The sequence below is a fragment of the Desulfofundulus australicus DSM 11792 genome (assembly GCF_900129285.1).
GTDB lineage: Bacteria > Bacillota > Desulfotomaculia > Desulfotomaculales > Desulfovirgulaceae > Desulfofundulus > Desulfofundulus australicus.
In genome coordinates this window covers 1-56,849 of sequence record NZ_FQUW01000018.1, presented here as the reverse complement: position 1 = coordinate 56,849, position 56,849 = coordinate 1, and the positions used below count along the sequence as shown (strand labels likewise).

At 56.7% G+C, this 56,849-nt stretch carries 59 protein-coding genes, 1 tRNA gene and 1 pseudogene (1 of these 61 running past the window's edge); 48 read left to right on the top strand and 13 right to left on the bottom strand.

The features are described from left to right. From dusB to BUB44_RS08520, 6 genes are all read left to right on the top strand, one after another. Positions 1-843, top strand: the 3' portion of a protein-coding gene (gene dusB / locus BUB44_RS08550) for a tRNA dihydrouridine synthase DusB (protein ID WP_027357530.1). It extends 126 nt beyond the left edge of the window; 843 of the gene's 969 nt are visible here — the last part of the coding sequence; its start codon lies off the left edge, out of view; it ends in the stop codon at positions 841-843. A gap of 145 nt (positions 844-988) precedes the next feature. After that, the gene (locus BUB44_RS08545) at positions 989-1,513 is read left to right on the top strand and encodes a hypothetical protein (RefSeq protein ID WP_027357531.1); all 525 of its coding nucleotides are present in this window, start codon (positions 989-991) and stop codon (positions 1,511-1,513) included. A gap of 32 nt (positions 1,514-1,545) precedes the next feature. Further along, the gene (locus tag BUB44_RS08540) at positions 1,546-2,655 is read left to right on the top strand and encodes an SDR family NAD(P)-dependent oxidoreductase (RefSeq protein WP_027357532.1); all 1,110 of its coding nucleotides are present in this window, start codon (positions 1,546-1,548) and stop codon (positions 2,653-2,655) included. A 159-nt stretch (positions 2,656-2,814) separates the two neighbouring features. Then, positions 2,815-3,288 (top strand): transcription elongation factor GreA, encoded by a 474-nt coding sequence (gene greA, locus BUB44_RS08535; protein WP_027357533.1) that lies wholly within the window; start codon positions 2,815-2,817, stop codon positions 3,286-3,288. A 22-nt stretch (positions 3,289-3,310) separates the two neighbouring features. Beyond that, positions 3,311-4,810: a lysine--tRNA ligase gene (gene lysS, locus BUB44_RS08530; protein ID WP_027357534.1), complete on the top strand. Its 1,500-nt coding sequence runs from the start codon at positions 3,311-3,313 to the stop codon at positions 4,808-4,810. A gap of 229 nt (positions 4,811-5,039) precedes the next feature. Further along, positions 5,040-5,693 carry an MBL fold metallo-hydrolase gene (locus tag BUB44_RS08520; RefSeq protein WP_027357536.1) on the top strand — a complete coding sequence of 218 codons (654 nt, stop codon included), beginning with the start codon at positions 5,040-5,042 and terminating at the stop codon, positions 5,691-5,693. Positions 5,694-5,834: 141 nt separating this feature from the next. Here the strand turns inward: BUB44_RS08520 and BUB44_RS08515 are convergent, their stop codons facing one another. The 4 genes from BUB44_RS08515 to BUB44_RS14995 all read right to left on the bottom strand — a co-directional run bounded on the left by BUB44_RS08515 (position 5,835) and on the right by BUB44_RS14995 (position 8,811). Then, complete coding sequence (locus BUB44_RS08515; protein ID WP_027357537.1) at positions 5,835-6,137, bottom strand: transporter suffix domain-containing protein; 303 nt, start codon at positions 6,135-6,137, stop codon at positions 5,835-5,837. 162 nt (positions 6,138-6,299) lie between these two features. Next, positions 6,300-7,229, bottom strand: coding sequence for a hypothetical protein (locus BUB44_RS08510; protein ID WP_131821610.1), 930 nt, complete (start codon positions 7,227-7,229; stop codon positions 6,300-6,302). A gap of 118 nt (positions 7,230-7,347) precedes the next feature. Further along, positions 7,348-8,412 (bottom strand): copper amine oxidase N-terminal domain-containing protein, encoded by a 1,065-nt coding sequence (locus BUB44_RS08505; RefSeq protein ID WP_073165163.1) that lies wholly within the window; start codon positions 8,410-8,412, stop codon positions 7,348-7,350. Positions 8,413-8,646: 234 nt separating this feature from the next. After that, positions 8,647-8,811: a helix-turn-helix domain-containing protein gene (locus tag BUB44_RS14995; RefSeq protein ID WP_165611028.1), complete on the bottom strand. Its 165-nt coding sequence runs from the start codon at positions 8,809-8,811 to the stop codon at positions 8,647-8,649. 110 nt (positions 8,812-8,921) lie between these two features. Between BUB44_RS14995 and BUB44_RS15980 the strand changes: the two are divergent. The 15 genes and pseudogenes from BUB44_RS15980 to disA all read left to right on the top strand — a co-directional run. Beyond that, positions 8,922-9,209: pseudogene (locus BUB44_RS15980) on the top strand (Glu/Leu/Phe/Val dehydrogenase dimerization domain-containing protein); the annotation flags it as partial. Continuing rightward, the gene (locus tag BUB44_RS08495; protein ID WP_341349372.1) at positions 9,195-10,034 is read left to right on the top strand and encodes a Glu/Leu/Phe/Val family dehydrogenase; all 840 of its coding nucleotides are present in this window, start codon (positions 9,195-9,197) and stop codon (positions 10,032-10,034) included. The pseudogene BUB44_RS15980 and the gene BUB44_RS08495, both read left to right, overlap by 15 nt. Positions 10,035-10,161: 127 nt before the next feature. After that, positions 10,162-10,236: transfer RNA gene (locus BUB44_RS08490), tRNA-Asn, on the top strand. A 271-nt stretch (positions 10,237-10,507) separates the two neighbouring features. Beyond that, the gene (locus BUB44_RS08485; protein ID WP_073165157.1) at positions 10,508-10,978 is read left to right on the top strand and encodes a CtsR family transcriptional regulator; all 471 of its coding nucleotides are present in this window, start codon (positions 10,508-10,510) and stop codon (positions 10,976-10,978) included. A gap of 53 nt (positions 10,979-11,031) precedes the next feature. Beyond that, positions 11,032-11,553 (top strand): UvrB/UvrC motif-containing protein, encoded by a 522-nt coding sequence (locus tag BUB44_RS08480; protein WP_073165154.1) that lies wholly within the window; start codon positions 11,032-11,034, stop codon positions 11,551-11,553. Positions 11,554-11,557: 4 nt separating this feature from the next. Further along, the gene (locus BUB44_RS08475) at positions 11,558-12,631 is read left to right on the top strand and encodes a protein arginine kinase (RefSeq protein ID WP_073165151.1); all 1,074 of its coding nucleotides are present in this window, start codon (positions 11,558-11,560) and stop codon (positions 12,629-12,631) included. Positions 12,632-12,661: 30 nt separating this feature from the next. After that, on the top strand, positions 12,662-15,145 hold the full coding sequence (locus tag BUB44_RS08470) for an ATP-dependent Clp protease ATP-binding subunit (RefSeq protein WP_073165199.1): 2,484 nt from the start codon (positions 12,662-12,664) through the stop codon (positions 15,143-15,145). Between the two features lie 180 nt (positions 15,146-15,325). Next, entirely contained in the window at positions 15,326-16,036 is a 711-nt protein-coding gene (locus BUB44_RS08465) for a histidine kinase dimerization/phospho-acceptor domain-containing protein (protein WP_073165148.1), read from the top strand. Continuing rightward, positions 15,990-16,553 carry a sensor histidine kinase gene (locus tag BUB44_RS08460; RefSeq protein WP_073165145.1) on the top strand — a complete coding sequence of 188 codons (564 nt, stop codon included), beginning with the start codon at positions 15,990-15,992 and terminating at the stop codon, positions 16,551-16,553. Before BUB44_RS08465 ends, BUB44_RS08460 begins: the two co-directional genes overlap by 47 nt. A 33-nt stretch (positions 16,554-16,586) precedes the next feature. Continuing rightward, complete coding sequence (locus tag BUB44_RS08455; protein WP_027356993.1) at positions 16,587-17,285, top strand: response regulator transcription factor; 699 nt, start codon at positions 16,587-16,589, stop codon at positions 17,283-17,285. A gap of 173 nt (positions 17,286-17,458) precedes the next feature. Beyond that, positions 17,459-18,787, top strand: a complete 1,329-nt coding sequence (locus BUB44_RS08450) for a glutamine synthetase family protein (RefSeq protein ID WP_073165142.1) — start codon at positions 17,459-17,461, stop codon at positions 18,785-18,787. Between the two features lie 32 nt (positions 18,788-18,819). Then, the gene (gene gdhA / locus BUB44_RS08445) at positions 18,820-20,166 is read left to right on the top strand and encodes an NADP-specific glutamate dehydrogenase (RefSeq protein ID WP_073165140.1); all 1,347 of its coding nucleotides are present in this window, start codon (positions 18,820-18,822) and stop codon (positions 20,164-20,166) included. Between the two features lie 48 nt (positions 20,167-20,214). Then, positions 20,215-20,397, top strand: coding sequence for a hypothetical protein (locus BUB44_RS08440; RefSeq protein WP_073165137.1), 183 nt, complete (start codon positions 20,215-20,217; stop codon positions 20,395-20,397). Positions 20,398-20,699: 302 nt separating this feature from the next. Next, positions 20,700-22,070, top strand: coding sequence for a DNA repair protein RadA (radA, locus tag BUB44_RS08435; protein WP_073165135.1), 1,371 nt, complete (start codon positions 20,700-20,702; stop codon positions 22,068-22,070). Beyond that, positions 22,060-23,148 (top strand): DNA integrity scanning diadenylate cyclase DisA, encoded by a 1,089-nt coding sequence (gene disA / locus BUB44_RS08430; RefSeq protein WP_073165132.1) that lies wholly within the window; start codon positions 22,060-22,062, stop codon positions 23,146-23,148. The genes radA and disA overlap by 11 nt, the downstream gene beginning before the upstream one ends. A gap of 24 nt (positions 23,149-23,172) precedes the next feature. Here the strand turns inward: disA and BUB44_RS08425 are convergent, their stop codons facing one another. After that, positions 23,173-23,568, bottom strand: a complete 396-nt coding sequence (locus tag BUB44_RS08425; RefSeq protein WP_027356988.1) for a hypothetical protein — start codon at positions 23,566-23,568, stop codon at positions 23,173-23,175. A 200-nt stretch (positions 23,569-23,768) separates the two neighbouring features. Between BUB44_RS08425 and BUB44_RS08420 the strand changes: the two genes are divergently transcribed. From BUB44_RS08420 to BUB44_RS08405, 4 genes are all read left to right on the top strand, one after another. Further along, positions 23,769-24,245, top strand: coding sequence for a CarD family transcriptional regulator (locus tag BUB44_RS08420; protein ID WP_027356987.1), 477 nt, complete (start codon positions 23,769-23,771; stop codon positions 24,243-24,245). Between the two features lie 170 nt (positions 24,246-24,415). Continuing rightward, the gene (locus tag BUB44_RS08415) at positions 24,416-25,555 is read left to right on the top strand and encodes a PIN/TRAM domain-containing protein (protein ID WP_073165197.1); all 1,140 of its coding nucleotides are present in this window, start codon (positions 24,416-24,418) and stop codon (positions 25,553-25,555) included. After that, the gene (locus BUB44_RS08410; protein ID WP_073165129.1) at positions 25,548-26,777 is read left to right on the top strand and encodes a bifunctional 2-C-methyl-D-erythritol 4-phosphate cytidylyltransferase/2-C-methyl-D-erythritol 2,4-cyclodiphosphate synthase; all 1,230 of its coding nucleotides are present in this window, start codon (positions 25,548-25,550) and stop codon (positions 26,775-26,777) included. The genes BUB44_RS08415 and BUB44_RS08410 overlap by 8 nt, the downstream gene beginning before the upstream one ends. Before the next feature lie 36 nt (positions 26,778-26,813). Then, entirely contained in the window at positions 26,814-27,485 is a 672-nt protein-coding gene (locus tag BUB44_RS08405; RefSeq protein WP_051618122.1) for a DVU0298 family protein, read from the top strand. Here BUB44_RS08405 and coaE read toward each other — a convergent pair. Continuing rightward, on the bottom strand, positions 27,416-28,054 hold the full coding sequence (coaE, locus tag BUB44_RS08400; protein ID WP_073165126.1) for a dephospho-CoA kinase: 639 nt from the start codon (positions 28,052-28,054) through the stop codon (positions 27,416-27,418). The genes BUB44_RS08405 and coaE overlap by 70 nt on opposite strands. A 233-nt stretch (positions 28,055-28,287) precedes the next feature. On the opposite strand from coaE, the gene gltX reads away from it, so the two are divergent. The 16 genes from gltX to BUB44_RS08320 all read left to right on the top strand — a co-directional run bounded on the left by gltX (position 28,288) and on the right by BUB44_RS08320 (position 44,078). Then, positions 28,288-29,745, top strand: a complete 1,458-nt coding sequence (gltX, locus tag BUB44_RS08395) for a glutamate--tRNA ligase (protein WP_073165124.1) — start codon at positions 28,288-28,290, stop codon at positions 29,743-29,745. 88 nt (positions 29,746-29,833) lie between these two features. Beyond that, the gene (gene cysE / locus BUB44_RS08390; protein ID WP_073165121.1) at positions 29,834-30,571 is read left to right on the top strand and encodes a serine O-acetyltransferase; all 738 of its coding nucleotides are present in this window, start codon (positions 29,834-29,836) and stop codon (positions 30,569-30,571) included. 149 nt (positions 30,572-30,720) lie between these two features. After that, the gene (gene cysS / locus BUB44_RS08385) at positions 30,721-32,169 is read left to right on the top strand and encodes a cysteine--tRNA ligase (RefSeq protein WP_073165192.1); all 1,449 of its coding nucleotides are present in this window, start codon (positions 30,721-30,723) and stop codon (positions 32,167-32,169) included. 17 nt (positions 32,170-32,186) lie between these two features. Beyond that, positions 32,187-32,600, top strand: coding sequence for a Mini-ribonuclease 3 (locus BUB44_RS08380; protein ID WP_073165194.1), 414 nt, complete (start codon positions 32,187-32,189; stop codon positions 32,598-32,600). Next, positions 32,593-33,363, top strand: a complete 771-nt coding sequence (rlmB, locus tag BUB44_RS08375; RefSeq protein WP_073165118.1) for a 23S rRNA (guanosine(2251)-2'-O)-methyltransferase RlmB — start codon at positions 32,593-32,595, stop codon at positions 33,361-33,363. The genes BUB44_RS08380 and rlmB overlap by 8 nt, the downstream gene beginning before the upstream one ends. Next, a complete protein-coding gene (locus BUB44_RS08370; RefSeq protein ID WP_073165115.1) occupies positions 33,341-33,856 on the top strand; it encodes an NYN domain-containing protein in 516 nt (171 codons plus the stop codon). The genes rlmB and BUB44_RS08370 overlap by 23 nt, the downstream gene beginning before the upstream one ends. Before the next feature lie 259 nt (positions 33,857-34,115). After that, on the top strand, positions 34,116-34,760 hold the full coding sequence (gene sigH / locus BUB44_RS08365) for an RNA polymerase sporulation sigma factor SigH (RefSeq protein WP_027356978.1): 645 nt from the start codon (positions 34,116-34,118) through the stop codon (positions 34,758-34,760). A 223-nt stretch (positions 34,761-34,983) separates the two neighbouring features. Further along, positions 34,984-35,322, top strand: a complete 339-nt coding sequence (locus BUB44_RS08360) for a nucleotide pyrophosphohydrolase (RefSeq protein WP_207545637.1) — start codon at positions 34,984-34,986, stop codon at positions 35,320-35,322. Positions 35,323-35,467: 145 nt separating this feature from the next. After that, positions 35,468-35,998, top strand: a complete 531-nt coding sequence (nuoE, locus tag BUB44_RS08355) for an NADH-quinone oxidoreductase subunit NuoE (protein WP_083543168.1) — start codon at positions 35,468-35,470, stop codon at positions 35,996-35,998. After that, positions 35,985-37,889, top strand: a complete 1,905-nt coding sequence (locus BUB44_RS08350) for an NADH-quinone oxidoreductase subunit NuoF (RefSeq protein WP_073165113.1) — start codon at positions 35,985-35,987, stop codon at positions 37,887-37,889. The genes nuoE and BUB44_RS08350 overlap by 14 nt, the downstream gene beginning before the upstream one ends. A 120-nt stretch (positions 37,890-38,009) precedes the next feature. Further along, entirely contained in the window at positions 38,010-38,657 is a 648-nt protein-coding gene (locus BUB44_RS08345) for a 2Fe-2S iron-sulfur cluster-binding protein (RefSeq protein WP_073165110.1), read from the top strand. 279 nt (positions 38,658-38,936) lie between these two features. Further along, positions 38,937-39,155, top strand: a complete 219-nt coding sequence (locus BUB44_RS08340) for a 4Fe-4S binding protein (RefSeq protein ID WP_073165107.1) — start codon at positions 38,937-38,939, stop codon at positions 39,153-39,155. Then, positions 39,155-40,315, top strand: a complete 1,161-nt coding sequence (locus tag BUB44_RS08335; RefSeq protein ID WP_207545636.1) for a 2-oxoacid:acceptor oxidoreductase subunit alpha — start codon at positions 39,155-39,157, stop codon at positions 40,313-40,315. Before BUB44_RS08340 ends, BUB44_RS08335 begins: the two co-directional genes overlap by 1 nt. Next, positions 40,299-41,123 carry a 2-oxoacid:ferredoxin oxidoreductase subunit beta gene (locus BUB44_RS08330; RefSeq protein WP_073165103.1) on the top strand — a complete coding sequence of 275 codons (825 nt, stop codon included), beginning with the start codon at positions 40,299-40,301 and terminating at the stop codon, positions 41,121-41,123. Before BUB44_RS08335 ends, BUB44_RS08330 begins: the two co-directional genes overlap by 17 nt. A 116-nt stretch (positions 41,124-41,239) precedes the next feature. Continuing rightward, entirely contained in the window at positions 41,240-41,797 is a 558-nt protein-coding gene (locus BUB44_RS08325; protein ID WP_073165100.1) for a 2-oxoacid:acceptor oxidoreductase family protein, read from the top strand. A gap of 352 nt (positions 41,798-42,149) precedes the next feature. Then, complete coding sequence (locus BUB44_RS08320) at positions 42,150-44,078, top strand: aconitate hydratase (protein WP_073165097.1); 1,929 nt, start codon at positions 42,150-42,152, stop codon at positions 44,076-44,078. A 49-nt stretch (positions 44,079-44,127) separates the two neighbouring features. Here the strand turns inward: BUB44_RS08320 and BUB44_RS08315 are convergent, their stop codons facing one another. Both BUB44_RS08315 and BUB44_RS08310 read right to left on the bottom strand, forming a co-directional pair. Further along, entirely contained in the window at positions 44,128-44,364 is a 237-nt protein-coding gene (locus BUB44_RS08315) for a putative signal transducing protein (protein ID WP_073165094.1), read from the bottom strand. Positions 44,365-44,412: 48 nt separating this feature from the next. Further along, positions 44,413-45,147, bottom strand: a complete 735-nt coding sequence (locus tag BUB44_RS08310; protein WP_073165091.1) for a sulfite exporter TauE/SafE family protein — start codon at positions 45,145-45,147, stop codon at positions 44,413-44,415. Positions 45,148-45,429: 282 nt separating this feature from the next. Between BUB44_RS08310 and BUB44_RS08305 the strand changes: the two genes are divergently transcribed. The 5 genes from BUB44_RS08305 to BUB44_RS08285 all read left to right on the top strand — a co-directional run bounded on the left by BUB44_RS08305 (position 45,430) and on the right by BUB44_RS08285 (position 50,462). Continuing rightward, entirely contained in the window at positions 45,430-46,548 is a 1,119-nt protein-coding gene (locus BUB44_RS08305; RefSeq protein ID WP_027356965.1) for a D-alanine--D-alanine ligase, read from the top strand. 102 nt (positions 46,549-46,650) lie between these two features. After that, entirely contained in the window at positions 46,651-47,757 is a 1,107-nt protein-coding gene (locus BUB44_RS08300) for a tetraprenyl-beta-curcumene synthase family protein (RefSeq protein ID WP_242655905.1), read from the top strand. Between the two features lie 114 nt (positions 47,758-47,871). Next, positions 47,872-48,288: a nucleotidyltransferase family protein gene (locus tag BUB44_RS08295; RefSeq protein WP_165611027.1), complete on the top strand. Its 417-nt coding sequence runs from the start codon at positions 47,872-47,874 to the stop codon at positions 48,286-48,288. Positions 48,289-48,450: 162 nt separating this feature from the next. Beyond that, positions 48,451-48,960 carry a CGGC domain-containing protein gene (locus BUB44_RS08290; RefSeq protein ID WP_073165083.1) on the top strand — a complete coding sequence of 170 codons (510 nt, stop codon included), beginning with the start codon at positions 48,451-48,453 and terminating at the stop codon, positions 48,958-48,960. A gap of 128 nt (positions 48,961-49,088) precedes the next feature. After that, entirely contained in the window at positions 49,089-50,462 is a 1,374-nt protein-coding gene (locus tag BUB44_RS08285) for an MFS transporter (protein ID WP_073165080.1), read from the top strand. 29 nt (positions 50,463-50,491) lie between these two features. On the opposite strand, the gene BUB44_RS08280 is transcribed toward BUB44_RS08285, so the two are convergent. Continuing rightward, positions 50,492-50,782, bottom strand: a complete 291-nt coding sequence (locus tag BUB44_RS08280; RefSeq protein ID WP_073165078.1) for a TFIIB-type zinc ribbon-containing protein — start codon at positions 50,780-50,782, stop codon at positions 50,492-50,494. A 140-nt stretch (positions 50,783-50,922) separates the two neighbouring features. Beyond that, positions 50,923-51,666: a tRNA lysidine(34) synthetase gene (locus BUB44_RS08275; RefSeq protein ID WP_073165075.1), complete on the bottom strand. Its 744-nt coding sequence runs from the start codon at positions 51,664-51,666 to the stop codon at positions 50,923-50,925. A gap of 141 nt (positions 51,667-51,807) precedes the next feature. On the opposite strand from BUB44_RS08275, the gene BUB44_RS08270 reads away from it, so the two are divergent. Further along, positions 51,808-52,179: a hypothetical protein gene (locus tag BUB44_RS08270; RefSeq protein WP_073165072.1), complete on the top strand. Its 372-nt coding sequence runs from the start codon at positions 51,808-51,810 to the stop codon at positions 52,177-52,179. A gap of 47 nt (positions 52,180-52,226) precedes the next feature. Here BUB44_RS08270 and BUB44_RS08265 read toward each other — a convergent pair whose 3' ends face one another. Together BUB44_RS08265 and BUB44_RS08260 are read right to left on the bottom strand one after the other, a co-directional pair. Beyond that, entirely contained in the window at positions 52,227-53,306 is a 1,080-nt protein-coding gene (locus BUB44_RS08265; RefSeq protein WP_423219784.1) for a DUF763 domain-containing protein, read from the bottom strand. Positions 53,307-53,359: 53 nt separating this feature from the next. Then, positions 53,360-53,554, bottom strand: coding sequence for a ferredoxin (locus tag BUB44_RS08260; RefSeq protein ID WP_073165066.1), 195 nt, complete (start codon positions 53,552-53,554; stop codon positions 53,360-53,362). A gap of 210 nt (positions 53,555-53,764) precedes the next feature. Between BUB44_RS08260 and BUB44_RS08255 the strand changes: the two genes are divergently transcribed. Continuing rightward, positions 53,765-55,306, top strand: coding sequence for a phosphoenolpyruvate carboxykinase (ATP) (locus BUB44_RS08255; protein ID WP_073165063.1), 1,542 nt, complete (start codon positions 53,765-53,767; stop codon positions 55,304-55,306). A 2-nt stretch (positions 55,307-55,308) separates the two neighbouring features. On the opposite strand, the gene BUB44_RS08250 is transcribed toward BUB44_RS08255, so the two are convergent. Then, entirely contained in the window at positions 55,309-56,526 is a 1,218-nt protein-coding gene (locus tag BUB44_RS08250; RefSeq protein ID WP_073165181.1) for an MFS transporter, read from the bottom strand. Positions 56,527-56,849: the final 323 nt, after the last annotated feature.

Sequence of the window (56,849 nt, the reverse complement as noted above, 5' to 3'; positions counted from 1 at the left end):
AGCGACCAGGCCTTGATTTATGGCAACCCCCGCACGCTAGTCATGCTCGAGCGCGGGGGGGAAGGCGGGCCCCTGGCCGTGCAGATTTTCGGCTCCAACCCCGGGTACATGGCCCGGGCGGCGGAGATTGTGGCTGCCGCGGGTGCCGACATTATCGACATCAATATGGGCTGCCCCACGCCGAAAATCGTCAAAAACGGCGAGGGGGCGGCCCTGATGAGGAACCCGGAACTGGCCGCCGAAATTGTCTCCCGGGTGGCGGCCCGGGTGAAGGTGCCCGTAACGGTGAAAATGCGCAAGGGCTGGGATGACGAGCATGTGAACGCCGTTGAGCTGGCCCGCCTGGTGGAGGCGGCCGGAGCCGCGGCGGTGACCGTACACGGGCGCACCAGGGCCCAGTTTTACAGCGGCCGGGCCGACTGGGAGATCATCCGCCGGGTGAAGGAGGCGGTGAGCATCCCGGTGATCGGCAACGGGGATGTGCGCACGCCCCTGGACGCCAGGAGGATGCTGGAGGAGACGGGCTGCGACGGCGTAATGATCGGCCGCGCCTCCATGGGCAACCCCTGGATTTTTTCCCGCACGGTGCATTACCTGGCCACCGGCGAGCTCCTGCCCGAACCCGGCTGGGAGGAAAAGGTCCGCACCGCCCTGCGGCACCTCGACCTCCTGGTTGCCTTCAAGGGGGAGCACATCGGGGTGCTGGAGATGCGCAAGCATGCTGCCTGGTACCTGAAGGGCCTGCGGGGGGCCGCCCGGCTGCGGGAGAAAATAAACCGGGCCGCCACGGTGGAGGAAATGAGGCATATATTAACGGGGATCCTGGCAGGGGATGGCCCGTAAAACAGCCGGTGCTGCTGCCGGCTTTTTTTTGTTTGTGGGATTTTCTGCCTTGCCCTGGAGGAAAAGCGCTGATAAAATAAATTGTACACAAAAATGTGCACATATTTAATTCCCTGCCGGTATATAATGGGTGGTGTGGTTTTCCGTGGACCTTATCCGCATTGGCGACAAGATCATCAGCCGCCGGCGCATTGACCGCTGCATCTCCAGAATGCTGGAGCTGCGGGCCATGGGCCTTTCCCAGGCGGATGTGGCCGGGCGCCTGGGTGTGGACCGGACGCTGGTGAGCCGGCTGGAGGGGCTGGGGGAAGTGCGCAAGGGCCGGCGGATTGCTGTTATTGGTTTTCCCATCAAGAACAAGGAGGAGCTCCGTTCCGCCCTGGAAAAGGAAGGGGTGGATTTCGTGCTCCTGATGACCGATGCCGAACGCTGGGATTTTTTGCGCCGCAGGAGCGGCCTGGAGCTGTTCAACACCCTCATGGAAATGATAGCCACCGCCCACGGCTACGACCAGGTGGTGGTTATCGGGTCCAGCAGGAGAATAAAAATATTTGAGGCGGTGCTGGATAAGCCCGTCATCGGCTACGAAATCGGCGAGTCGCCCATCCAGGAAGACAGGTACGTCAACCCGGATGAGATTGTCGAACTGGTCCGGGCGGTCAGGCATTGAAACCACCATAGAGTGAATTCGAGGTGAGCCCTGTGGAAAAATTCGCGTTCATCATTCACCCTCTGGACGTCCGGGATGTGGCCAGGAAATTCCCCTTTACCCGTTACCTTCCCGGGCGCTGGGTGGAAAAGGCCTTTCAGATGATACCTCCCATGAAGGTGTCCCATATTACCGGGGTGAAGACACCCTGCGGGGAAGCGGAAGGCTGGTTCGTGGCCTGCCCCCTGACCGCCAGGCAGATGCTGGAGCTTCCGGAGGATTTTGTGCTGGAGCGGATAATACAGGCGGGGCGCGTGGCCGAAAAGCTGGGGGCCGGCATTGTCGGCCTGGGAGCCTTTACTTCCGTGGTGGGAGATGCGGGCATAACCGTGGCCAGAAACCTGAATATAGCCGTGACCACGGGTAATAGCTATACTGTGGCCACGGCCATCGAAGGGACGAAGGAAGCGGCCCGCCTGATGGGGCACGACCTGCGCCGGGCGCATATTGTGGTGCTGGGCGCCACCGGTTCCATCGGCAGTGTTTGCGCCCGCATGCTGGCCCGGGAGGCCACCAGGATGACCCTGGTGGCCCGGGAAAAGTCCAGGCTGGAACAGCTGGCGGCAAAAATTCTTTATGAAACCGGCCTGGCGGTATCCATTACCTCCGACGTGAAGAAGGCCCTGCGGACGGCCCAGGTGGTGATAGCCGTTACCAGCGCGGTGGACACCCTCATCGGGCCGGAGGACCTCCTGCCGGGGGCTGTGGTGTGTGACGTTTCCCGCCCCCGCAATGTGAGCCGCCAGGTGGCCGAGCAGAGGGACGATGTGCTGGTCATTGAGGGGGGCGTGGTGGAGGTGCCCGGGGAGGTCAATTTTAACTTCAATTTCGGCTTTCCGCCCGGCACGGCCTACGCCTGTATGTCCGAGACCATGATCCTGGCCCTGGAGAAGAGGTATGAGAATTTTTCCCTGGGGCGTGACATAACCATTGAACAGGTGGAGGAAATCAGGGCCCTGGCCCAAAAACACGGCTTCAAGCTGGCCGGTTTGCGCAGCTTTGAGCGGGCCATTGATCCCCGGGAAATCGAGCGCATCCGGGCCCGGGCCGAAAGCCGCCTTAACGCGCTGGGGGAGCAGCAACTTGTGGGGGTAGCCCCTTGACAAAGGGAAAAACCCTACTTATAATTGGGGGAAAGGTTGCTGGTAACCATGGGCACTGCAATGAGTCCGTTCATTGCAGTGCTTTCAGTGTCGTTGGGGGAGTGGGCTTTTGCCCCGGGTGCAGGCCCGGGCAGAGAAGTGCAAAGGAGTCGATAAAAAGTGAAGGAAAAAGAAGTAATTCTAACCCGCGAAGGCCTGGAGAAGCTGGAAAAAGAGCTGGAAGAGCTTAAAACCACCCGCCGCCGCGAGGTAGCCGCCCGTATCAAGCAGGCCATTGAGTTTGGAGATATCAGTGAAAACTCGGAATACGAGGACGCCAAAAATGAACAGGCCTTTATAGAAGGCCGCATTTTAACCCTTGAGCAGATGCTGCGCAACGCCAGGGTTATCGACGATGAGCGGGCGGGAACCGATGAGGTGACCCTCGGTTCCACTGTCCTCCTCAAGGACCTGGAATACGGCGATGAGGTGGAATACACCATTGTTGGCTCCGTGGAGGCCGATCCCGGAGCTCATAAAATTTCTAACGAGTCTCCCGTGGGCAAGGCCATCCTGGGCCAGCGCAAGGGGAGCATCGTGGAGGTTTCCGTGCCTGCGGGCCTGTTGAAATACCAGATACTGGACATACGCTAAAGGGAAGAGCCGGAGGAATGATATGTCGGATAAGGAAAGCACAGAACTCAGAACGGACGATTTAAACGAATTGATGCGCGTGCGCCTGGAAAAGATGGAGGAATTAAAGGCCCGGGGGATTGAGCCCTACGGTGGTCGCTACCCCCGCACCCACCTTGCTGCCTGGATTGTCGAGCACTATGACGAGTGCGAGGGGCAGGAGGTGAGGATTGCCGGACGCCTGATGGCCCGGCGCGGTCACGGCAAGGCCAGTTTCGGCAACCTCCGGGACGTTTCGGGTCAAATCCAGATCTACCTGCGCCAGGATGACGTGGGTGCCGAAACCTATAACCTTTTTCAGCGGCTGGATATAGGGGATATCATCGGTGTGCGGGGCCGGGTTTTTAAAACCCGGACCGGTGAAGTTACCGTAGCCGTGGGGGAGCTGACCCTGCTGGCCAAGTCCCTGCGCCCCCTGCCGGAAAAGTGGCACGGTTTAAAGGACGTGGACCTGCGCTACCGCCAGCGCTACCTGGACCTGATCGTCAATCCCGGGGTAAAGGAAACTTTTGTCATCCGCAGCCGGGTGATCCATGCAATACGCAATTTCCTGGAAAGGCGCGGATTCCTGGAAGTGGAGACGCCCATGATGCACCCCATCGCCGGCGGGGCGGCAGCCAGGCCCTTTATCACCCACCACAACGCCCTGGATATGGATCTGTACCTGCGCATTGCCCCCGAACTTTACCTCAAGCGCCTGCTGGTGGGGGGGTTTGAAAAGGTTTACGAAATAAACCGGAACTTCCGCAACGAGGGCATATCCACCAAGCACAACCCGGAATTCACCATGCTGGAGCTTTACCAGGCCTATGCCGACTATCACGATATGATGGACCTGACGGAAGAAATGATCTCCACCGTGGCCTCCGAGGTGCTGGGCACCACCACCATTACCTACCAGGGGGTGGAGATCAACCTGGCGCCGCCCTGGAAGAGGCAGACCATGCTGGAGGCGGTGGAGGAGCATACCGGTCTTGATTTCAACCGGTACCGGGAAGACGGGGAACAGGCCCGCCGGGCAGCCCGGGAACTGGGGGTGGAGGTGGAGGAAACGGACGGCTGGGGCACCGTCTTAAACAAGGTGTTCGAGGAGAAGGTGGAGCCGCAGCTGATCCAGCCCGTTTTTATCCTGGACTACCCCATTGAAATTTCACCCCTGGCCAAGCGCAAAGAGGATGACCCCGCCCTGACGTACCGGTTCGAGCTGTTTATTTACGCCCGGGAGATGGCCAATGCCTTCTCCGAGCTCAACGATCCCCTCGATCAGAGGGCCCGCTTCCTCAAACAGCTGGAGAAGCGCCGGGCGGGGGACGAGGAGGCTCACATGATGGACGAGGATTACCTTACCGCCCTGGAGTACGGCATGCCCCCGGCGGGCGGCCTGGGCATCGGCATCGACCGGCTGGTCATGCTGCTGACCGACTCCCCGTCCATCCGGGATGTGATCCTCTTCCCCTTAATGCGGCCGCGGGAGCAGCCATAAAAAAGCTTCCTGTGCCTTCTGCCGCACCGGCCCTGCGTGCTTACATACGCCCGGAAGCGGCCCGGGTCATATGGCCCGGGCTGCTTTTTTCCCGCAGGTCAGGAGGATTACGGCTTCCGGAAAGAGAAAGAATATTCAATAAAGTGCGGCCGGCGCAGTTACTGCATTTTGGGCCAGCTCAGGCCGGCTTTCCTGCTAATCTGACTCTAATAGATAAGGAGGGTTATGGATGAAGTTCCAGTGGCTCGGCCATGCGTGTTTTTTAATAACCACGGAAGGCAATACCAGGATAGTGACCGACCCCTTTGATGAAACGGTGGGTTATCCCCTCCCCCGTATTCCGGCGGATATTGTCACCGTCAGCCACCAGCATTTTGATCATAACGCCGTGAAAACGGTTCCCGGTAACCCGAAGGTGGTGCAGGAGGCGGGGGAACATGTTTTCGGCCAGATCAAGATCACGGGGCATAATTCCTACCATGATAAGAAACAGGGCAGCCAGCGGGGTAACAATATCATCTTCGTGGTGGAAAGTGAAGGGCTGAGGGTATGCCATGTGGGGGACCTGGGCCACCTGCCGGATAAGGCCCTGGTGGAGGCGCTGGGGCCGGTTGACGTTTTAATGGTTCCGGTGGGGGGCTACTATACCATTGATGCCGGCGAGGCGGCGGAGCTGGTCAGGCTGCTGTCCCCGCCCTATGTTCTGCCCATGCATTACAAGACCGCTTATGTCGATTTCCCCATAGCGCCGGTAACTGATTTTCTCAAAATGTTCCCCGGCTACGGTGAACAGGAAGAACTGGTGGTGGACAGAAGTAATTTACCCCGCCAGACCACGGTGGTAAAACTGAACTTGTGGAAAACCGCCCCTGAAAACCTGTAGCCCTGTGTTGTGGTTCGAGCGGGGCATCGCCCCATAGGGCGATAATTATACCCAAATACGGCTGCTATTGTACGTGACAATGACGCCACTTACCGGCGTTACCGGTTGGCGCATTTTGTTAAAAATGTGACATAGTAATTCTTACCTGGAGTCAGTTTTCTTTTTAAACCAATGCAATGGATTCAGGTATTTTCTATATTTCATGACAATTTCTCTCCCTAGTATAAAACCGCCAAGCCAGAACGATGCTTCTCCTGAAATAACAAGTATTGAGGATATTAATGCTTTTGTACTTACTGTATAAGGGGTAAAGGGTACAAGTAATAAAGCACCATAGAAAACACAAGAGAGAATAACCAGGGAAATACCAACTTTCTTTAACCATGACCTGTTTGAAATATTCATTTTTTGTAAGTTTATTTCTCCTTGATTTTGGTCTGTCATCAGTTGTTTCCCCCTTATGGAAGTGAAATTCATTTTTAAAATTAAAAAGATCGTTAAATCCTTTGGGATTCATTGTAATATAAAATTACTGCAAATAACAATGAAAATGCGCAGCAAGAAAGCCCGTTCTCCTTTGGCCAGTGAGGAGGCCGGGCTTTCCCATCAGTGTTCCTCCTCTTCGCGAAGATCGCCCCGGAAGTAGACCAGATCCGCTTCCGCGGCCCAGATGTCTTTGTCCACGGCCAGCACAATGTCCCCGGAGGGCCGCAGGCGCACCATCTTCTCCCGCCTCTCCACTATCCACAGCACTTCGTCCGCCAGGTGCCACTCTCCGGGAGCACCCAGGTCTCCCCGGTGAAAACGTTCGTGCTCGTAGTACTTTGCACCCGGGCGCAGCCTTACCTCCCGCGCGGTGCGGTAATTTTCCGGGGTAACCGGCACGGTGGCGGCGGCCCTCAGCCAGCCGGCTCTTTCCCGCCCGGTTTCGTAAACGTTAACCTGCGCCCAGTACCACTGTTCCCCGGCCGCCTCTTTTACCGCCAGCACTTTCACCACCGCTCCCGGTGATAAAGCATGGTACGGCGGTGCAGCAGCTTCGGGCCGGCTGTACAGCGGGGTAGCCGTGGCAACCAGCCGCCGGGGCGCTTTCCCGGGATCAGCAGGGAGAACGTCCGGGTTCACCACGTGAATGTAAGCGTAAGTACCCACCCCGCTGTTGACGCGAAATTTCGGGTCGGCGGCGAGAAAATAATAGTTTCCCGCCGGCAGATCAGGGGGAATTTTTACCCGGGCGTGATTATCTTTCAGCCGGCCGTAGTTTTTCACCAGGCCGATCCCCGGGCAGGATAAACCCAGCGCCAGTTCCGCCTTGATTTCGTGCAGGCGGTCGCTTTTTAAAGCGACGGAAACCTCGTCGCCCGGCTTGACTATCAGGGGCGAAGCTGCGAGGTAAATGCCTTGCGGGCTAATTTCTTCCGGATGGGGGGCGGCTGCTTCCTCCTGTACGTTACCGGGCCGGCAGCCGCTCAGAAAAGCCAGAGCAAAGATTACCGCCAGCAGCCAATGGTTTAAGCAGGTTTGCCTTCCCCTCATGAAATCACCATCATCACAAATAAAAATCTTGAGAGGGACGTAAGGCCAATCCAATTTACACCTGGCCAGGGCCAACCCCGGGCACAACTGGCTAAAGAACTCTCCTGTCACAGGACTGCTATTTAATTTTTACGATATAGGTCAGCTTATGGTTCGGGGTTCTGCTGGTGTCAATGTTATAGACCGGTTCACCTTTTGTATCTATCTCAACCAGCAGGGAAGGTCCCTGGATGGCGGCAGTGCTTTTCAGGGCGGCGCCGTAGGGGAAGTCTTCCTTCAGAAGATCCTCATTGGCCACAGGTTCTTGAGCCGGCAGCGCCCGCCAGGAAATCCTTTCAATCAGCGGGTGATCAGGTTTGAGCTCGCCCTCGCTGCTTTTTGGACAACGCACGCCGTAGATGCGGACGGTTAAACCGTCGTGCCGGCGGTCAACGACAGTAAAAGGCCTTTTATGCCCTCCGGCCAGCACCTGCTCCGGGGCAACGGCCAGCTCCAGGGCAACCGCTCCGTCTTTTAAGCTTACGCCTTTAAAAACGTGCTCCCAGGCTCCGCTCGCCCCGAAAGCGACGGAGCGCGTAAGGTATAACTCTTCCCGGGACAATTTTTTGTTTTCCACATCGTAGCGCAAAAGGTAGGGGAAGCTGTAATCGCCGCAATCACCGCCTCCTTTGGCGACAAAGACAAGTTCGTTATTCCGGGCTTCTTTGAATCGTGCGTTTTCCATAAAATCGACGATCAAATCTTTTTCGCCCGTCTCTGCGTCGCAAAGGAAGTAACTGTAATCCATATTCCAGGCGTGCTCCAGTAAAAAACGGTGCTCGCCCACCCGCCAGAGCTTTTTCACTTCTCCTTCCGCGTCCGGCGCGGGCTTGAACTCGCCTCCGGCCCGGTCAAGAGAACTGGCCAGTTGACCAGGCCAGTCGCCGGTAACCACTTTTACGGTCCGGCTTCCGGCATCCCAGGCTACCTTAGCTCCCAGGGCTTCGGCAACCTCCCTGACCGGCGCCACGGCACGCCCGTCAATTAACTGGGGCGGGACGTCCGGGCTGATTTCCTTACCGTCTACCACGAGCCTGACGGCCTTTTCGGCAAAGGCCGTTCCCGCAACAAGGAAAATTATTGCGGTTATCGCCAGCAGTAAGAAGATAAATAACTTAAACTTGGGCTGAGTTCTAGACGACATCATTCGTCTTCACCCTTTTAATATTTCATTAATATTTCAACGCTTGACTTATTAATTATGACGGATAACACTGAAAAAGGTTCCCGCAATGTAAAAATTTTTTTCGGAAGTTAACCATGCGAAAGCCACCAAGAATAAATTTTCGAGGATTGCTTGCGCAATTCCATGGTCTTGCTTATTGAACATTCATTTATGATTATGAAGAAAAGGGGTTGGTTCGCCCCCTACTATCTTCTACAGCCCGTATTGTTTCAGCTTGCGGTAAAGGGTGATGCGGCTGATGCCCAGCAATTTGGCCAGCTGGCCTTTACTCATGGTGCCTTCCTCAATTTTTTTAACGTAGGCGGCCAGAATATCCTTTTCGATGTTGACTAGCCGGGATTTCAATAGTGAAAGCATAACCATCACCCCGGCATGTCTAAATCCCAGATTGAGATCCTATTTTGTTACAGATGGCCGGCAGATTGTCGCCGGCTCTAATTCCTGTCCCCGGCTGAAGGGTCCAGCATAACAGCGCCCTGGGACCGGCAAAGGGCGGCATACGTTTTCATCCTGACGTCACCCTGGAAGAAGTGAAGGCGCTGGCCATGTGGATGACCTTCAAATGTGCGGTGGTGGGCCTGCCTTACGGAGGGGGTAAAGGCGGGGTGGTATGCAATCCCAAAGAACTCTCGCCAGGCGAACTGGAGAGGTTGAGCCGGGGATACGTGCGGGCTGTTGCCGAGATTTTAGGTCCTGAGAAAGATATCCCGGCGCCGGATGTGTATACCAATCCCCGGGTCATGGCCTGGATGATGGATGAATTCAGCCGCTATAAAGGATACAACGAGTTTGGTGTTATTACCGGCAAGCCGCTGATCGTGGGCGGATCGGCGGGCCGCAATGAAGCTACCGCCCGGGGGTGTGCCATTGTAGTGCGGGAGGCGGCCAAGATGCTGGGGATACCCCTGGCCGGGGCTGCGGTGGCCGTACAGGGTTTCGGAAACGCCGGCAGCATTGTGGCCCGGCTGCTGCACGAAATGGGCTGCCGCATTGTCGCCGTTGTGGATTCCACCGGCGGGGCCTGTAATACCGCCGGCATGGACCCGGTAAAACTGCGTGACCATAAGACAAAAACCGGTTCTGTAAAGGGTTTCCCCGGCAGCAAACCCATTTCCTCCACCGAACTGCTCACCCTGGACTGCGATATTCTGGTGCCGGCGGCGCTGGAAAACCAGATTACCGCCAGTGTGGCCGGGCAGGTCAGGGCAAAGATTGTGGCCGAGGCGGCCAACGGCCCCACCACACCGGAAGGCGACCGGATATTGAATCAAAAGGGAATTTTTGTTATACCTGATATCCTGGCCAGTGCGGGAGGGGTTACGGTCTCCTATTTTGAATGGGTGCAAAACAACATGGGATATTACTGGACTGAGGAAGAGGTAAACCGCCGTCTTGAGGAAATTATGGTGCGCGGTTTTCATGAAGTGGTGGCCATGCGCAAGCTGGGCAGGGATGTGGATATGCGCCTGGCTGCCTACATGGTGGCGGTCAAGAGGGTGGCCGAGGCTATGGAAGTGCGCGGCTGGCTGGGCAGGGCGGCCCGTCTGGCTGCACCGCGGGTGGAGGTCCTGCCAGCTTGACATGTAATCCTGTCCTTTTAAAGTAACTGCAAAACTGAATTCTGGTCATGCTCCAGACACGAGGCGTTAAAAAGGGCTTGACGGGTGAAGGAGAGTTTAGTATAATAAGCAGTGGCACTGAGGTTATTCCCCGATAGCTCAACGGTAGAGCATCCGGCTGTTAACCGGAGGGTTGTAGGTTCGAATCCTACTCGGGGAGCCATGGCAAAAGAGAGCATACCTGTGAAACCACAGGTATGCTTTTTGTTTTATGTGTACTTTTTTATTTTGGGGGATAAATCCGTATAATAAACTGGAATCAGGTAAAAAATCGAAAAATAAAGCGCCCGGGGGATCCAGATTTTACAGGCAGGCTATGGCTGCCAGAAATTTTCTCTAAAAGTTTTTCCCGGCGCTTGTATTTTTTCAGGCCGATCTGTCTATAATAAAGGTGAAAGTCAGTCAAGGTCAAAGTTAAGGGAGGGTGGGGGTGGTTGTCGAACATCTCGGATCTCATTGAACGCTACCTGAAGGAATTACTGGCCGCCAGCGCCCGCGGGATGATCGAGATCCGGCGCAATGAACTGGCCGAGCAGTTTAATTGCGTTCCCTCCCAGATCAATTACGTCCTGGCCACCCGCTTTACCGTGGAGCACGGCTTTCTGGTGGAAAGCCGGCGGGGTGGCGGCGGTTACGTGCGGATTATGCAGTTGCCCCGGGACCAGAGGCTGGATTCCCTCAGCCAGCTGCTGAATCTGGTGGGCAGGGAAATATCCCAGCGGCGGGCGCAGGCGATCATTGAGCGGATGCGGGAAGAAAAGCTGATCACCGACCGTGAATCCCGGATGATGCAGGCGGTGATCGACCGGGAAGTGCTGCGCCTGGGCCTGCCGGCCCGGGACCAGCTGCGGGCTATGATCCTGCGCGCCATGATTATAAGTTTGCTGGGTCAAAAAGGTGAATAAAACGGGCATCCGGGGAATACTTTTGCCGGTGCCCCAAAAGGAGGTTGAAGTGGATGGAATGCGAACGCTGTCACCAGAGACCGGCTACGGTCCACTGGACGGAAATCATCAACAATGAAAAGCGGACCATGCGCCTGTGCGAGCAGTGCGCCCGTGAGCTGCAGGCCCAGGCCATGGGCTTTTTCCCTCAGATAAACCTGCATAATTTTCTGGCCGGGCTGCTGCACAATGAGTTCGGCTTTCCCACCACCGGCCCTGCGGTGGCTCCGGCGGGAGCCCGCTGTGAGGCCTGCGGCCTGACGGAGGCCCAGTTTGCCCGCCAGGGATTGCTGGGGTGCGGGGAGTGCTACCGCTATTTTGGCCCCCGGCTGGAGCCCGTGTTCCGGCGGATCCACGGGAATACCCGGCATACGGGCAAGGTGCCCGAGCGTACCGGCGGTAAAATGCGGGTAATCAACCGCCTGGAGCGGCTGAAGGCCCAGCTGCGGGAAGCCGTCAGCCGGGAGGAGTTCGAGCGGGCGGCGGAATTGCGGGATGCCATCCGGGAGCTGGAAAAGGAGCTGCGGGAGGGATAAGGTCATGTCCATCAGAGAAACTGTGAACAATCCCCACAGTCACTGGATGGATGGTACGGGTCCCGAATCGGATATAGTCATCAGCAGCCGGGTGCGGGTGGCCCGGAACCTGGCCCACCTGCCTTTTCCCCACCTGCTCACCCGGGAAAAGGCCGAAGACGTGATCCACGCCGTGCAGACGGCCATAGAAAACAGGGTTTTCCGGGAAAAAATGGGCAGGATGGAATTAACGCGCATGAACGAATTGACACCTGTGGAAAGGCAGATACTAGTAGAAAAACACCTGATCAGCCCTGATTTGCTGGAGAATTTCGAGCGCAAGGCGGTGGTGCTGCGGGACGACGAAGTGCTCAGCGTGATGGTCAACGAAGAAGACCACCTGCGCCTGCAGTGCCTGCTGCCCGGCCTGCAGTTGAACAGGGCCTGGGAGCTGATCAGCCGCCTTGACGACGCCCTGGAGGCGACCCTGGATTATGCCTTTGATGAAAAGCTGGGTTACCTCACGGCCTGCCCCACCAACGTGGGTACGGGCCTGCGCGCTTCGGTGATGCTGCACCTGCCCGGCCTGGTGATGGTCAATCAAATCAAAGGGGTTCTGGACACCATTACCAAGCTGGGGTTAACCGTGCGCGGGCTTTACGGTGAGGGTACCGAGGCCAAGGGGAACCTGTTCCAGGTCTCCAACCAGGTTACCCTGGGGCAGGCGGAAGAGGACATAATTGCCAACCTCATCTCGGTAACCCGCCAGCTGCTGGAGCAGGAAAGGGCGGCCCGGCAGGCCCTCTTCCGGGAGCGCCGCGAGCAGCTGGAGGATCGGGTGGGGCGGGCCTACGGCCTGCTGAAGCATGCCCGGGTGATGACCTCCGAGGAAGCCATGAGCCTGTTTTCCGACCTGCGCCTGGGTATTAATATGGGGATCATCAAAAATATCCCGGCCCCGCTGACAATTGAATTGATGGTTCTTACCCGGCCGGCCTTCCTGGTAAAGGTTACGGGTAAGGATTTGAGTCCTGTGGAGCGGGATATATACCGCGCCCAGTTGATCCGCAAAAAACTTTCGGCTGCTCAGCAATCGTAAATAAAACAAGCAGGAGGTGTTGTGACGATGTTGTTCGGGCGTTTTACGCAGAGGGCGCAAAAAGTGCTGTTTTTAGCGCAGGAAGAGGCCAGGAGGCTTAATTATCCATACGTAGGTACGGAACATCTTTTGCTCGGGCTGATCCGGGAAGGGGAGGGCGTGGCCGCCAAGGCCCTGGCCAGCCTGGGCATTGAAGCCGATAAAGTGCGGTCAGTGGTGGAGCAGATGGTGGAAAAGGTCTCCGGTCCCATGCCGCAGGAAATTCCCCTGACTCCGCGGGCCAAGCGGGTACTGGAGCTGGCTGTGGATGAGGCCCGGCGCATGGGCCACAGCTACGTGGGTACGGAGCACCTCCTCCTGGGTCTGATCCGGGAGGGAGAGGGTGTGGCCGCCAGGGCTCTGATGTCTCTGGGGGCGGACCTGAACAGGGTGCGCGGTGTGATCCTGCAGATGCTCGGAGGTATGGCGGGAGGAGCGGCCATGGGGCAGCCGGGTGCGGCCAGACCCCAGGCTTCCAGCACGCCCACCCTGGATCAGTTCGGCCGGGATCTGACGGCCCTGGCCCGGGACGACAAGCTGGATCCCGTGGTGGGGCGGGAGAAGGAGATCGAGCGGGTCATCCAGATCTTGAGCCGCCGCACCAAGAACAACCCGGTGCTCATCGGTGAGCCGGGGGTGGGTAAAACCGCCATTGCCGAGGGTCTGGCCCAGCGCATTGTGCAGGGCAACGTACCGGAGGTGCTGCTCAACAAGCGGGTGGTCACCCTGGACCTGGCTTCCATGGTGGCCGGCACCAAGTACCGGGGCGAGTTCGAGGAACGGATTAAAAAGGTTATTGACGAAATCGTCAGGGCCGGCAACATCATCGTTTTCATCGATGAGCTGCACACGTTGATTGGCGCCGGTGCGGCGGAGGGGGCCATCGATGCGGCTAACATCCTGAAGCCGGCGCTGGCCAGGGGCGAGCTCCAGTGCATCGGGGCCACCACCCTGGACGAGTACCGCAAGCACATTGAGCGGGACCCCGCCCTGGAGCGGCGCTTCCAGCCCATCATGGTAGAGGAGCCCACGGTGGAGGAAACCATCGCCATCCTGAAGGGGCTGCGGGATAAGTACGAAGCCCATCACCGGGTGCGGATAACCGATGAGGCCCTGGAAGCGGCGGCCAGGCTTTCCGACCGCTACATCACCGACCGGTTCCTGCCGGATAAGGCCATCGACCTGGTGGATGAGGCCAGTTCCCGGGTACGCCTGCGGGCTTTTACCGCCCCGCCCAACCTCAAGGATCTGGAGAAGAGGATTGAGGAAATCCAGAAAGAAAAGGAAGCGGCCGTCAACAACCAGGAGTTTGAAAAGGCCGCCCAGCTGCGGGATCAGGAGCAGCAGTTGAAGAAAGAACTGGAAGCCCGGCGGCAGGACTGGCAGGCGGCCAGGGGCAAGGAAGAACTGGTGGTTACCGAGGAGGATATCGCCCAGATTGTCAGCAGCTGGACCGGCATCCCGGTGAAGAAGCTGGCCGAAGAGGAAACCGAGCGCCTGCTGCGCCTGGAGGAAATCCTGCACCAGCGGGTAGTGGGCCAGGACGAGGCGGTGCGGGCCGTGGCCCGTTCAGTGCGCCGGGCGCGGGCGGGTCTGAAAGATCCCAGGCGGCCCATCGGTTCCTTCATCTTCCTGGGTCCCACCGGTGTGGGTAAAACCGAGCTGGCCCGGGCGCTGGCCGAGGCCCTTTTCGGCGACGAGGATGCCCTGGTGCGCCTGGATATGAGCGAGTACATGGAGAGGTTTGCCGTCTCCCGGCTGGTGGGCGCACCCCCGGGCTACGTGGGTTACGAGGAGGGCGGCCAGCTGACCGAAGCGGTGCGGCGCAAGCCTTACACCGTGGTGCTGCTGGACGAGATTGAGAAAGCCCACCCGGATGTGTTCAACATCCTCCTGCAGGTCCTGGAAGACGGTCGCCTGACCGATGCCAAGGGCCGGACGGTGGACTTCCGCAACACGGTGATCATCATGACCTCCAACGTGGGGGTGCACACCCTGCGCAAGGAAGGGACGTTGGGCTTCCGCACCGAACAGGAGAGGGAAGCCAGCTACGAGCGCATGAAGGAGCGGGTAACCGAGGAGTTGAAGCGCACCTTCCGGCCGGAATTTTTAAACCGCATCGACGAGATCATCGTCTTCCACTCCCTGACCGCCGAGCACATCAAGGAAATTGTGGGCCTGATGCTCAAGGAAGTGGCCGCGCGGATGAAAGAACACGATGTGGAAGTGGAGTTTACTGAAGCGGCTAAAGAAATTCTGGCCAGGGAAGGTTTCGATGAAACCTACGGGGCCAGGCCTTTACGCCGGGCCATCCAGCGCCTGGTGGAAGACCGCCTCTCCGAGGAGCTCCTGAAGGGTACCTTCCACAGGGGCGACCGGGTGGTGGTGGACGGCGAAAACGGCCAGATTGTGGTGCGCAGGGCCGGTGACGGCCAGGCAGCGGGTGGGGTACCGGCAAATGCGCAAAGTGAATAATACCGCCTGAAAAGGCAGGGGGGACCGGTAAGGAGGTGCGATTTTCCCGCACCTCCTTTTCCCATTCTCACAAGTGCCTCTTTTATAGCCGGGCCGGACGTGCTGCCGGAAGGAGGATATTGATACAGGATATCGAAAAATAAATAAAAAACTCTATTCAGGTTAGCCGGAGATGGTCCTGTGCCGGAGCAAATTTTAAAACCGGATTACCTGTTGGATATTTGCATCAAAATGCTTTACCTGGCCGGAAGAATCGTCAGGGAAAAGGGCAATTTCGAGCGGGTTCCCCGCTGGCTGGCGGAGATTTTGGGAGCCAGCGGTTCGGCGCTGGGTATTGTGGTGGCCAGGCAGTGTTTAGTATATTTCGCCCGGGTCGACCAGGAAAGCAGGTCCGGCTGCCTGGAGGTTGCGGTGGACGTGCTCTGGTGTTCCCGCCAGAACTCACCTGGAAATGGTGATGTGCCGTGCCACATATTCGACTGCCCGGTAAGACAGAAGGTAATGGAAGGGTGCGGCCGGTCCGACCTGGAGGTAACCTGTTTCCCCATGGAGGACAGGAAGGGATTCTTAATGGTCTATGGGGAAGCGCTGCTGCTGAATTCCTATCCCATTACGGAAATACTCAAGGCGGTAACCCATTTTATCGCCTGCAGTCTGGATGTTGACGGGAGATCGCGGGAAGCCGCTTCTTATTTCCTCCCTTCCGAAGATATGGCCCAGTTGTGGTCGGAAATGCTGGCCGGGCTATCCCATGACTTGAGAACGCCCCTGGCCTGTATTAAAGGCTATATCACAACTCTAATGCGGGAGGACGTTACCTGGGACCATGCCACAACGGGAGTTTATGGAAATCATTGTAGAGGAAACGGATCATATCGAGAACTTAATTGATAACCTGCTGGATTCCGCTACTTTCAGCTGGAAGGGCGGAATTGAACTGAAAAAGGAACCCGTTTCTATACCGCAAGTAGTCAGAAAGGTGCTCACGGACCCGTCGTTTCGCATTAAAAATCACCAGTATACCGTTTTTTTTCCTGAGGATTTCCCCCTGGTGGAAGCGGATCCGATCAGGATCGAGCAGGTGCTGCGAAACCTTGTGGATAACGCGGTCAAATATTCCATGGAACGTACGCAAATCACAATTAAAGGAGAGGTAAAGCCCGGGGAGGTTGTTGTTTCAATTACCGATCAGGGTATTGGTATTGATAGCGAGCATTTAAAATGGCTGTTTGAAAAATTTTTCCGGGCGGCAAGGGGTATCCGGGAAAACAAACAGGGGATGGGGCTGGGATTGCCTCTGGCCCGGCAGATCATAGTAAGCCACGGGGGCCGGATCTGGGCAGAAAGCAAGTTAAACCAGGGAACAACCTTTTACTTTACACTGCCCCTGGAGCAGCGGGCGTCTTAAGGGCAATTCTTGATAAAGACCGGGTGGATTGAAATGAAGCGTAAAACAATCCTGGTAGTGGATGATGAACCCCGCCTCGTGCGATTGGTTAAGGTTAACCTGCTGGCCAGTGGTTACCAGGTGGATACGGCCGCCGACGGGAAAACCGCCCTTGAAAAGCTGGAATCTTCCCATTATGACCTGTTGATTCTTGATATCATGCTTCCCGGTCCATTGAATGGATTTGAGGTATGTAAGAGAATCCGTGAGTTTTCCGATATCCCCATAATTATGCTTACGGGAAGGGCCCGCGAGCAGGACCGGATCCGTGGTTTTGACGCGGGAGCCGATGATTATATCACCAAGCCCTTCAGCGTTGAGGAGTTATTGCTCCGTGTGAAGGCCATCCTCAGGAGAACCCACCCGTCAGAAGAATTTCCCAGGGGCACGTCCCTTAAAGTGGGAGACCTGGTGATCAATTTTGCTCAAAGGCGGGTCTTTGTCAGGGGAAGGGAAGTAAGGCTCACCGCTACGGAGTACCAGGTCCTGTACCACCTGGGCTGTCACGCGGGAAAGGTCATCACCCATGAGGATTTGCTCACCCGGGTCTGGGGCCCCGAGTACCGCAATGAACTGCACTACCTGCGCAATTACATCAGCAGCCTGCGAAAAAAGATCGAGGACGACCCCGGCAATCCCAGGTATATTCTGAGCAAACACGGCGTTGGCTACTATCTGGTATCAGACCTTTAAAAAAATATGCATCCAGTAGAAACTCTGCCAGGTAACGGGCGGAGTTTTTGTGTTTTTATGAAATTTTTATGTTTATATGTCCCTTTTTTATGATTTTTTGACGCCGGATTATTTACATTAAAACCAACCAGCCGGATGTTTCACTTAAGAACAATAATCTTCAGGAGGTTGCCATGCTTACCCGTGAAGATGTCAGGGAGAAAGCCAGGCAGGAAAGGGTGAAGTTCCTGCGCCTCCAGTTTACCGACATTTTCGGCACTTTTAAAAATATCGCCTTGACCCTGGATGATCTGGAACAGGCGATGGCCGGCAGGATTTCTTTCGACAGCTCTGTGGTTGATGGACTGGTCAACAGCCAGGAACGGGCCATTATCCTGCAGCCCGATCTGTCGACTTTCCTGGTGCTTCCCTGGCGTCCCCGTGAAGAAGCGGTGGCCCGTTTTATCTGTGATGTGCTCAATCCCGACGGTACTCCTTATCCCGGGTGTTCGCGCAACGTTCTGAAAAAGGTGCTGGCTGAAGCCGAACGGATGGGGCTGGAAATAATGGTTGGGATGGAGGTGGAATTTTACCTCTTCTACACCGACGATAGCGGTAACCCGACCACCAGTACCCATGACCATGCCGGGTTCTGCGACCTGACCCCGCTTGACCTGGGCGAAAATGTCCGGCGGGACATGGTGCTGACCCTGGAAGAAATGGGGATTGAGGTTGGCTTCAGCCATCACGAAAAAGGGCCGGGCCAGCATGGGATCACCCTGAAACCGGATAGCGCCCTGGTTATGGCAGATAAGCTGGTAACCTTCAAATTTATCGTGCGCACCATTGCCCAGCGGTACGGCCTTCACGCTTCCTTCATGCCCAGGCCGCTCAATGATCGGCCGGGGTCAGCGATGATCCTGCACCTGTACCTCCGGCCAAAGGGGGCCGGCTTTATTAACGGGGTTGGGAAACCCCTGCCGCCCGGCCGGGAAGCCGGCCATTTTGTCGCGGGAATTCTGGCCCATGCCCGGGCCAATGCTGCCATTACCAACCCACTGGTTAATTCTTATAAAAGGCTGTTCCCCGGTGACCTGACCATGCCAGTGCATGTGGCCTGGTCGGAAGACAGCCGCCATACGGTGCTGCGCGTTGCTGCTCACCCCGGCCGGGAAACGCGGGTGGAAGTGCGTAATCCGGATCCTGCCTGTAACCCGTATCTTGCGCTGGCTTTAATCTTGAAAGCGGGACTGGAGGGGATGCGGCAGCAGCTTCAACTACCTCCCCCGCTGAATAAAAACATTTTGCTCACCGATGATGGCCAGTGCAAGGGTACACGCCCTGCCTGCCTGCCGCGGACCCTGGATGAGGCCCTGCGGGAACTGGCCTGCGACCAGGTGGCCAGGGCTACGCTGGGTGAGTATATTTACCGCATTTATGCCAGGGCCAAGGCAGAAGAGTGGGAACGTTTCCAGATATATGTTCATCCCTGGGAACTGCAGGAATATCTCCTGCGCTTTTAGCAGCCAATTCCAGAACATAAGGGGGTTTTACTGTGGGGGCGACACGACAGGTTATCGATGAGGTTATGGAGCAGGTGGTGAAACGAAACCCCAATGAGCCGGAGTTTCATCAGGCGGTCCTGGAAGTGCTGGAATCCCTGGAACCAGCCATTGAAAGGCATCCTGAATTCGTCGAAGCGGGTATCCTGCACAGGATAGTGGAACCTGACCGGCAGGTTATTTTCCGGGTACCCTGGGTTGACGATCAGGGCCGGGTGCAGGTTAACCGGGGCTTCAGGGTTCAGTTCAATAACGCCATTGGTCCTTATAAGGGCGGACTGCGCTTTCATCCTTCAGTAAACCTGAGCATTATTAAGTTCCTTGCCTTCGAGCAAATATTTAAAAATTCCCTGACCGGCCTGCCCATAGGGGGAGGCAAGGGGGGAAGCGATTTTGACCCCAAGGGGAAATCAGAAGGCGAAATCATGCGGTTCTGCCAGAGTTTCATGACCGAGCTCTACCGGCATATCGGGGCGGATGTGGATGTTCCGGCGGGCGATATAGGGGTCGGCAGCCGGGAGATAGGATATTTGTACGGCCAGTATAAGAGAATAACGAATCTTTACCAGGGTGTTCTCACCGGCAAGGGCCTGACCTATGGAGGAAGTCTGGTCAGGACTGAAGCCACTGGTTATGGATTGCTGTATTTCCTGGAGGAAATGCTTAAAGATCATGGACAGACCCTGGCCGGTAAAACGGTGATCATCTCGGGTTCCGGAAATGTGGCTATATATGCGGCGGAAAAGGCCCGGCAGCTCGGCGCCAGGGTAATCGCCATGAGCGACTCCAGCGGGTACATAGTGGACCCGGACGGGATAAAGCTGGAAACGGTGAAGCAGATCAAAGAAGTGGAGAGGAAGAGAATTAAAACTTATGTTGAGCACCACCCGTCGGCCCGGTATTACGAAGGGTCGAAGGGCATCTGGTCAGTTAAATGTGATATTGCCCTGCCCTGCGCTACCCAAAACGAAATTGATGAGGAATCAGCCAGGATGCTGGTGGCCAATGGGGTTATGGCGGTAGCCGAAGGGGCTAATATGCCGTCCACACCGGAGGCCATAAAAGTTTTCCGGGATAATAAAGTCCTCTTCGGGCCGGCCAAGGCCGCCAATGCCGGTGGTGTTGCCACTTCAGCCCTGGAGATGTCCCAGAACAGCATGAGGTACTCCTGGACCTTTGAGGAGGTGGATGCCAGGCTCAGGGGTATTATGGCAGCCATTTACCGGCAGGTCAGCCAGACGGCCAGGGAATACGGTTACGAAGGTGACCTGGTGGTAGGGGCAAACATTGCCGGCTTCCTCAAAGTGGCCAGGGCCATGATGGCTCAGGGGGTGGTCTAGTACAGGAGAACCGGGGATGCCGGAATGTTAATTAAAGGGGGTTAAACCGTGAATCAGTGCCCGCTGGCCTATGTGGATCCCTGCTCAAAATGCGCTCAATTCGGGAACTGCTGCCCCAGTCAGGCCGTGCATAAGCTCATCGCCCTGGAAAAGGAATTGCAGGACATAAAAGCGTTGCTTCAGGAATTGCTAAAGAGGCAACTTCAGCCCCCTGACAAGCTGCAGATATAAAAGCCGGGGAAGGTTGGCTTGCCGCCCGGCGTCATTGCCCTGCAGGAACCGGGTGTTTGCCCGGTTTTTTTCTTTACCTTTCCGGTAAAGGTTGTAAGCGGGCCTGCCGGGCGGACTGCAGCCTTAGCCGGGGCGGATCGAGGTGATAAGACCCTGTTCTGGTATTGTTTTTAACTTGTGGAAGCAAATTAAGAAATGTTATACTAAAAATGTTATCTTCTGTGAAAAAAGGCCCGGGAATGACGAATTTTATTTTCAGGAGTGGGGTTTCGGGTTCCCGATTAATTTAAGGAAGAGTGACCATGAGCGGAAAGACCCGCTACTGCTGCCAGGAGTGCGGGCACTGCACGCATTCCTGGCTGGGCCGCTGCCCTGAGTGCGGGGCGTGGAATTCCCTGTTGGAGGAAAGGGCTTCCGGCAGGGGGCAGAAAGAGGGCAGGGCCGCTGCTCCTGTTCCGCTTCCCATAACCCAGATCAACCTGGATAAGGAAGAAAGGTTTTCCACCGGTATTGGTGAACTGGACCGGGTGCTGGGCGGTGGTGTGGTACCTGCCTCGTTGATTTTGCTGGGGGGAGATCCGGGGATCGGTAAATCCACCCTCCTTTTACAGGTGGCCACCGGTGTTGCCGGTGCCGGCCGGGTGGTACTTTATGTCACCGGTGAGGAGTCGCTCCAGCAGGTACGCATGAGGGCCATCCGCCTGGGCGTGGAGTCCAGCCGGCTGTACCTCCTGGCAGAAACGGATATTGATGCGGTGGAAAACAGCATCAGGTCTTTGAATCCCGCCCTGGTTGTGGTGGATTCCATCCAGACCATGCACCATGTGGATTTCGGTTCTGCTCCCGGCAGTGTGGGGCAGGTGCGGGAGTGCACCACCCGGCTGATGCGCCTGGCCAAGGAAATGGGAGTGGCCATTTTCCTGGTCGGGCACGTGACCAAGGAGGGAATACTGGCCGGGCCGCGGATCCTGGAGCATATGGTGGATGTGGTGCTGTATTTTGAAGGGGAGAGGCACCAGTCCTTCCGCATCCTGCGGGGGGTTAAAAACCGTTTTGGGTCCACCAACGAGATTGGCGTCTTTGAGATGAAGGATGCCGGCCTGGTGGAGGTGGCCAATCCCTCTTCCCTGTTCATAATGCAGCACTCCGCCGGGCCGGTGGCCGGGTCGGTGGTGGTGCCCACCCTGGAAGGGACGAGGCCGCTTCTGGTGGAAGTTCAGGCCCTGGTGTCGCCCACCGGCTTCGGCACCCCCCGGCGCATGACGGCGGGGGTGGATTACAACCGGGTTATTCTGATCATGGCCGTGCTGGAAAAGCGGGTGGGCCTGCATCTGGGCAGCTATGACGCCTATGTCAACGCGGTGGGCGGGGTGCGCCTGGTGGAGCCGGCGGTTGACCTGGCCATAGCGGTGGCCCTGGCTTCCAGTTTCCGGGATCGCCCGGTTAACTGCCGCCTGGCGGTGGTGGGTGAAGTGGGCCTGACGGGGGAACTCCGCCCCGTTACCGGGATTGAGAAAAGGGTCCAGGAAGCGGCACAGCTGGGTTTCACCCGCTGCCTGCTGCCCCGGGCCAATGCGGGTCAGGTGGACCGGTCACGGTTGGGAACCCTGGAAATTTGGACGGCCCGGACCCTGTCAGAGGCTCTGGAAATAGCCCTGGAAAATGAGGGGTGAAACCTTGAAGGAGGAACGTGTAGAAGACAGGCTGCTGCAGTTGCTGCGTACCGTTGCTCCCGGTACTCCCTTGCGCGAAGGCCTGGAAAACATCCTGCGGGCAAAAACGGGGGCGCTGATTGTTATTGGCGATTCGCCGGAAGTAATGGAGATTGCCGAGGGAGGATTTGCCGTTAACGCGGAATTCACGCCGGCCAACCTTTATGAGCTGGCCAAGATGGATGGGGCCATAATTATAAGTTCGGATTTGAAGCGAATCCTGGCGGCGAACACCCAGCTCATCCCCAACCTGAGCATTCCTTCCACCGAAACCGGCATCAGGCACCGCACGGCCGAACGGGTGGCCAAGCAGACCGGTGCCATGGTCATTTCCATTTCCCAGCGCCGGGGAGTAATTACCATTTACAAGGGAAACCTGAAGTATGTGCTGCGGGATGTGGGGGTTATTCTGGCCAAGGCCAACCAGGCCATTCAGACTCTGGAAAAATACCGCTCGGTGCTGGACCGGGTGGTGAAGCAGCTGAGCATTCTGGAGTTTGAGGAAGCGGTAACCCTTTTTGATGTGAGCCGGGCCATTCAGAGGGTGGAGATGGTACTGCGGGTGGTCAAGGAAATTGAGAAGTACATCAGCGAGCTGGGGATAGAGGGAAGGCTGATCACCATGCAGCTGGAAGAGCTGGTAACCGGCGTGGAACACGAGGGCCTGCTGATTATCCGTGACTACGCTACGGCTGCGGACAGGTCCCCGGGTACCATTCTGGCCATGATCAACAGCTGGCCGGCGGAGGACCTCCTGGATCTTTCCCTGATTGCCCGTGCCCTGGGGTATCCCGGGAGCACCAGCATTCTCGACCAGAGCGTTTCTCCCCGGGGGTACCGCATCCTGGATAAAATTCCCCGCCTGCCCCTGCCGGTGATTGAAAATATGGTTAAAGAGTTTGGTTCCCTGCAGAAAATTCTCAATGCCAGCATTGAAGAGCTGGATGCGGTGGAGGGTATCGGGGAGGCGCGGGCCCGTTCCATTAAAGAAGGATTGGCCCGTTACCGCGAGCAACTGCTTCAGGAGGGTCGCAATTAAAAAAGGCGTCGACCGGCGCCTTTTTCAAGCCAGGTTATATATGCCCAGGATGCGCAGTTGTTTCTGTTCCTTGGCCACAATATCTTCCAGATTCAAATCAAGCAGATCGCACAGGGCCGCCAGGTAGAACAGGCAGCGCCCGATAGCGTTTTCCACCGCCTCCCGGCATTCCCCGCACATTTCCCCTGCCAGGTGTGATTCCAGCAGGTGCCGCAGGTCGGCCAGGGTAGCATCCGGGGGAATTTCTTTTTTCCGGGCGTTTATTCTCAAGCATCCGCAGCTGGTAACCGTTTTAATCACCGCCCTGTTCAGGCGGGCATTGGCCTCCTGGGTCTTGGCCAGCACGTCCAGTACACTCCGGTTGCAGACCAGCACTTCCGAAACCGTGCGCTGAAAATCATCATAGGCTGCATTTTTGATCAAAACGGTACCACTCCTTTTTCAGATGGCCCTTTTTTGATAATTATACCTGCCGGGTGCTTGTCCTGTCAAACAGGCTATTCAAAAATTTCTGTTGACACGGCATAGTAGCTATGCTAAAATTAATATTTCTTGACAAATGTCGCGGTTCCTGCTATAATTTTGTACAGGTAAAGTTTTAAGTTTAAGGGGGTCCGGCGTTGTTTAAAGTTGGAGATAAGGTCGTGTACCCCATGCACGGGGCAGGGATCATCGAAGCCATTGAGGAAAAAGAAGTTCTGGGAGAGAAGAAGCAGTATTATATTTTGCGCTTGCCCGTAGGTGATATGAAGGTAATGATTCCCATTGCCAACTGCCGGGAAATTGGCCTGCGGGAAGTCATAGATCGGGCAAGCGTACCCAAAGTTATCAGCATCCTCAAGGGAAAAAGCACCGCCATGTCCTCCAACTGGAACCGCCGCTACCGGGCTAATCTGGAAAAAATGCGCAGCGGCGATATATACGAGGTTGCCGAGGTGGTGCGTAACCTGGCCAAGAGAGAGAAGGAAAAGGGCCTTTCTTCCGGGGAAAGAAAAATGCTGGAGAATGCTCGTCAGATATTAATCAGTGAGCTGGCTCTGGCTACCGAACTGGAAGAAGAAAAAGCCCAATCCCTGGTGGACAGCGCTTTTGCTTAATACACGTCAGTAATTACTGGCGTGTTTTTTTTTAAAAGGTAAGAATCTCCAATTTTTAGTTGAAGTGGTTATCTTATGGGGCTATAATATAAGTGTCAGCAATGAAGCGGGCAAGCCCACTCGTAAACAGGAGAATTAAAGAGAGTTGAGGAGAAAGTGAGGTGAAAATGTTGCTGAGGCGCGTTATTTTTTTTCTGCTGATTGCCATCTTTTCGGCGTCCGGCTTTTATACGGGCCTGCTCGTTCTGGACAGGGGTTTGTTATCTCTCCCGGGCGGCCTGCCCCAGCTTAAGTTCGGCATCCTGGCCCTGAGCACCCTGATCGGGCTTATACTGGGCCTGTTCCTGGCTTCCCCGATCATTCGCGGGGCCGTACGCCTGACATCTTTCCTGGAACAGCGTCTTTCCAGGACCCCGACCCAGGACCTGGTGATGGGTTCTGTGGGCCTGATTATTGGACTCATAATTGCTAATTTATTAGGTTCAATTCTTTTTGTTCTGGGACCGCTGGGCAAGATTATCTGGATCCTGGGCACCCTGCTTCTGGGTTATCTGGGAATGAGTGTGGCCGTGAAAAAAAGGGAGGAGCTGCTGGGCCTTTTCAGTAATTTTCCCCGTTTTGGCAGGGAAAAGGCCTCCCGGGCGGAAAACCGCCAGTCCAATTTCAAGCTGCTGGATACCAGCGTAATTATCGACGGCCGCATTGCTGACCTGGTTGACAGCGGTTTTATTGAAGGCACCCTTCTGGTTCCCGCCTTTGTGCTGGAGGAACTGCGGCATATTGCCGATTCTCCGGACGTGTTAAAACGCAACCGCGGCCGCCGGGGGCTGGATATACTGAACCAGATGCGCAAGAATTCCCCGGTCAAGGTTCAAATAATCGATAATGTGCGGGGCCTGGAAGATGTAACCGAGGTGGATTCCAAGCTGGTCAAACTGGCCCAGCGCCTGGGGGCCAAAATAATGACCAACGATTTTAATCTGAACAAGGTGGCCGAGCTTCACGGTGTGAAGGTGCTCAACATCAATGAGCTGGCCAACGCCATCAAACCGGTGGTCCTGCCCGGGGAAGAAATGGTCGTGCAGGTGGTCCGGGACGGCAAGGAAGCCGGCCAGGGTGTGGGCTACCTGGATGACGGCACCATGATCGTGGTCGACGGGGGTAAAAAATATATCGGGCAGACCATCAGCGTGCTGGTAACCAGCGTACTGCAGACGGCTGCCGGGCGGATGATCTTCGCCCGTCCCCGGCAGGAGCAGCGCCAGGAAAACGGAAATGTGCGCTATAACGGGGTGAACGCCATTGGATAATGTTTTTGCCGTGGTGGTGGCCGCCGGGCGTTCCGAGCGGATGGGGCAGGGAATAAACAAGCAGTTCCTGCCCCTTTCCGGTTTGCCCGTGCTGGCCCGGAGCCTGCGCATTTTTGAGGAAGCGGAACCGGTCCAGGGCTACGTTGTGGTGGCGGCGGAGGGGGATGTGGAGCGCGTGGACCGGCTGGCCCGCCGGGAATGGGGCTGCCGCAAACTGCGGGGAGTGGTACCCGGCGGCGGGCGGCGGCAGGATTCCGTGCGCAACGGGCTGGAAGCCCTGCCGCCGGAAACGGAGGTTGTGCTCGTTCATGATGGCGCCCGGCCCCTGGCGCGGGTGGAGGATGTGCTGGCGGTGGCCCGCGAGGCTTCCCGCTGGGGGGCGGCCACCCTGGCCGTTCCGGTGAAGGATACGGTAAAGGAGGCGGGCTCCGGGGGCTTTGTGGCCCGTACCCTCCCCCGGGAAGTGCTGTGGCAGGCCCAGACCCCCCAGGGCTTCAGGTTTTCCCTGCTCGTGGAAGCCCACCGGCGGGCGGCGGCGGAAAAAATTTCGGCCACCGATGACGCTTCCCTGGTGGAGGCCATGGGCCACCCGGTGAAACTGGTCCCCGGCTCCTACCGGAATATTAAAATTACCACCCCCGAGGATATGGTTGTGGCGGAGGCCCTGCTGGAGAAAGGGGAGAAGAGCAACGTGCCTTCTGCACCGTTGAGGATGGGTTTCGGATACGATGTGCACCGGCTGGTTGCCGGGCGCCCCCTGATCCTGGGAGGGGTGGAGGTGCCCTTTGAGCGGGGTCTGGCGGGGCATTCCGATGCCGACGTGCTGGTCCACGCTGTTATGGACGCCCTCCTGGGTGCCGCCGGGCTGGGGGATATCGGCCGCCATTTTCCCGATCACGACCCCCGTTATGCCGGGATTTCCAGCCTGATGCTGCTGGAAGAGGTGGGAAAGATGCTGGCGGAACGGGGGTACAGGGTGAGCAATATCGATGCCGTGGTGGTGGCCCAGGCACCCCGGCTGGCCGCATACATTCCCAGCATGGAATTTAACATTGCCCGCTCGCTCAATATTGATGCCGGCCGCATTAACGTCAAGGCTACAACCACCGAAGGGCTGGGCTTTACCGGTACCGGTGAGGGGATAGCGGCTTACGCCGTGGCCGCCGTTGTCTCTTCTCGGGGTCGTTCGGAAAATCTATTGCCCACAGGAGCTCTGGATTAACCGCGCAGGGACGGAATTCTTCCGGGGGCAACCGGCATGGCTTTTATACCCGGCGAAGGGGTGGATTCTATGTTGAATACTAAAGACCTCGTGATAACCCTGTTAAAAGAGCGGAAGTATGATGAAATCGCCGAAATGGTGGCCGGGGACAGGACCAGGATCAGGTACTTGAGAAGGCTCCTGTATGAGCCCGGTACGCTCCTCTGCTGGCGGGCCATCGAGGCCATGGGTGTGGTGGCCGGGCGCCTGGCCGAAGAAGACCCCCAGGCGGTGAGGTTGATTTTGCGCAACCTGCTCTGGGCCATTAACGAGGAGTCCGGGGGCATTGGCTGGGCCTCCGTGGAAGCCATGGGGGAAATTGTTGCCCGTCGGCCGGATCTATATGGGGATTATGCTTCCATCATCCTCTTTCACGTGGAGGAGGAGATGCTGCGCCGCGGAGTAATGTGGGCGGCAGGACAAATTGCCCGGGCCAGACCGGATCTGGTGAGGAGATACATACCCATGCTGGCCCCTTACGTGGATGATCCCGACCCCGTGGTAAGGGGGTACACGTTGCGTTTTCTCGGTATAATGGGCGAGAAACTGGATAGGGAGCAATACGGGCATTTGTTGCAGGATACCAGTATCGTACCCGTTTATGAAGACGGGGAAATACGCCGGGTTACCGTTGCGGAGCTTGCCCTTGCCTGCACCAATTGCCGGTAGACTTCTTCCACCTGCTTCCGGGTTTCTTCCAGGCAGCCGTCGTTATAAATAACAAAATCAGCCCACTTCATTTTCTCGCCCGGGGGAGCCTGGGCGTTAATTCTTTTCAAAGCTTCCTCCCGGTTGAATCCCCGGCCCAGAAGCCTTTGCAGCTGTACTTCGGGGGATGCGTGAACCACGATGATTTTGTCCACCAGATGTCCCGCCCCTGCTTCCACCAGCAGGGGAATCTCTTTGATGATCACCGCATCGGGATCCCGGGCCAGGATTTCTGCGGTAATTTTCCTGTCCTCCTCAAAAACTGCCGGGTGAACGATGCTGTTCAGCCGGGCCAGCTTTTCCGGATCGTCGAAAACCAGGCGGCCCAGCTCCTTCCGGTTGATGGTCCGGTCAGGGTTCAGTATACCCGTGCCGAAAAATTTTACGATTTCTTCCCATGCCTTTAACCCCGGGCTCATCACCCTGTGGGCGAGGGCGTCAAAGTCAATCACCCGTGCCCCCAGATCCCGGAATAGAGCGGCCACCGTGCTTTTACCCGTGGCAATGCCGCCGGTTAATCCTGCAATCACTTGCCATTACCGTCCTTTTTTGGCTGTCCGGCCCCGGCCGGACCGGCCGCAATTTGCCCCCGCGTATCTGCCCGGCGGGGAAAGGGTATTTCTCTTCCCTTATATTCTAGTGCCGCATGCGGGCCCCGGCAAGGCCCCGCGCCCATTTCTCAAGTTGCTTCTTACGCCCGGCCGGTGATATAATATGGGTCGAATAATGAGGTCTTAAAATACATAGTGGAGGAGGACCATTTTTGTCCGGCGTCAGAGTGAGGTTTGCACCCAGCCCTACCGGCCCGCTGCATATCGGTGGGGCTCGTTCGGCGTTATTTAACTGGCTGTTTGCCCGCCAGAAGGGCGGTACTTTTATTGTGCGCATTGAAGATACGGATCTGGAGCGTTCTTCCCGGGAATCGGAGCAAAATATCCTGGAAGCACTACGCTGGCTGGGCCTTGACTGGGATGAGGGAGTTGAGGTGGGCGGCCCCTGCGGCCCGTACCGGCAGACGGAACGGCTTTCCATTTACCAGCAGTATGCCCGGCAGCTTTTAGAAAGCGGGTGGGCCTACCCCTGTTACTGTACGGAAGAAGAACTGGCTGCCGAGCGGGAGGCCCTTCTGGCCCGCGGTGAAATGCCCCGCTATTCCGGCCGCTGCCGTCACCTGACTGAACAGGACCGGCGCCGCCTGGAAGAAATGGGGCGGCGGCCGGTTTTACGTTTTGCGGTTCCCGCCGGGGAAAACATCACCGTTCACGATCTGGTCCGCGGTGAGGTGACCTTTGATACGGCGGGTATCGGCGATTTTATTATCGTCAAATCCGATGGTATTCCCACCTATAATTTTGCGGTGGTGGTGGACGACCACCATATGGGCATTACCCATGTCATCCGGGCGGAGGAGCACCTGTCCAACACGCCAAGGCAGATCCTCCTGTACCGTGCTTTCGGCTGGCCAGAACCTCAATTTGCCCATATTTCCCTGATCCTGGGCCAGGATCGTTCCAAGATGAGCAAGCGGCACGGGGCCACTTCCATCGAGCAGTACCGGGAAATGGGCTACCTTCCCGAGGCCCTGGTCAACTTCCTGGCCCTTTTGGGCTGGTCCCCGGGGGGAGAGGAGGAAATATTCACCCTGGAGGAACTGGTGCAGCAGTTTTCCCTGGAGCGGGTGGCAAAGAACCCGGCCATTTTTGACCTGGACAAGCTTAACTGGTTGAACGGCCACTACATCCGGCAGAGTTCCCTGGACCGCCTCACCGAGCTGGCCATTCCCTTTCTGCAGAAAGCCGGTTATATTTCCGGCGGGGTGACTCCGGAACAGTACCGGTGGTTGAAACAGCTGGTGGCTACCGTACGGGATTACCTGACCAGCCTGTCCGAAATTACCCGCCATGTGGATATTTTCTTCGCGCCGGAGGTTGAACCGGAGGATGAAGAAGCCCGGGCGGTGCTGGCCGGGGAAGAGGTTCCCCGCGTCCTTTCCGCCCTGGCGGAAAAGGTCAGGACGGTCAGTGAGCTGGATGAGGACACCGCCCGGGGCATATTGAAAAAACTGCCCAAAGAGCTGGGTCTGGGTGCCCGGAAGGTTTACCTGCCCATCAGGGTAGCTCTCACCGGCCGGACCCACGGGCCGGAGCTTTACCAGGTCATTTCCCTTTTGGGCCGGGAAAAGGTGCTCTCCCGCCTGGGCCGGGTTGCCGGTGCCTGCTGAAGCATTCCGGTGGTTCTTCCTGTCTCGAGCAAATAAAGCGGATCACAGGCTGTTCATATTCTCCGGTTAGCCACTTGGAGGGTGGGCCATGTTCAAGCAGCTCAAACGTGATATACAGGCGGTATTTGAGCGGGATCCGGCGGCCAAGAGCCTCCTGGAGGTGCTGCTCTGCTATCCCGGCCTGCATGCCATAATTATGCACCGGATAGCCCATTTCTTTTACCGGAAGCGGCTTTTCACCATTGCCCGCCTGATCTCGCATATTTCCCGCTTTCTCACCCAGATCGAAATCCACCCCGGGGCAAAAATCGGCCAGGGATTGTTTATTGACCATGGTGCCGGGGTGGTAATTGGAGAAACGGCCGAAATTGGCGACAACGTGACCATCTACCAGGGAGTGACCCTGGGGGGGACGGGCAAAGAAAAGGGCAAGCGCCACCCCACCATCGGCAACAATGTGGTTATCAGCGCCGGGGCCAAGATACTCGGTTCTTTCACCGTGGGCGACAACTCCAAAATTGGTGCCGGTTCAGTGGTGCTCAAGCCCGTACCTCCCAACAGCACCGTGGTGGGAGTGCCCGGCAAGGTGGTCATTCAGGACGGCAAGCGGGTGGATTCAGCAAGCAAGCCGGATATTGATCTGCGCCACGACCTGCTGCCCGACCCGGTGGCGGAAGTAATTAACTGCCTGATGCACAATATTGAACGCCTGGAAAAACGGGTTCTGGAGCTGGAGAAAAAGCTGGCCGATGCTAAAACGGCTGAACCCCTGGAGGCCTGTGACAACCTGGTTCGGGGTGCCTTTAATCAGCCGGATAAGTCCTGAAGAGGGTAGCGCCGGTTCTAAGACAAGAATGCTTGTCGGGCCGCGGCCGGCACAGGGCTGCCTGCCGGGACACGCGCAGGGTTGGAACAAAGCGGCGGCGGTTGTTCCGCCGCAGTTTACATAAAGTTGAACAGGGGAGCGATTGTTCCGTGGAAATTTACAATACCTTAACCAGGCGCAAGGAAAAATTTATTCCCCGCCAGCCGGGACGGGTGGATATGTATGTCTGCGGGCCCACCACCTACAATTTCATCCACCTGGGCAATGCCCGCCCGCTGGTATTTTTTGATACGGTGCGGCGGTATTTTAAGTTCCGGGGTTATCAGGTGAGATATATCCAGAATTTTACGGATATCGATGATAAAATCATCAACCGGGCCCGGGAGGAAAATATGGACGCGCTGGCGCTGGCCCGCAAGTACATTGAGGAATATTACCGGGATGCCGGGGCTCTAAATGTACTGCCGGCCGATGTGCACCCCAAAGTTTCCGAACACCTCCCGGAAATTATCGAGCTCATCAGTACCCTTATCGCAAAGAGGGCCGCCTATGTGGTGGAGAACGATGTGTTCTTTGATATCAGCGCCTTTCCCGAATACGGCAAGCTGTCCGGCCGTACCCTGGAGGAGATGCAGGCGGGGGCCAGGGTGGAGGTGGACCCCCGCAAAAAACACCCCATGGATTTTGCCCTCTGGAAAGCGGCCAGGCCCGGGGAGCCGTCCTGGGAGAGCCCCTGGGGCAGGGGACGCCCCGGCTGGCACATTGAATGCTCGGCCATGGCTTTAAAGTACCTGGGGAGTAACTTTGATATTCACGGGGGAGGATATGATCTGGTCTTTCCCCACCATGAAAACGAAATTGCCCAGGCCGAGGCGGCTACGGGGCAACCCTTCGCCCGTTACTGGATGCATAACGGGTTCATCACCGTTAATCAGGAAAAAATGTCCAAGTCCCTGGGTAACTTCTTTCTGGTGAGGGAAATACTGGAGAAGTTTCCCCCGGAAGTGGTCCGTTTCTTCCTCCTTTCCACACACTATCGCAGTCCCCTTGATTTTGACGACGAAAAAATGGCCGCTGCCGGCCGGGGACTGGAACGCATGAAAAACAGCATCCGCCTGTTAATGGAAGCCCTGGAGCAGCCGGGCAGGGAAGAGCTTAATTCCGCGGATGAAGAGTTTGCGGCCGCGCTGGAGCGGTACCGGCAGGAATTTGTGGCTGCCATGGATGATGATTTTAACACCGCCCTGGCGCTGAGCATTTGCTTTGAGCTGGCCCGGGAAGTCAACACCTACCTGCACAACAATACCGGGGCTCCCTGCCGGGCGGCCCTGGAGAAGGCGCTGGAACTCTTCCGCTCCTTCAACGAGGTGCTGGGGATTTTCCGGGTCGATGAAGGGACGGGGCGCATTCTCATCGAGGGACGGCATGTTCCGGGGGGCGGCCTGGAGGAACCCCTGATCGAACTGCTGCTGGAGGTGCGGCAGCGGGCCAGGGCGAAGAAGGACTGGACCACTGCCGACTACATCCGGGATCGCCTGAAAGAGCTGGGGATAATCCTGGAAGATACACCCGGCGGGGTGCGCTGGAAGAGACAGTGAGGGAAGGGACGTTTTTCTTGACCATATCTTTACCAGGCGAGATTATTCCCAACGCGGACCAGCTTCCGGCCACTGTGCTGGCCTACATTGGCGATGCGGTGTACGAGCTGGCTGTCCGCCATTACCTGGTAACCCGGGGAATAGCCAGTGTGAATCAACTGCACCGGGAAGCCATAAAATATGTTCGGGCCGATAACCAGGCCCGGGTAATGCACGCCCTGAAGGATAAGCTTACGGAAAAAGAGGCAGCTGTTGCCCGGCGGGGACGCAATGCCCGGAGCGGCCACCCTCCCCGGGGAAGCGACGTGATCAGCTACCGGTACAGCACGGGGCTGGAAAGCCTTGTCGGTTATCTGTACCTGACCGGGCAGTGCGGGCGCCTGGGAGAAATCCTGGAACTGGCCCGCCAGGTGGTGGAAGCAGATGGCTGAAAGGGCGGATGGTGACAACATTATTGCCGGTCGCCACCCGGTAAAAGAGGCCCTGGCGGCCAACCGGCCCATCAACAGGCTGCTGGTGGCTAAGGGGGCCGGCAGTGCTGCCCTGCAGGAAATTCTCAACCTGGCCCGGGAGAGGGGCATCCCTGTTCAGTATGTTGAGCGCGCCCATTTAAACGGGCTGGCTAAAAATATTCCCCATCAGGGAATTGTGGCCCTGGCCGGGGCCAGGGAATATGTTTCCGTGGATGATATCCTGGCTGCCGCATATCCCGCGGATCCCTTTGTCATCCTGTTGAATGAGATTAACGATCCCCATAACCTGGGCGCCATCCTGCGTACGGCCGACGCCGCCGGAGCCCACGGCGTGATCATCACCCGGCACCGCTCGGCTGCCCTTACCGCGGCCGTGGCCAAGGCTTCCTGCGGGGCCCTGGAATACGTCCGGGTGGCCAGGGTAGCCAACCTGGCCCGGACCATTACCTACCTCCAGGAGCGGGGCCTCTGGGTGGTGGGAGCCAGCGGGGATGCGGAGGACGTTTACTGGGATGTGCGCCTGGACGGTCCCATCGCCCTGGTTATTGGCGGTGAGGACAGGGGCCTGGGAAGGCTGGTGCGGGAAAAGTGCGATCAGCTGGTCAGGCTGCCCATGGCCGGGCGGGTTGGTTCCCTGAATGCCTCGGTGGCGGCAGCCCTGCTGGCCTACGAGGTGGTCAGGCAGAGGAGACGGGTCCATGGACGAGTACCTGATCGTTGATGGTTACAACATTATTCATGCCTGGCCGGAGCTGGAACAGCTTTCCGGAGACTCGAGCCTGGAACATGCACGCACCCGGCTGGTGGATATTCTGGTTAATTATGCCGCCCTGACCGGCGAGCACGTGGTGGTGGTTTTTGATGCCCACCAGGTGAAGCAGGCCGGGGACCGGTCGGAAACCGTGGGCGGGGTGGAGGTGGTTTATACCCCTGAAGGTGAAACTGCCGATGCGGTTATCGAAAAACTGGTGGGCGAGCTATCCCGGCGGGGAACGGTTTACGTGGCCACTTACGACTGGGCCGAGCAGAGAATGATCCTGGGCAGGGGTGCCTACCGGATCACGCCCAGGGAGTTGTGGGAAAAAGTCCAGCGCACCCGGGAAGAAGGGAAAAAGCACTTCGACAGCGGGCGCCCGGCGGATGCTTATCTGGAAAACCGCCTGGTGGACGAGATTCGCCTGATTTTTGAGCGCTGGCGAAGAAGAAAAGACTGAGCGCCACCACTGGTTGGCGAAAGCAAGTCCTAATTTTTCTTGACGGGTTACCGGACCTGAGATATAATTAGTTAGACAAAATTATAGAAAGAGGTACTGAAAAATGCCTTGAACCGTTCAGAAGAAAAGAGAGTCGGGATGGGAATCAGCCCGGACTTCTATGCTGGCGGTAAAAAGGCGTTTCTTTTTCTGCTGTCAGGTGTTTAAAAAATCTGGTTTTTAAACGGAAAGCCGGACACACAAAGCGGGGGGGTATATTGTGAGTCTGAGCGTCCAGAGGGAATGTGCGCCCTGTTATCACATGATGGACGATGAGGATGTGGTGGAATACGCACGGGAGGGTGATGATGCGGCCCTGGAATATCTGATTAACAAGTATAAAAACTTCGTCCGGGCCAAGGCGCGTTCCTACTTCCTCATCGGGGCTGACCGGGAAGACATCATTCAGGAAGGCATGATTGGCCTTTACAAGGCTATTCGTGACTTCCGGTTAGACAAGCTGTCGTCATTCAGAGCCTTTGCGGAGCTTTGTATTACCCGTCAGATCATTACAGCCATCAAAACAGCTACCCGGCAGAAACACATCCCTTTAAACTCCTACGTTTCCCTGAACAAGCCCATTTACGACGAGGATTCCGACCGCACCCTTCTGGATGTCATCTCCGGCACCAGGATTGCCGACCCGGAGGAGTTGATCATCAGCCGGGAGGAGTTTTATGATATTGAAGAAAAAATGGGTGAAATTCTCAGCTCTCTTGAGTGGAAGGTGCTGATGTCCTACCTGGAGGGCAAGTCCTACCAGGAAATCGCCGGTGACCTGAAGCGCCACGTTAAGTCCATTGACAATGCCCTGCAGCGGGTCAAACGCAAGCTGGAAAGGTACCTGGAAAAGCGAAATAACTAGTTAACTCAAGAGGGTTACTGTAATGGTAACCCCTTTTATTTTTTTTCTTAGTTTTTTATTTCGACTGAAAAAATTATTTTCCTGCCCTGTGAAAACATTTTTTGTATTTTTCCGGGAAATACCCTGCAAGCAGGCGGATTATGGTACCCCACGATCGTATTATGCCGCCTGGGAAATGTTCTTCCGCAACCGGTCAGGGCAATTTAAAATGGGGGTGCTGCCTGTGTCTGAAGATGCCCGAACCACGCTCCAGGATTTGAAAGATGCTGTGGCTGCTTTTGTGGAAGAGAGGGAATGGACCCGGTTTCACACACCCAAAAATCTGGCCATGTCCGTGGCCATAGAAGCAGCCGAGTTGATGGAGCTTTTCCAGTGGACCGGTGGCCGGGAAATAGAGCCGGAGCTTATGGGACGGGTGGAGGAAGAGCTGGCCGATGTGGTGATTTATTGCCTGGCCATGGCCAATGCTGCAGGTATAGACCTGGCCCGGGCCATAAGACAAAAAATGGAGGCAAATGCGAAAAAATACCCTGCCGGGATTTACCGCGGCAGGTTCTGCTAGATTTAAGCCAAACCAAGCATATGCAAAATATTTTTTTAAAAAAATTTTAAGTTGTTGACCGTTAATATATTTAGCGTTATGATCAAGGGGGAGTTGCCCTCCAGTTGATTAATTAAAAATTTTCAGATATACAGGGGAGATGCTTATGGTTTTAACGGAAGAGGAAAAAAGGGTTGCCCTGGAACAGACCGGAAGCATTCTGGAGAACTATCCCCCTGATCGGGGTAACCTTATTCCCATCCTGCAGCAGGTTCAGGAGAAGCTGGGCTATGTACCCCTGGTGGCCATGGAAGAAGTGGCGCGGCACCTGGGTGTTCCGGCGGTCGATGTTTACAGCGTGGCTACCTTTTACAACCAGTTCCGCCTGATTCCCCCCGGGAAGCACCAGGTTAAAGTATGCATGGGTACTGCCTGCCATATGAAGGGGGGCCATATCATCCTGGATTGCTGGAAGAGGCGGCTGGGAATTGATGTCAACCAGGTTACGCCGGACCGCGAGTTCAGCCTGGAAAGGGTGGCCTGCGTGGGCTGCTGTACCATGGCACCGGTAACGGTGATCGATGACGAAGTGCACGGAAAGGTAACTCCCACCAGGGTGGACGGGTTGCTGTTTTCCTTTGGGGTTAAAATTCCAAAAGGCCAGCAGAAAGAAGGGGAAACCGTTGAGCAGGGATAAAGTAATAAAAGAAAATTTTACAAAATTGCAGCAAAAATCCAGGGCTGCCTGGGAGAGCCTGCGGGAGCGCCCCCTGATTCTTGTGGGTACGGCCACCTGCGGCCGGGCAGCCGGAGCCCTGGAGATTTTAAAAGTGATTAAAGAGGAGCTGGCCAAAAGCGGCCTGGAGGCCAGCGTTCTGGAAGTGGGCTGCATGGGCCACTGTTATGCCGAGCCCCTGGTAACCGTGTACAAGCCCGGATTCCCACCCATCTGTTACGGTTACGTGACCGAGGGTATTGCCGCCCGGCTGGTGCAGGATTTCCTGGGCGGGGACGATCCCTGCCTGGAATTTGCCCTGGCTGCGCTGGAGGCCAACGATATGGTTCCCGCTTTCACCGACTTTCCCCGGGGTATGATTGAAAAAAACATTATTCTGGATAAGTGCGGCCTGATTGATCCGGAAAATATCGAGCACTACATTGCCCTGGGCGGTTATGCCGCCCTGGCCGGGGCCCTGGGCCGGGATCCCGGGCAGGTTCTGGAAGAAATAAAGGCCTCCGGACTGCGGGGTCGGGGCGGGGCCGGGTTCCCCACCGGGCGCAAATGGGAAACCTGCCGCCTGGCGCCGGGTGAAGAAAAGTATGTTATCTGCAATGCTGATGAAGGTGACCCGGGGGCTTTTATGGACCGGGCCATCCTGGAGTCAAACCCCCATCAGGTGCTGGAAGGGCTGGCCATTGCTGCCTATACAGTGGGAGCCCGCCAGGGCTACTTCTACATCCGTGCCGAGTATCCCCTGGCCGTGGCACGGGTGAAAAAGGCCATCGAACAGGCACGTCAGGCCGGTCTGCTGGGAACCAATATCCTGGGCAGCGGTTTTGACTTTGATGTGGACGTTTTTCAGGGTTCGGGAGCTTTTGTCTGCGGGGAGGAAACAGCCCTGATTGCCTCCATGGAGGGGGAGCCGGGCCTGCCCCGCCACCGCCCGCCTTTTCCCGCCACCGCCGGGCTCCGGGGCAAGCCCACGGTAATTAATAACGTCAAGACCCTCTCCTACGTGCCCCATATTGTTGAACGGGGCGCCCGGTGGTTAAGGGAGACCGGCACTGACGGCAGCCCCGGTACGGCTGTTTTTGCCCTGGCCGGGAAAGTAATCAACACTGGTCTGGCCGAGGTGCCCATGGGCACGACTTTAAGGGAAGTGGTTTATGACGTGGGCAGCGGCATTCCCGGAGGCAAAGCCTTTAAAGCCGTGCAGATTGGCGGGCCTTCGGGAGGCTGCCTGCCGGAATCGGCCCTGGACATGCCCATAGACTTTGATTCCCTGAGCCAGGCCGGTGCCATGATGGGGTCCGGCGGGATGGTTATCCTGGATGAGGACGATTGCATGGTGGAAATAGCCCGGTTTTTCCTGGACTTTACCCAGAAAGAATCCTGCGGTAAGTGCACCATGTGCCGCCTGGGAACCAGGCAGATGCTGGACATTCTGGAGGCCATAACCAGGGGCCAGGGCAAGCCGGGGGATATAGAGCTTCTTTTAGAACTGGCCGAAGACGTGAAGGCCGGCTCGCTGTGCGGGCTGGGCAAGACGGCGCCCAATCCCGTTTTGAGCACCATCCGCTATTTCCGGGACGAATACGAGGCCCATATCAAAGAGCGCCGCTGCCCCGCGCTGATGTGCCAGAGTTTAATAGCCTACTATATCCTGCCGGAAAAGTGCGAGCGCTCCTGTGATGCCTGCGTGGGCAGCTGCCCGGTAGAGGCCATTTACACCAACGAAGACCGCATTAAGGTTATTGATCAGCAGAAATGTGTCAAATGCGCCAGCTGCCTGGAAGCATGCCCGCCCCAGTATAAAGCGGTCATCAAGCTCTCACCGCCGGAACTGGTGAACGAAATGGGAGCATAAAACGGTTATAAAGTATGCGGTGCTGTCGGTGCGAAGCACTGGAGTGAACGAGGACAGCACCGCATCCAACCGGGTTTACTGATTACATGATCCTGTAAAAATATAGCCGGAGGATGCAACATGAAAACAGTTACCTTAACCATAGACGGCCGGACCATAAAGGCCCGGGAAGGAGAAAAACTGCTCTGGGTAGCCCTGGAAAACGGCATCTATATACCCAACCTGTGCGCCATTCCCGGGGTGAAGCACCCTGCTGCCGCCTGCCGGCTGTGCTTTGTGGAAATCGAGGGCTACCCGCGCCCGGTGACTGCCTGCACCGAGCCCGTGGTGGAAGGCATGGTGGTATCCACCCGCAGCCCGCGGGTGGACCGCCTGGTGCAGACGGCCTTCGAGCTTCTGCTGTCCAATCACCAGCAGGACTGCGCCAATTGCCCCCGCAACCGCTCCTGCGAGCTGCAGCGGATTGCCCGGGAACGCCGCATCCCCCTGCGGGTGAAGCGGCTGAGAAAACTGGAGCGTGAACTGCCGGTGGATGATTCCAGCCCGGCATTGCGTTACGACCCCCGGAAATGCGTTCTGTGCGGAAAGTGTGTGTGGGTTTGCCGGGAAAAAGGTACCGGAGTTCTCGGTTTTGCCGGTAGGGGGTTTGGGCGCAGGATAACCACCTTTGGGGATGTTCCCCTGGGCCAGTCGGGCTGCAATGGCTGCGGCGAGTGTGCCCGTATTTGTCCCGTGGGTGCCCTGGTGGAGAAAAAAGCTGATATCTAATTTTGAGATGAAGGCCGGCAGGGCCGTTCCCAACAGCAATACGGCTGGAGATAAGCCCCGGATCGCAAAATAAGATCACAATTATTTCGCTTTGAGATTTTTGCCCGGGAAATATCCTGGATGCAGGAAGTGCAGGAAGTATTCCTTCCTGCTTTCTTTTTTGGCAGCCGGTATTGTTTCTGGGGCTTATTCCCCCGGGCGCCAGCAATTACATGGGGCCTGGCAGGTTTTTTGCTAGTATAATCGAGTAAAGGTTCCAATCCGCGCGAGGTGAAGGCAATGGCTAATGTTTCAGCCGCTCCAAAAACCGTGCATATCGTGGTGCGGGAAGGTTGGTGTAAGGGATGCGGCATCTGTGTCGCCCTTTGCCCCAAGGAAGTTCTTTCCCTGAACGCTTCGGGCAAGGTTGCGGTGGTAAACCCCGACCGCTGCACTGGTTGCGGCCGGTGTGAAATCCACTGTCCGGACTTTGCCATCGGTATAGAGGTGAAGGAATGATGAGCGACGTGGTGGAAATGGCCCGCCTGATGCAGGGCAACGAGGCGGTGGTGGAAGGAGCCCTGGCAGCCGGGGTGCGCTTTTATGCCGGTTACCCCATTACTCCTTCCACGGAAATCGCCGAGCTTATGGCCGAGCGCCTGCCTGCGCTGGGCGGCAAGTTCATCCAGATGGAAGATGAGATCGCCAGCATGGCTGCGGTAATCGGTGCTTCCCTGGCCGGGGTGAAGGCCCTTACAGCCACCAGCGGGCCGGGTTTTTCCCTGAAGCAGGAGAACATCGGCTTTGCAGCCATGGCTGAAATACCCTGCGTGATTGTCAATGTGCAGCGCTGGGGTCCCAGCACCGGCATTCCCACGGCCCCGGCCCAGGGGGATGTAATGCAGGCCCGGTGGGGAACCCACGGTGACCACCCGGTAATCGTCCTCTGTCCTGCCTCGGTGCGGGAGGCGTATTTGCTGGCCATCCGGGCGGTGAACCTGTCGGAAAAGTACCGGGTGCCGGTGATCCTGCTTATGGACGAGGTAATCGGCCACATGCGGGAACGGGTGGTGCTGCCCCGGGCTAAAGAAGTGGAGGTAATTGAGCGTAAAAAGCCGTCGGTGGAGCCTAAAGATTATTACCCCTACCGCCCCGGCGATGACGGCGTGCCGCCCATGGCCAGCTTCGGGGAGGGTTACCGTTACCACGTAACCGGACTGGTGCACGATGAAAAAGGTAACCCCACTACCGACCCGCAGGTTGCTGAAAGCCTTCTTCTCAGGTTGCACCGGAAAATATACGATCACCTGGATGATGTGGTAAGTGTTGAGGGCTATCAGCTGGAGGATGCAGAAGTGACTGTGGTCGCCTATGGTGCGGCGGCCAGATCGGCTAAACGGGCGGTCAAGGAAGCCCGGGCGGCGGGTATCAAGGCGGGGCTGCTCCGGCCGGTAACCATCTGGCCCTTCCCGGAAAAAGAGGTGGCGGAACTGGCCGGCCGGGTGCGGCATATCATCGTGGCCGAGATGAACCTGGGCCAGCTTAAAGGAGAAGTGGAACGGGCGGTACGGGGACGGGTCGGGGTGTCGGGGGTCAACCGCGTGAACGGGGAACTGATCACCTTCGAAGAAATCCTGTCCGCCATCAGGGAGGTGGCTTTAGATGCTCAGTCAGGTTGAATCCCACCTGCGTTCGGACCGGTTTCCCCATATCTGGTGTCCCGGCTGCGGCAACGGCATAGTTCTGGCAGCCCTGGTCAGGGCTATTGAAGAACTGGGGTACGATCCGGATAAAACAGTGGTGGTTTCCGGCATCGGCTGTTCTTCCCGGGCAGCGGGTTATCTGGATTTCAATACCCTGCACACCACCCACGGGCGGGCGCTGGCCTTTGCCACCGGGATCAAGCTGGCCAGGCCGGAGCTGGAAGTGTTCGTCCTGATGGGCGACGGTGACGCCACGGCCATCGGTGGCAATCACTTTATACACGCGGCCAGGCGCAATATAGACCTCACGGCCATCATTTTCAACAACAGTATCTATGGTATGACCGGGGGGCAATATTCACCCCTTACTCCTCCCGGCAAAAGGGCAACTACCGCCCCTTACGGGAATATAGAGCGGAGCTTTGATATTGCCGAACTGGCTAAAGGTGCCGGCGCCACCTATGTGGCCCGGGCCACCACCTATCATGCCACCATGCTGGAGAAATTGATTGTGGCCGGAGCAAGAAATAAGGGCTTCAGCGTGATTGAAGCCATCACCGCCTGCCCGGTGGGGTACGGGCGGCGGAACAAAATGGGCAACGGGCTGCAAATGCTTCTCTGGCAGAAGGAACATGCCGTAACGGTGAAGCAGGCGGAAAAGATGAGCCCGGAGGAACTGCGGGATAAAATTGTTATCGGTGAGCTGTATAAGGGAGAAGCTCCTGAATATACCGCCATGTATCAGCAGGTCATTGAACGGGCGCAGAAGACAACCGGGCAGTAAGCAGAACTTTTTTTGAGTGGGAACAGAAAGGAAACACATAAAGTTGCGTTTATTACAGGGGTTCCCGGGGCCCCGAAGCCCCGGAAATATTGAACAGTTCAAGGAGATGATCCCACATGGAGGAAACGCTGGAATTCAGATTGAGCGGTTCAGGTGGCCAGGGTCTGATCCTGGCGGGGGTGATTCTGGCCGAGGCAGCCATCCGGGAGGGCAAGAACGCCGTGCAGGCTCAATCCTACGGTCCGGAGGCCCGGGGAGGCGCCAGCAAGGCGGAAGTAATTATCAGTGAGGGCGAAATTGACTACCCGAAAGTGGTTCTACCCGACGTTGTTCTGGCCATGAGCCAGGACGCGGCCGATAAATATGCCGTCAGGGTCAAAAAGGGCGGCCTGCTGATTATAGATAATACTTACGTAAAAAATATTCCCGCCACTTCCGCCCGGGTATACGCCCTTCCCATCAGCCGCCTGGCCCGGGAGAAGGTGGGGAAGGAAATGGTGGCCAATATCGTGGCTCTGGGGATACTGGCCGGGTTGACCGGTGCCGTCTCCCGCCGGACCCTGGAAGAGGCTGTTTTATCGCGTATCCCCAGGGGTACCGAATCTTTGAATCTGAAGGCGCTGGAGCTGGGGTTTGAAATGGCCAGGACTTTTACGGTAAAGGTTCCGGCTTAAAATGATGGTTGTTTGGAGTGTATGGCAGAAGGAAAAACGCTTGTGGTGCAGAAGGAATTACAGAAGGAATTATGGGTTTTAATAAAGGTTTATTATTTTGTGCTTGCCGCCAGTGCGGGGAGGAACTTCTTCCGGCTGGCGGCAGTTTTTATTATTAAATGAAAGGCCCGGGGTTTCTCATGGAAGAGGGAATTTTATATGGTATCGCTTTAACTAAGAGGTTGATGATATAATTGTATGGCAGGTCCTTCTTTTTTTAATTTCAGCAGCTTTTAACCATACGGTATATGTCGCGGGTCCCGGAATGTTAGACGGCAGCCTTTATTTTCATATGTGGAAGAGGTGGTATTTGATGGGCTACAATCTTACTCAAAAAATCATCCGCAGTCATCTTGTTTCCGGTACCATGCAGCGCGGCCAGGAGATTGCCATCAGGGTGGACCAGACCCTGACCCAGGATGCTACCGGCACCATGGCTTACCTGCAGTTTGAAGCTATGGGCATCCCCCGGGTAAAAACGGAGCTTTCCGTATCCTATGTGGATCACAACACCCTGCAGACCGGCTTTGAAAATGCCGACGACCACCGGTTTTTACAGAGCACGGCGGCTAAATTCGGGGTTTATTTCTCCAGGGCGGGCAACGGCATCTGCCACCAGGTGCACCTGGAAAGGTTCGGCATACCCGGCAAGACCCTGCTCGGATCGGACAGCCACACTCCTACGGCCGGGGGGCTGGGAATGCTGGCCATAGGCGTAGGTGGTCTGGACGTGGCGGTGGCCATGGGGGGAGGTCCTTTTCACCTGATTATGCCCGGGGTGATCAACGTCCGGCTGCACGGCCGCCTGGCACCCTGGGCCACGGCTAAGGACGTAATTCTGGAGGTTTTACGGCGCCTTACTGTCAAAGGCGGGGTAGGCAAGATCCTGGAGTACGGCGGGGAAGGGATTAAATACCTGACCGTACCCGAACGGGCCACCATCACCAACATGGGGGCGGAGACGGGAGCCACCACCTCCATCTTCCCCAGCGATGAAGTAACCCGGGCGTTTTTGCGGGCCCAGGGCCGGGAAGAGGTCTGGGTGGAGCTGGGACCGGACCCGGATGCCGTGTATGACGAAGTGCTGGACATTGATTTAAGCACTCTTGAACCCCTGGTGGCCTGCCCCCACAGTCCTGATAATGTGAAGCCCGTGCGCGAGGTGGGGCCGCTGGCTGTGGACCAGGTGGTCATCGGCAGCTGTACCAACTCTTCTTACCTGGACCTGATGAAGGTTGCGGCCATCCTCAAAGGGAAAACGGTGCATCCCAATGTGAGCCTGGTCATTGCTCCCGGTTCCCGGCAGGTTCTCACCATGCTGGCTCAAAACGGGGCCCTGGCGGACCTGGTTTCTGCCGGTGCCCGCATACTGGAATGCGCCTGCGGGCCGTGTATTGGCATGGGACAGGCTCCTCCTTCCGGCGGGGTTTCGGTGCGCACCATCAACCGGAACTTCAAGGGACGCAGCGGTACGGCCGATGCCCGGGTGTACCTGGCCAGCCCGGAGACTGCGGCGGCAACCGCCCTCACAGGCAGGCTGACCGATCCGAGGGAGTTGGGCACCCCTCCGGTAGTTGCGCTGCCGGAAAAATTCCATGTGGATGACCGCATGATCCTGCCTCCTGCTGATAATCCGGATGATGTGGAGATCGTGCGCGGTCCGAACATAAAACCCCTGCCGGTGGCCGGGCCCCTGCCGGAGAGTATAGAAGGCCGGGTGCTGATCAAAGTGGGCGACAACATTACCACCGACCACATCATGCCGGCCGGGGCCAGGGTATTACCACTGCGTTCCAATATCCCGGCCATGTCCGAGTATGTATTTACCGCCGTGGATCCTTCCTTCCCCCGCAGGGCCAGGGAAGCCGGAGGCGGGATTATCGTGGGCGGGGAAAATTACGGCCAGGGTTCCAGCCGGGAGCACGCCGCCCTGGTTCCCATGTACCTGGGTGTAAAGGCCGTGCTGGCCAAATCCTTTGCCCGCATTCACCGGGACAACCTGATCAACTTTGGCATTCTGCCTCTTACCTTCATTGAGCCCGCTGATTACGACCGGCTGGAGCGGGACGACGTGCTGCAGATCGATGGGTTACACCGGGCCCTGCGGGAAGGGGCGGAGCTGGAAGTTAAGAATGTTACCCGCGGTTTTACTATTAAAGCCCGGGCGCAGCTCACACCCCGGCAGGTGGAGATCATCCTGGCAGGGGGGTTGCTCAACTACACACGCAGGGCCAGGGCATGAGAAACGGAAATTCATCGTAAATTAAGGGAACAATAATTATCCCCGGCTTTTATTGCCGGGGGTTGCTTTTGTTACCGGTAAAAGCGGCCAGGATCTCCTGTGCCTCCCGGATTTTCTCCGCCGGTACCCATATTTCCAGGGGAACCACCGGACCCATGACCACTTTCAGGTAGCTGTTGATGCCGGAGTATTTATACCGGGTGGGGATGCCGGCCTGCTTTAACAGGCCGGCAATCATGTCCGCTTCCAGGTCGTTGGCGGCAGTAAGGAGTTTTTCCCAGGCCATTTCATTTTTATTTTTTCCTGCCCGGGCTTCGTTATGAACAGCAGTTTTTTAAAATAATGTTGTGGCCAGGGAATAAAGGGCCACGGCGGTAACCAGCAGGGGTACTCCACGGCGGAAAAGCTCCTGGGATACCCGGGGAAAAATGCCGGTGCCCAGCGCCTGGCCCAGCAGGGCAAAGGGAATAAGGGAGATGGCGGTCAGGATGGCCTGGCGGTCCAGGGCATGCAGGGCCAGCAGGAGGAACAGGCTGGCCGGGTAAACCAGGCAGAAATAAGCGCTGGTGGTGGCCCGGAACTGTTCCTTGGGCACCCCCTGGTGATTTAAGAAGAGCACCACGGGGGGACCGGGCATCCCCACGCTGGCCCCCAGAAAGCCACCGGCGGCACCCACCGCAGCCTGAGCCCGGGGGCCGAATGTCCTGCGGGGCATCCAGTCCAGCAGCAGGAGCAGGGCAAAAGCCAGGGTAACCAGGGCAATGATAACTTTGAGCCTGGTGACGTCAAAGTGAATAAACACGCAGGCTCCGAAGGGGATGCCGGCCAGGCCGCCCAGGGACAGGTTTCGGGCCATGGACTTGACAATGCTCTTCCGTACCTGGAAGGTGAGAAGGAGCAGCGAACAAAAGGAGATGACCATGGTCATACCCACAGCAGTATGGGCGTTATAGGCCAGCACCAGCAGGGGAACAAGAATGAGGGCCGCGCCGAAACCGGTCACGGCCTGCAGGGTGGCGGCCAGGGTTACGGCCAGGGCGGCTACCAGCCAGGAAGTGGTAAAAAGCAAGGAAATCCCTCCACAAAGGCAAAGGTTTTTTAGATAATTATATAACATTCAGCATTATATAACATAAACCGTTGGCCGGGCATATTACGCTGATAAATTAACTGCTTCAGGCGACTGCGCAGTGATATGCCAGGACGTTAGCGTTTTCTTGTCATCCGGCGTATCCCGCTGGGCCCGTTCCGTTCTTTTTGTGGTATACTTAAGTTATTCAATATCATCAGGATGGTAAAAAAGGGCGGGTTCGAATAGATTATAACAAAACTGTGGTGGGGAGGACGGCCGATGGCAAAAAAACGGGTGGCGGTTATTTTTGGCGGGCGTTCGGGGGAGCACCGGGTTTCATTGAACTCGGCGGCTTCGGTGATTGGTGCCCTGGATAAGGAAAGGTACGAAGTTATTCCCGTGGTTATCACACCGGAAGGAAAGTGGTTCGCGGGTGTTGAACCGGCGCATTTGCTGGCCGGGGAGGACCCGGAGCAACTGGGGCAAAGGGTTGCTCTTCCGGCTGATCCCACTTATGGGGGTCTGGCCCCCGTGGAAGAGGGTTGCTTAAAAGTGGAGCAGCTGCGTCCTGTGGACGTGGTGATACCGGTTCTGCACGGTACCTTTGGCGAAGATGGTACCGTACAGGGGCTCCTGGAGCTGGCCAACATTCCCTATGTCGGGGCGGGCGTGATGGCTTCCGCAGCGGGTATGGATAAAATAATGATGAAGACTGTCTTTGCCCGGCACGGCCTGCCCCAGGTGCGTTACTGTCATTTCCTGCGCCGTGATTGGGAGCGGGAGCCGGAAGCGGTTCTGGACCGGGTGGAACAGCTGGGTTATCCCGTTTTTGTCAAGCCGGCCAACCTGGGGTCCAGCGTTGGTATATCCAGGGCGAAAAACCGGGATGAATTGCGGCGGGCCGTGGAACTGGCGGCCAGCTACGACCGCAAGATTATCGCGGAAGAGGCCCTGGATGTCCGGGAAGTGGAGGTAAGCGTCCTGGGCAATGATGATCCCATGGCCTCCCTGCCGGGTGAAATCGTTCCCTTAAACGAGTTTTATGATTACGAAGCCAAGTATGTGGAAGGGAAATCCAGGCTGGTTATTCCAGCCAGGCTTCCCGCGGAAACCATGCTGGAGCTGCAAAGGCTGGCCATCCGTGCCTTCAAAGCCCTGGACTGCGCCGGTCTGGCCCGGGTAGACTTTTTCCTGCGCCGGGATAACGGTGCCGTGCTGGTTAACGAAATCAACACCATTCCCGGCTTCACCCGCACCAGCATGTATCCCAAGTTGTGGGAGGCCACCGGCATTCCTTATCAGGATCTGCTGGACCGGCTTATTGAGCTGGCCCTGGAAAGGCACCGGGATAAGAACCGGTCCCGGACCACCTACGATCCGCAGGAAACTGCCGGCTGAATTGCTGGCTGGTTACCGAATTCCCTGCCCGGCAATGTAATAAAAATAAAACAGTAAATGCAGTAAAATAATAGTGTACATAACAGAAGGCTCGAGAGGAGCATGGCCATGTTTTTTCGCCAGAAGCCGGGGTTCCGTTCGTTCAGCGCTAACTGGACGGCGGCCCGGCTGGGGTTGATGGGACGTTTTCTTTTTCTTTCCTTTCCGGCGGTAGCCCGGGAGCTGAAAAGCTGGCGGCTGATGGCCGGGCATTGTCCCGATCCGCACCTGCGCCGGATGGCCCTGGCCAGCATTGAGAAAAAGGCTTTTCACTGCCAGGGGGGCAGCGTCTTCAGCGCCTGGACCGGCAGCTACCGCCGGGAATTGATCCGGGCCATTGTGGCCCTGCAGACCATCAGCGACTACCTGGATAATTTGTGCGACCGGGCGGGGGTAGAGGACGGGGAGGCCTTTTACAGGCTTCACCGGGCTTTTATAGACGCCCTGTGCCCCGGTGCGCCCGGCTGCGATTACTATGCCCTTTATCCCTACCGGGAAGATGGCGGTTACCTGCAGGAGCTGGTACGCTCCTGCCAGCAGGCCCTGGCCCGGTTGCCCGCCTACGGGCCGCTGCGGGAAAGGGCCTGCCGGCTGGCCGAACTCTACTGCCAGCTCCAGGTATACAAGCATATCCAGCGCTCCCTGCGGGTGAAGGCCCTCACCGCCTGGCTGGAGCCCCTTTTGAAAAACCTTCCGGAAAGGCTCTACTGGTGGGAACTGGCTGCAGCCACCGGTTCGACCCTCGGTATCTTTGCCCTGTTCGCCCTGGCAGCCCGGGGGGATTATACCGGTGAGGAAGTGGAAAGGGTTATCGCCGCCTACTTTCCCTGGATCTGCGGCCTGCATATTTTGCTGGATTACTTTATCGACCAGCAGGAAGATGTGGAAGGCGGCGACCTGAACTTTGTTGCTTATTACCGGGACGACCGGCAGGTTGCCGGCCGCCTGAAGTATTTTGTGGACCGGTCCCTGGCCCTGGCTGCGGAATTGCCCGATCCCCATTTCCATATTACTGTTGTGCAGGGGCTGCTGGCCATGTACCTGTCCGATGAAAAGGTGGACAGGCAGGGCCTGCAGGCTATCCGCTTTCTGCTTTTGGACAGCGGCGGACCGGCTGCCAGCCGGTTGTACCGCCTGTGCGCTTTTATGAGAAAAGCGGGGGTTATTTGAACCGTTATCCTAACGGATTCGATATGGGAGCTCCCATGGATTTTTATACCGAAAAACAGGCGAAAGAGGCCATTGCCTATGCAAGAAGTATCCTGGGATTTGTTGAGAAGGAAATTGGACAGATATCCGCTGGTAAATGATTTGAAGCTGGTTATAGAAGCCATCATAAAAAATTTTTCGCCGGTAGCCGTAATTCTATTTGGTTCGCTGGCACGGGGAGATTTTCTCCCTGATAGCGATGCTGACCTGGTTGTTTTGCTTTCCCGGGATCGGGTACCTCTGATGGAAACCCTCCTGGAGTTAAAGCGCTGTGATTCCACCGGGATGGTGGAAATCTTTCCTTATGGGTGGAGGCAGTTCATATTTATGCTGGAAGATTTAAATGTTTTGGCCCTGGATGCAATGTCCGAAGGAGTGGCGCTTTATATAGGTGATGCGGTAAAGTGGAAGGAGATAACTTCAGCTGTTGAAAAGGTTTTCCGAAAAGTAATACCGGTTGAAGGTGGATGGCGTATTATTCCTGGCCGTTAATGCCCCCGTACTTAAAAGTGATGGAACGATGAGGGGGTATTTTTTATTAATGTCCTGAAATTTACCGCTATATTTTGTGATCTATTTCATTGTCCGTCTTAATTTAAGAATCTATAATGGGCCCGATAGATCCCAAACCAGTCAGAAAAGAGGATGAGGCAGATGAAATGGACGAAAGAGGCCCTGGAGTATATGAATAACGTTCCCTTTTTTGTGCGGGAAAAGGCAAAAGGAAAGGTGGAAGAGTGGGCCAGGCAAAAAGGGGTCGAGGAAATCACCATGAACGAAGTGATGGAAGCCCGGGGGAAGATGACCGCCCGGGACCCCGATGCTCCCCCGCCGTCCAGACCCCGGATTGCTGTGGTACGCTGCGACATTGTATCCGAAGTCTGCCCGGGCGTGGGCTGCCTGAACAGTTTTAACAGGAGAACCCGGCATTTTGCCCGTTATGGTCCCGATGCCGAACTGATCGGTTTTTTCACCTGCGGGGGATGCAGCGGGCGCCGTGTTTCCCGGCTGGTGGAAAAATTGCTGCCCTACGATCTCACCCATGTTCACTTGAGTTCCTGTATGCTTCTGGAAGGGAACTACCCCAGGTGCCCTTTCAAAGAGCAGATTAAGAAAACCATTCAGGCCAAAGGCGTGGAAGTTGTCGAAGGGACGCACCATTAATCTAACATATGTAATTTTCCCGGCCAGGAAGGATTTTTAATTAAGCTGTTGAAATGTTAAAACGTCAAGTAATTTCAGGGAGGTGAGCAGTCACGGAGACTGCAGCAAACACTGATAGCACGCGTGACTTGAAAAAATACGTTTTGCTGGCGGCTACCCTGGCTTCTTTTTTAACCCCATTCATGGGCAGCGCCATTAACCTGGCCATTCCTTCCATAGGCCGGGAGTTTCACCTGGACGCCATGATGCTTAACTGGATTGTTACTTCTTATCTGCTGGCTTCCTGTGCTTTTTTACTGCCCTTTGGACGGGCCGGTGATTTGTACGGCAGGAAGAAAGTGTTCCTGGCCGGCATTGTGGCCTACACAGTTTTTTCCCTGTTGAGCGGGCTGGCCACCTCGGGTCAAGCACTTCTTATTTTCCGTGTTTTACACGGGATCGGGGGGGCCATGATTTTTGGTACCGGGATGGCTATCCTGACCGCTGCGTTCCCGCCCCAGGAACGGGGGAAAGTTCTGGGTATTAACGTGGCTGCAGTTTATACGGGGCTGTCCCTGGGGCCGGTTTTAGGGGGGTTTTTGACCCATAACCTGGGCTGGCGCTACATTTTCTTTCTGAACTTCATCCTGGGCCTGATCGTGCTGCTGGTTACCCTGTTCAAACTCAAGGGAGAATGGCGGGATGTGCGGGGTGAAAAATACGACCTGGCGGGGGCGTTCCTTTACACCCTGGGCATGGCGTCATTTATGTACGGTATTGCCTCTGTTAATGCCGGCACCCTTGCCCACATGATCCTGGCCCTGGGCCTGCTTTTGATGGTAATGTTTGTCAGGCAGGAACTGCGCTTTTCCTTCCCCCTGTTAAATTTGAGTCTTTTCCGCAATCTGATCTTTGCCTTTTCCAACCTGGCAGCCCTCATTCACTACAGTGCCACTTTTGCGGTGGGCTACCTGCTTTCCCTGTACCTCCAGGTAACCAGGGGGCTGGATGCCCAGGTTGCCGGTTTCATCCTCCTGGCCCAACCGGTTCTGATGGCTCTTCTTTCCCCGCTGGCCGGCAGGCTTTCCGACCGGGTTGAGCCGCGGGTGCTCGCATCCCTGGGCATGGCCTTGAGCGCGGCAGGGTTATTTTTCTTTTCCCTGATCACCAGCACTACTCCCCTGTGGGTGATTGTAGGAAACCTGGTGCTGCTGGGCATAGGCTTTGCCCTCTTTTCCTCCCCCAATACCAATGCGGTGATGAGTGCGGTGGAGAAGCGCTATTACGGGGTAGCTTCGGCCACACTGGGTACCATGCGCCTGGTGGGTCAGGCCCTGAGCATGGCCCTGGTCACCCTGTTCTTCGGCCTGTATCTAAAGGGCAGGGCCATCACACCGGAAGCCGGTACCCTGCTGATGAAAAGCATGGATCTATCTTTCCTGCTCTTTGCCGTACTCTGTGCCTGCGGTATCTATTTCTCCCTGGCCCGGGGTGAAGTCCGGGCGAAACAGGGCGAACGATAGGGGTGGCGTTTTACGCCACCCCAAAATTTTTAATCGAACAGATCTTCAAATATTTCCAGAATGCCGCGCTTCTTTTTGTGCTTATGATAGCCGTGGTGACCGTACTTACCGGGATGCCGGTATTCGTGGTAATCGTCATAATCCCTGTCGTAATCTCTGTGCTGATAAAACTCACCGTGAAATTCTCTGGCCAGGGCAACTACTTTTTCCAGCTCACCGCCGTCCAGCCATACGCCGTGGCAGCGGGAGCACACATCCAGCAGGACGCCGAAACGGGGCACTTCTTTAAGGGGCAGGTGGCATACCGGACATTCCTTCACTGGAACTACCTCCTTAATATTTTACGGTTTGCCAACATTATAACCCGGAAACGTTATCCTGCAAGCTTTTTCTTGCCTGGCGGCGTTACTTAAGGGCAAACGGATTCCCGTAACTTTTATGGCGGCCGGTATTGGTAAAGTTACTTATAAAAACCGGGTTCCAGCCACCCGGCATTTTCTATGGCCGTAAGGAATTTTTCGCGGATGTCCGGGTAGGTGCCCGCCATTTGTTTCACCAGGGAGCGCATTTCTTCTCTTTTGGTTTTTCCGCTGGCCGGGCAGGGATTTTCCATGACGGGGAGATTTTCCGACCGTGCAAGGCCGGCCAGGGTTGCTCCCGGCAGGTAGATGAGGGGGCGGATGAGCACCAGCCCGCTTCTGGCCAGGTGGGTTACCGGTGTAAAGGTGGCCAGCCGGCCGTTGAAAATCCAGTTTAAAAGAAAGGTTTCCAGAAGGTCGTCCAGGTGGTGCCCCAGGGCCACCTTGTTGCAGCCCAGGCGCAGGGCTGCATTGTTCAGGGCGCCCCGGCGCAGGTGGGCGCACAGGGCGCAGGGATTATCCTCCCGGCGGTGCTCAAACACAATGGCACCGATGTCCGTTTTTTCCAGGTGGAATGGTATCTTCAGTTTCCGGCAGAAAGAAGCCAGGGGTGCGGGATCAACCGGCCATCCCAGATCTAAAAAGATGGCGTGATAGTCAAAGGACAGGGGGGAGTAGTGCTTGAGCAGCCACATGATGTAAAGCAGGGCGGTACTATCCTTGCCTCCTGAAACGCCCACGGCAATCTTATCTCCGGCCTTGATCATGGAGTACCGGTATATAGCCCGTTTCACCCTGCTCAGGAACCACTTTCCGTAAGTACGCTTGAACTGATATTCTTCCATGTTCTAACCCTCATTTGCTTGCCCCTGTATGTTCTGGATTCTTGCCATTGGGAGCAGAAATCGTGTAATATTAAAGACAATGGGAAATACAGGCGCTGGGACACCAGCAGGTAACAGTAATTTTTTATAGAAGGTGAGGACATGTTCTTCAGTCATGATGCGCGAAAAATTGTGGTACCCAACATTGTTCACCTGGCTCGAAATTTGAAGCTCGTTCCCGGCCAGGTGGTGGAGCTGGATTGCCCGCGGGCAACCCTGATGAATATTGCCTTTCGTATCCGTACTACCGGGACCGTCGACCTTTTTGTGGAGGAGGAAAACGATCGGGGATGGGAGACCACCGGCAGGCAGGAAGTTGAAGAAGGGGAAATGGTATGGCATTATATCTTGAAACGGCCGTGTTTCCGCCTGCGCCTGGCCAATCCATCACCGGCCATAGACGTGGAGGTTTCCATTGATGTTAACCTGCCCTGCCTGAAGGAACCCGGTGAGATAAACCGGCCGGTATTGTAAAGTAAAGACGCGGTGAAAGCTTTTGCCGTGTTATGGATGCCGGTAACCTATGACCTGTGGTGCGGCCACCGCCTCAAGCGGCGGAAGGCCTCTATTTTTTCCTGGCGGCCCAGGCGGCTTTCGGCCAGGGCTTTTTCCAGGAAGGATATGGAATGGTCGTAAGTGGTCCGGTCTACGGGATAAGGGTGGCCGTCCTTGCCCCCGTGGGCGAAGCTGAACCTGGCGGGGTCCCGGAAGCTGGGTGGCGTCCCGTAGGCCAGTTCAGAGAGCAGGGAGAGGGCCCGCAGGGCCTTTGGTCCCACTCCCTCGGTGGCCACCAGGGCAGCAAAATTTTCCGGCTGCCGCTCGTAGCTTTTCAAAAACACCCGCTGCAGCCTGGCCGGGTTTAAATCGGCCAGTTCCACCCGGTGCCGGGCCGGGAGGTTCAGGGCCTTTTCCTGCAGCCGGGTCAGGTCCCGGAGCAGGTTTTCCGGTTTCTCCCGGGCCAGTTCGGCAATGACCTTCCGCGCCGGGTCACTTTCCCGGGCCACCAGGTTAAGGGCCTGGCCCCTGTAATCGCAGCAAACTGCCGTATGCGGTTCGCAAACAAAATCCCTGACCGCGGTGCTCAGCCAGTGGTAGCGGCGGGCCCAGCGGGTGGATTCGTTCATACCCTGCTGGATGACAGCCCAGCTTCCGGATGCGGTAAAAAAGAAGGTGTGGTGGTAGAGCTGGTACCCGTCCTGAACGGCAGCGTTGTCCACCTTGGCCGCCATTTTACTGGCAAATACCAGCTCCCGGGGATCCCGGGCCAGGGGGAACCTTTCCCCTATGGACAGGATTTCAGCGGGGGTCTGGCGGGATGTTTTTCCCTTGCCGCCCGCCACGAAAAGTCCCAGGTGGCCGGCCCGGTCCCTCAGCGCTTCCTTTAAAGCCCCGCAGACGGTGGTGGTAAGGCCCGAAGAATGCCAGTCAAATCCCAGCACGCATCCGAGGGCTTGAAACCAGAAGGGATCGGCCAGCCTGGCCAGGACAGCTTCCGGACCGTTTTCCACTACCATTACTTCAATTAGAGCACGGCTCATTTTTACCATTCGCTCAAAGAGCCAGGGCGGGCATTTTCCTCCATGGAGGGGCAGGTTGGCCATGCCGGTTCGCATGTTTACTCCTCCAGCAAACGGGGGCGCCGCAAGGCGCCCCCCTATTCTTTCCAGTGAATGCACTGGGCAGGGCACATGTCAATGGCTTCCTGAATTTCGTCTTCACCGGCCCCCTGGGGATTAACCACCTCGGCGAAGCCCAGGGTTTCATTCATCTGGAAGACATCGGGGCAAACATCCACACAGGAGCCACAGGCCAGACATTCTTCCGATTCAATGTACGGGATTTTAGCCATGGTAATTCCCTCCTGAATTTCCCTACTTTTTATATACTGAGTTATTATAACACTTTAGCCGGTGATTTAAAACCACTATTACCGGCAGGGTATGAATAAAGCTCTTTATGTATTTTGTATGCATAATGCAGGAAATTAAAAATTTAACTTGAAATAAATTATTTAAAAATTTATTTGTTTAACATTTTTAGAACCGGAAGGTGAAGGAGCATGAAAGAAGTCTTGCGCAGGGTTATTCCGGGGGAAGAGATAAACAACCCTTCGCTGGAAACCCTCAAGGAACTGGCCTCCCATGAGGCTCAGGCCACTGTTTACGGCAGTGTCAATTTCATTACCCGTGTCCGCAACCGCAGTGCGAAATTTACCTATATTGTGGAAGATGGGGTGCAGCTGGGGGTTGACCAGCAGGGCATTTCCCGGCAGCGGGCACTGGAGCTGGCAGAACAGGTCCAGGCCTATCTGAGCAAAAAACCGGTCATCCGGCTGGACAGGCAGATGGGCAACCACCCCGATTTTCGCCTGCACTGCCGCCTTTATATTACTGCTGAATATGCCCGTATTCCGCTGCAGTGGCACCTGATGCTTTTTGAACCGGAAAACAGGGACGGGGAACCCGACCTGGTGAGCATTTATGTTCCGGAGTGGCCCGAGCGGATTATTTTCTGCCACCCCGAAGCCGGCGTAACCTATATTCTGGGGACGGATTATTTCGGCGAGTGCAAGAAGTCTTTTTTGCGCATGGCCATGTATCTGGTGAAAAAGCGGGGCTGGCTGGGCCTCCATGCGGGGAGCAAGGTTTTAAGGGTGCGGGATAAGAATGGCTTTTTGAAGGAAGTTGGCTTTATTCTTTTTGGCCTGTCGGGGACAGGGAAAACCACCCTCACCATGCATAATCACGGTTTGAGCGGGGAGGAAGGCGTGGCCATCCGCCAGGACGATGTGGTAATGATGAATGGCCGGGGCTTCTGTTACGGTACGGAAAACGGCTTCTATATTAAAACCGAAGGCCTGGACGAGTCCCAGCTGGTTCTATACCGGGCGGCCACCGCACCCGGGGCTGTTTTTGAGAACGTGAAGGTCCTGGAAAACGGGCAGATTCTGTTTGATGATACGGAGCTTACCTCCAACGGCCGGGGGGTAATCCTGCGCCGGGACGTACTCAACACCGATGACCGGATTGACCTGGATAAGGCCCACCGGCTCATCTTCATTACCCGCCGGGATACCATTATCCCTCCGGTGGCCAGGTTGACGGCGGAGCAGGCGGCAGCTTATTTTATGCTGGGCGAATCCATCGAGACTTCCGCCGGGGACCCCACCCGCGCCGGCCAGTCGAAAAGGGAAGTGGGGACCAATCCCTTTATTATTGGTCCTGAAGAAGAGGAAGGTAATCGCCTGCTGGAAATCCTGCGGGACAACCCGGATATGGAGTGCTACCTGCTGAATACGGGCAGTGTCGGGGCCAGGCCGGGATTTCCAGGTGAAAAGATCACCATTGCCGTTTCCACGCACATCCTGAGGGAAATCGCCCGCAATAGCATTACCTGGCAGATCGACCCCGACTGGGGCTACCAGGTTCCCCTGCAGGTACCCGGGCTGGACTTGAAGCACTATAACCCCGCAGCTTATTATAGTCCCGAAGTCTACCGGCAGCTGGTGGAGGAGCTGCGCCGGGAGCGCCGCCAGTGGCTGGCCAAGTACCGGGGCTTAAAGCCGGAAATTGTTACCGCCGTCGAGCCGCCGGGAAAATAAGCTTACGACCTGGAAGGGATTTTCCCGGCTTTGAGCGTTTCCTGGAGCTGGAGCAGCGTTCCTGTGGCGGTGGCGACTAACAGTACGGAATAAGATAACAGAGCTGTAAGTAGATCCCGGTGCTGGACCAGGAAAGAGCCCACCAGGGGACCGAGCAGCATTCCCGCGGAATAAGCGGTGTTGGCTATACCGTAAGTGGTACCGTAAAGATGGGGCCGGGCAATCCTTTTGCCGGCGGCCTGGGAAGAACAGGCTCTATCCATTGATTCCGCCAGCAGAGGTAAGGTTGGGGTGGAACAGGCACCGGTGGTAAGGCCCAGCAGGACCATGGTTGCCGCCACCATCTTCAAGGAAGGTGCCAGAGCCAGCCAGGGTATGGTGACTGCCGTGGTAAGAAGTCCGGCAATAATAATGGGCTTGCGTCCCAGGCGATCGGAAAGAACTCCAAACAGGGGTTGGAACAGGGTATAGGAAAGGCTTAAAGCGCCAAAGAGCATTCCTACGCCGGCACTGCCCAGGCCGAAGCGATGGTAAAGGTCGATGGGCAGGAGGGGTTCCAGAATTCCAAATCCAAAACTACCTGCGGCGGTTACAAGAACTCCCCAGAAAATGTTCCGGTCAAGTAAAAACTGCTTCCAGGGCATATTTTCCCGTCCGGGGGAAGGATTATTCCCGGGCAGGGGACTCAGCCAGAGCAGGAGGGTCAATAAAGCTCCTGCCCCTGCCATTAAAAGGAAGGGGAAGGCGTAGCCGGCAAACTGGTAAAGGGTACCGCCCAGCACCGGGCCAACAATTGTACCCGCACCGGTGGTGGCCATGACCAGGCCCATTTTTTGCCCCCGTAACTGGGGAGGATAGAGGACGGCCACCAGGGCCAGGCCTGCAGACCAGGTGGCTGCCGCCGCTGCTCCCTGGAGCAGGCGGCTGATGATCATGAGCCATACCGAGTGAGAAATTAAGAAAAGAAGCGTGGTCGCGGTGAGGCCGGCCATGCCCAGCACCATGACCGGCCTGTAACCGTACCGGTCGCAGGCCAGTCCTGCGGGTACGCTGGCCAGGAGCAGTCCTGCGGATAAAGCAGCAAAGATTAACCCCACTTCGGTGGTGGATGCGCCCGCGCCGGTGGCGTAGTAAGGCATAATGGGGACAATAATGCCGTAGAGGACTGTGTCCAGAAAAACAGCCAGGTTGACCAGCAAGAACAGGTATCCGGCAGGCAAGGGGCTTATACCTGGTTTTAAAAAGCTTACAATACTTAACAAAATATAAGTTTTGCAAGCCGGCCCCCGACCAGGATTTCGCCTCCTTCCAGAAATTTGATTTGCCCCCGGGGGAGCAGGGCGACAGGGGACCTCGGCCCGGGAGTCCCACCCGGATGGGAGTGGCATAAATCCTGCGCCGGAAGGGTTTCCCCCGGCGGAGGGTTAACCCCGCCTCCCACGTCCTGTTAGGACGCCTACCGGTTTGTCCGACACCGGCTAAACGGGGTCACCGCAGGGACACGGGCAAGAAGCTTGAAGTCGTGCCAGAGAGAGTAAAACTT

Excerpts from the sequence above, each read along its gene's own strand:
- BUB44_RS08330 (WP_073165103.1), top strand. The coding sequence starts at position 40,299 with ATGCTCAGTCAGGTTGAATCCCACCTGCGTTCGGACCGGTTTCCCCAT.
- BUB44_RS08515 (WP_027357537.1), bottom strand. The coding sequence starts at position 6,137 with ATGACAGACCAAAATCAAGGAGAAATAAACTTACAAAAAATGAATATT.
- BUB44_RS08505 (WP_073165163.1), bottom strand. The coding sequence starts at position 8,412 with ATGTCGTCTAGAACTCAGCCCAAGTTTAAGTTATTTATCTTCTTACTG.
- BUB44_RS08305 (WP_027356965.1), top strand. The coding sequence starts at position 45,430 with ATGGCAAAAAAACGGGTGGCGGTTATTTTTGGCGGGCGTTCGGGGGAG.
- BUB44_RS08265 (WP_423219784.1), bottom strand. The coding sequence starts at position 53,306 with ATGGCCAACCTGCCCCTCCATGGAGGAAAATGCCCGCCCTGGCTCTTT.
- BUB44_RS08340 (WP_073165107.1), top strand. The coding sequence starts at position 38,937 with ATGGCTAATGTTTCAGCCGCTCCAAAAACCGTGCATATCGTGGTGCGG.
- BUB44_RS08270 (WP_073165072.1), top strand. The coding sequence starts at position 51,808 with ATGTTCTTCAGTCATGATGCGCGAAAAATTGTGGTACCCAACATTGTT.
- BUB44_RS08320 (WP_073165097.1), top strand. The coding sequence starts at position 42,150 with ATGGGCTACAATCTTACTCAAAAAATCATCCGCAGTCATCTTGTTTCC.
- lysS (WP_027357534.1), top strand. The coding sequence starts at position 3,311 with ATGTCGGATAAGGAAAGCACAGAACTCAGAACGGACGATTTAAACGAA.
- BUB44_RS08325 (WP_073165100.1), top strand. The coding sequence starts at position 41,240 with ATGGAGGAAACGCTGGAATTCAGATTGAGCGGTTCAGGTGGCCAGGGT.
- nuoE (WP_083543168.1), top strand. The coding sequence starts at position 35,468 with ATGGTTTTAACGGAAGAGGAAAAAAGGGTTGCCCTGGAACAGACCGGA.
- BUB44_RS08510 (WP_131821610.1), bottom strand. The coding sequence starts at position 7,229 with ATGAGGGGAAGGCAAACCTGCTTAAACCATTGGCTGCTGGCGGTAATC.
- BUB44_RS08520 (WP_027357536.1), top strand. The coding sequence starts at position 5,040 with ATGAAGTTCCAGTGGCTCGGCCATGCGTGTTTTTTAATAACCACGGAA.
- BUB44_RS08460 (WP_073165145.1), top strand. The coding sequence starts at position 15,990 with ATGGAAATCATTGTAGAGGAAACGGATCATATCGAGAACTTAATTGAT.
- BUB44_RS08450 (WP_073165142.1), top strand. The coding sequence starts at position 17,459 with ATGCTTACCCGTGAAGATGTCAGGGAGAAAGCCAGGCAGGAAAGGGTG.
- BUB44_RS08290 (WP_073165083.1), top strand. The coding sequence starts at position 48,451 with ATGAAATGGACGAAAGAGGCCCTGGAGTATATGAATAACGTTCCCTTT.
- BUB44_RS08405 (WP_051618122.1), top strand. The coding sequence starts at position 26,814 with ATGGCTTTTATACCCGGCGAAGGGGTGGATTCTATGTTGAATACTAAA.
- BUB44_RS08255 (WP_073165063.1), top strand. The coding sequence starts at position 53,765 with ATGAAAGAAGTCTTGCGCAGGGTTATTCCGGGGGAAGAGATAAACAAC.
- BUB44_RS08455 (WP_027356993.1), top strand. The coding sequence starts at position 16,587 with ATGAAGCGTAAAACAATCCTGGTAGTGGATGATGAACCCCGCCTCGTG.
- BUB44_RS08480 (WP_073165154.1), top strand. The coding sequence starts at position 11,032 with ATGGAATGCGAACGCTGTCACCAGAGACCGGCTACGGTCCACTGGACG.
- BUB44_RS14995 (WP_165611028.1), bottom strand. The coding sequence starts at position 8,811 with ATGCTTTCACTATTGAAATCCCGGCTAGTCAACATCGAAAAGGATATT.
- BUB44_RS08300 (WP_242655905.1), top strand. The coding sequence starts at position 46,651 with ATGGCCATGTTTTTTCGCCAGAAGCCGGGGTTCCGTTCGTTCAGCGCT.
- BUB44_RS08315 (WP_073165094.1), bottom strand. The coding sequence starts at position 44,364 with ATGGCCTGGGAAAAACTCCTTACTGCCGCCAACGACCTGGAAGCGGAC.
- BUB44_RS08345 (WP_073165110.1), top strand. The coding sequence starts at position 38,010 with ATGAAAACAGTTACCTTAACCATAGACGGCCGGACCATAAAGGCCCGG.
- BUB44_RS08275 (WP_073165075.1), bottom strand. The coding sequence starts at position 51,666 with ATGGAAGAATATCAGTTCAAGCGTACTTACGGAAAGTGGTTCCTGAGC.
- cysE (WP_073165121.1), top strand. The coding sequence starts at position 29,834 with ATGTTCAAGCAGCTCAAACGTGATATACAGGCGGTATTTGAGCGGGAT.
- radA (WP_073165135.1), top strand. The coding sequence starts at position 20,700 with ATGAGCGGAAAGACCCGCTACTGCTGCCAGGAGTGCGGGCACTGCACG.
- BUB44_RS08370 (WP_073165115.1), top strand. The coding sequence starts at position 33,341 with ATGGACGAGTACCTGATCGTTGATGGTTACAACATTATTCATGCCTGG.
- disA (WP_073165132.1), top strand. The coding sequence starts at position 22,060 with ATGAGGGGTGAAACCTTGAAGGAGGAACGTGTAGAAGACAGGCTGCTG.
- BUB44_RS08335 (WP_207545636.1), top strand. The coding sequence starts at position 39,155 with ATGAGCGACGTGGTGGAAATGGCCCGCCTGATGCAGGGCAACGAGGCG.
- BUB44_RS08260 (WP_073165066.1), bottom strand. The coding sequence starts at position 53,554 with ATGGCTAAAATCCCGTACATTGAATCGGAAGAATGTCTGGCCTGTGGC.
- rlmB (WP_073165118.1), top strand. The coding sequence starts at position 32,593 with ATGGCTGAAAGGGCGGATGGTGACAACATTATTGCCGGTCGCCACCCG.
- BUB44_RS08495 (WP_341349372.1), top strand. The coding sequence starts at position 9,195 with ATGGCCTGGATGATGGATGAATTCAGCCGCTATAAAGGATACAACGAG.
- BUB44_RS08475 (WP_073165151.1), top strand. The coding sequence starts at position 11,558 with ATGTCCATCAGAGAAACTGTGAACAATCCCCACAGTCACTGGATGGAT.